The 56,272-nt window shown below is 72.0% G+C and carries 50 protein-coding genes and 1 tRNA gene (1 of these 51 cut by a window edge); 25 read left to right on the forward strand and 26 right to left on the reverse strand.

Annotated features, from left to right (window positions below):
- Positions 1 to 102 precede the first annotated feature (102 nt).
- The 3 genes from FHX78_RS16685 (at position 103) to FHX78_RS16695 (ending at position 2,355) form a co-directional block, all read left to right on the forward strand.
- Positions 103 to 1,401, forward strand: a complete 1,299-nt coding sequence (locus FHX78_RS16685; RefSeq protein ID WP_145868251.1) for a M18 family aminopeptidase — start codon at positions 103 to 105, stop codon at positions 1,399 to 1,401.
- An 81-nt stretch (positions 1,402 to 1,482) separates the two neighbouring features.
- A complete protein-coding gene (locus FHX78_RS16690; RefSeq protein WP_145868252.1) occupies positions 1,483 to 1,731 on the forward strand; it encodes a DUF6458 family protein in 249 nt (82 codons plus the stop codon).
- Between the two features lie 129 nt (positions 1,732 to 1,860).
- On the forward strand, positions 1,861 to 2,355 hold the full coding sequence (locus FHX78_RS16695; RefSeq protein ID WP_145868253.1) for an LURP-one-related/scramblase family protein: 495 nt from the start codon (positions 1,861 to 1,863) through the stop codon (positions 2,353 to 2,355).
- A gap of 87 nt (positions 2,356 to 2,442) precedes the next feature.
- Here FHX78_RS16695 and FHX78_RS16700 read toward each other — a convergent pair whose 3' ends face one another.
- On the reverse strand, positions 2,443 to 3,237 hold the full coding sequence (locus FHX78_RS16700; protein WP_145868254.1) for a carbon-nitrogen family hydrolase: 795 nt from the start codon (positions 3,235 to 3,237) through the stop codon (positions 2,443 to 2,445).
- A gap of 183 nt (positions 3,238 to 3,420) precedes the next feature.
- On the opposite strand from FHX78_RS16700, the gene FHX78_RS16705 reads away from it, so the two are divergent.
- Positions 3,421 to 4,245, forward strand: a complete 825-nt coding sequence (locus tag FHX78_RS16705; RefSeq protein WP_145868255.1) for a maleylpyruvate isomerase family mycothiol-dependent enzyme — start codon at positions 3,421 to 3,423, stop codon at positions 4,243 to 4,245.
- A 181-nt stretch (positions 4,246 to 4,426) separates the two neighbouring features.
- On the opposite strand, the gene FHX78_RS16710 is transcribed toward FHX78_RS16705, so the two are convergent.
- On the reverse strand, positions 4,427 to 5,758 hold the full coding sequence (locus FHX78_RS16710) for an MFS transporter (RefSeq protein WP_145868256.1): 1,332 nt from the start codon (positions 5,756 to 5,758) through the stop codon (positions 4,427 to 4,429).
- A complete protein-coding gene (locus tag FHX78_RS16715; RefSeq protein WP_145868257.1) occupies positions 5,755 to 6,408 on the reverse strand; it encodes a GntR family transcriptional regulator in 654 nt (217 codons plus the stop codon). The genes FHX78_RS16710 and FHX78_RS16715 overlap by 4 nt, the downstream gene beginning before the upstream one ends.
- Before the next feature lie 196 nt (positions 6,409 to 6,604).
- Between FHX78_RS16715 and FHX78_RS16720 the strand changes: the two genes are divergently transcribed.
- Together FHX78_RS16720 and FHX78_RS16725 are read left to right on the forward strand one after the other, a co-directional pair.
- Positions 6,605 to 7,504, forward strand: coding sequence for a D-alanyl-D-alanine carboxypeptidase family protein (locus tag FHX78_RS16720; protein ID WP_145868258.1), 900 nt, complete (start codon positions 6,605 to 6,607; stop codon positions 7,502 to 7,504).
- A 198-nt stretch (positions 7,505 to 7,702) separates the two neighbouring features.
- Complete coding sequence (locus FHX78_RS16725; RefSeq protein WP_145868259.1) at positions 7,703 to 8,743, forward strand: BRO-N domain-containing protein; 1,041 nt, start codon at positions 7,703 to 7,705, stop codon at positions 8,741 to 8,743.
- Positions 8,744 to 8,820: 77 nt separating this feature from the next.
- On the opposite strand, the gene FHX78_RS37950 is transcribed toward FHX78_RS16725, so the two are convergent.
- From FHX78_RS37950 to FHX78_RS16745, 4 genes are all read right to left on the reverse strand, one after another.
- The gene (locus tag FHX78_RS37950) at positions 8,821 to 10,275 is read right to left on the reverse strand and encodes a dihydrolipoamide acetyltransferase family protein (protein ID WP_145868260.1); all 1,455 of its coding nucleotides are present in this window, start codon (positions 10,273 to 10,275) and stop codon (positions 8,821 to 8,823) included.
- A 10-nt stretch (positions 10,276 to 10,285) separates the two neighbouring features.
- The gene (locus FHX78_RS16735; RefSeq protein ID WP_145868261.1) at positions 10,286 to 11,263 is read right to left on the reverse strand and encodes an alpha-ketoacid dehydrogenase subunit beta; all 978 of its coding nucleotides are present in this window, start codon (positions 11,261 to 11,263) and stop codon (positions 10,286 to 10,288) included.
- 1 nt (position 11,264) lies between these two features.
- Positions 11,265 to 12,470, reverse strand: a complete 1,206-nt coding sequence (pdhA, locus tag FHX78_RS16740) for a pyruvate dehydrogenase (acetyl-transferring) E1 component subunit alpha (protein ID WP_145868262.1) — start codon at positions 12,468 to 12,470, stop codon at positions 11,265 to 11,267.
- A gap of 355 nt (positions 12,471 to 12,825) precedes the next feature.
- Positions 12,826 to 14,466, reverse strand: coding sequence for a protein kinase domain-containing protein (locus FHX78_RS16745; RefSeq protein ID WP_145868263.1), 1,641 nt, complete (start codon positions 14,464 to 14,466; stop codon positions 12,826 to 12,828).
- A 357-nt stretch (positions 14,467 to 14,823) separates the two neighbouring features.
- Here FHX78_RS16745 and FHX78_RS16750 point away from each other — a divergent pair, with 357 nt between their 5' ends.
- The gene (locus tag FHX78_RS16750; RefSeq protein ID WP_145868264.1) at positions 14,824 to 16,479 is read left to right on the forward strand and encodes a protein kinase domain-containing protein; all 1,656 of its coding nucleotides are present in this window, start codon (positions 14,824 to 14,826) and stop codon (positions 16,477 to 16,479) included.
- Positions 16,480 to 16,630: 151 nt separating this feature from the next.
- Here FHX78_RS16750 and FHX78_RS16755 read toward each other — a convergent pair whose 3' ends face one another.
- Positions 16,631 to 17,170 carry a bacterial proteasome activator family protein gene (locus FHX78_RS16755; protein WP_145868265.1) on the reverse strand — a complete coding sequence of 180 codons (540 nt, stop codon included), beginning with the start codon at positions 17,168 to 17,170 and terminating at the stop codon, positions 16,631 to 16,633.
- Positions 17,171 to 17,990: 820 nt separating this feature from the next.
- Between FHX78_RS16755 and FHX78_RS36795 the strand changes: the two genes are divergently transcribed.
- The gene (locus tag FHX78_RS36795) at positions 17,991 to 18,158 is read left to right on the forward strand and encodes a hypothetical protein (protein ID WP_167531778.1); all 168 of its coding nucleotides are present in this window, start codon (positions 17,991 to 17,993) and stop codon (positions 18,156 to 18,158) included.
- Positions 18,159 to 18,219: 61 nt separating this feature from the next.
- On the opposite strand, the gene FHX78_RS16765 is transcribed toward FHX78_RS36795, so the two are convergent.
- Positions 18,220 to 19,203, reverse strand: a complete 984-nt coding sequence (locus tag FHX78_RS16765; protein ID WP_145868266.1) for an NAD(P)H-quinone oxidoreductase — start codon at positions 19,201 to 19,203, stop codon at positions 18,220 to 18,222.
- A 131-nt stretch (positions 19,204 to 19,334) separates the two neighbouring features.
- On the opposite strand from FHX78_RS16765, the gene FHX78_RS16770 reads away from it, so the two are divergent.
- Both FHX78_RS16770 and FHX78_RS16775 read left to right on the forward strand, forming a co-directional pair.
- Complete coding sequence (locus FHX78_RS16770) at positions 19,335 to 20,363, forward strand: ATP-binding cassette domain-containing protein (protein ID WP_145868267.1); 1,029 nt, start codon at positions 19,335 to 19,337, stop codon at positions 20,361 to 20,363.
- Positions 20,360 to 21,208, forward strand: a complete 849-nt coding sequence (locus FHX78_RS16775; protein ID WP_145868268.1) for an ABC transporter permease — start codon at positions 20,360 to 20,362, stop codon at positions 21,206 to 21,208. Before FHX78_RS16770 ends, FHX78_RS16775 begins: the two co-directional genes overlap by 4 nt.
- A 48-nt stretch (positions 21,209 to 21,256) precedes the next feature.
- Here the strand turns inward: FHX78_RS16775 and FHX78_RS16780 are convergent, their stop codons facing one another.
- The 6 genes from FHX78_RS16780 to pdhA (FHX78_RS16805) all read right to left on the reverse strand — a co-directional run bounded on the left by FHX78_RS16780 (position 21,257) and on the right by pdhA (FHX78_RS16805) (position 28,713).
- A complete protein-coding gene (locus FHX78_RS16780; RefSeq protein ID WP_145868269.1) occupies positions 21,257 to 22,354 on the reverse strand; it encodes a potassium channel family protein in 1,098 nt (365 codons plus the stop codon).
- Complete coding sequence (locus FHX78_RS16785) at positions 22,351 to 23,745, reverse strand: molybdopterin molybdotransferase MoeA (RefSeq protein ID WP_145868270.1); 1,395 nt, start codon at positions 23,743 to 23,745, stop codon at positions 22,351 to 22,353. Before FHX78_RS16785 ends, FHX78_RS16780 begins: the two co-directional genes overlap by 4 nt.
- Positions 23,742 to 24,680 carry an NTP transferase domain-containing protein gene (locus tag FHX78_RS16790; RefSeq protein ID WP_145868271.1) on the reverse strand — a complete coding sequence of 313 codons (939 nt, stop codon included), beginning with the start codon at positions 24,678 to 24,680 and terminating at the stop codon, positions 23,742 to 23,744. Before FHX78_RS16790 ends, FHX78_RS16785 begins: the two co-directional genes overlap by 4 nt.
- Positions 24,681 to 25,022: 342 nt before the next feature.
- Positions 25,023 to 26,570, reverse strand: coding sequence for a dihydrolipoamide acetyltransferase family protein (locus FHX78_RS16795; RefSeq protein WP_145868272.1), 1,548 nt, complete (start codon positions 26,568 to 26,570; stop codon positions 25,023 to 25,025).
- A complete protein-coding gene (locus FHX78_RS16800) occupies positions 26,570 to 27,574 on the reverse strand; it encodes an alpha-ketoacid dehydrogenase subunit beta (RefSeq protein ID WP_145868273.1) in 1,005 nt (334 codons plus the stop codon). The genes FHX78_RS16795 and FHX78_RS16800 overlap by 1 nt, the downstream gene beginning before the upstream one ends.
- A complete protein-coding gene (pdhA, locus tag FHX78_RS16805) occupies positions 27,574 to 28,713 on the reverse strand; it encodes a pyruvate dehydrogenase (acetyl-transferring) E1 component subunit alpha (protein WP_145868274.1) in 1,140 nt (379 codons plus the stop codon). The genes FHX78_RS16800 and pdhA (FHX78_RS16805) overlap by 1 nt, the downstream gene beginning before the upstream one ends.
- A gap of 189 nt (positions 28,714 to 28,902) precedes the next feature.
- On the opposite strand from pdhA (FHX78_RS16805), the gene FHX78_RS16810 reads away from it, so the two are divergent.
- A complete protein-coding gene (locus tag FHX78_RS16810; RefSeq protein ID WP_145872022.1) occupies positions 28,903 to 29,388 on the forward strand; it encodes an Lrp/AsnC family transcriptional regulator in 486 nt (161 codons plus the stop codon).
- A gap of 26 nt (positions 29,389 to 29,414) precedes the next feature.
- On the opposite strand, the gene FHX78_RS16815 is transcribed toward FHX78_RS16810, so the two are convergent.
- Together FHX78_RS16815 and FHX78_RS16820 are read right to left on the reverse strand one after the other, a co-directional pair.
- The gene (locus FHX78_RS16815) at positions 29,415 to 30,005 is read right to left on the reverse strand and encodes a TetR/AcrR family transcriptional regulator (protein ID WP_145868275.1); all 591 of its coding nucleotides are present in this window, start codon (positions 30,003 to 30,005) and stop codon (positions 29,415 to 29,417) included.
- Positions 30,002 to 31,516, reverse strand: coding sequence for a 3-hydroxyacyl-CoA dehydrogenase (locus tag FHX78_RS16820; protein ID WP_145868276.1), 1,515 nt, complete (start codon positions 31,514 to 31,516; stop codon positions 30,002 to 30,004). The genes FHX78_RS16815 and FHX78_RS16820 overlap by 4 nt, the downstream gene beginning before the upstream one ends.
- A gap of 160 nt (positions 31,517 to 31,676) precedes the next feature.
- Here FHX78_RS16820 and paaN point away from each other — a divergent pair, with 160 nt between their 5' ends.
- Entirely contained in the window at positions 31,677 to 33,368 is a 1,692-nt protein-coding gene (paaN, locus tag FHX78_RS16825; protein ID WP_145868277.1) for a phenylacetic acid degradation protein PaaN, read from the forward strand.
- Between the two features lie 47 nt (positions 33,369 to 33,415).
- Here the strand turns inward: paaN and FHX78_RS16830 are convergent, their stop codons facing one another.
- Genes FHX78_RS16830 through FHX78_RS16840 form a run of 3 tightly spaced genes read right to left on the reverse strand, consistent with a single transcriptional unit; the run spans position 33,416 to position 36,421 of the window.
- Positions 33,416 to 34,306 (reverse strand): TrmH family RNA methyltransferase, encoded by an 891-nt coding sequence (locus FHX78_RS16830; protein WP_145868278.1) that lies wholly within the window; start codon positions 34,304 to 34,306, stop codon positions 33,416 to 33,418.
- 10 nt (positions 34,307 to 34,316) lie between these two features.
- Entirely contained in the window at positions 34,317 to 35,561 is a 1,245-nt protein-coding gene (locus FHX78_RS16835) for an HTTM domain-containing protein (protein ID WP_145868279.1), read from the reverse strand.
- On the reverse strand, positions 35,558 to 36,421 hold the full coding sequence (locus tag FHX78_RS16840; protein ID WP_145868280.1) for a DUF5819 family protein: 864 nt from the start codon (positions 36,419 to 36,421) through the stop codon (positions 35,558 to 35,560). The genes FHX78_RS16835 and FHX78_RS16840 overlap by 4 nt, the downstream gene beginning before the upstream one ends.
- Positions 36,422 to 36,732: 311 nt before the next feature.
- On the opposite strand from FHX78_RS16840, the gene paaA reads away from it, so the two are divergent.
- The 5 genes from paaA to FHX78_RS16865 are packed head-to-tail and all read left to right on the forward strand — an operon-like array spanning position 36,733 to position 40,370.
- Positions 36,733 to 37,764 carry a 1,2-phenylacetyl-CoA epoxidase subunit PaaA gene (paaA, locus tag FHX78_RS16845; protein ID WP_145868281.1) on the forward strand — a complete coding sequence of 344 codons (1,032 nt, stop codon included), beginning with the start codon at positions 36,733 to 36,735 and terminating at the stop codon, positions 37,762 to 37,764.
- Positions 37,761 to 38,048 (forward strand): 1,2-phenylacetyl-CoA epoxidase subunit PaaB, encoded by a 288-nt coding sequence (paaB, locus tag FHX78_RS16850; protein ID WP_024886305.1) that lies wholly within the window; start codon positions 37,761 to 37,763, stop codon positions 38,046 to 38,048. Before paaA ends, paaB begins: the two co-directional genes overlap by 4 nt.
- Positions 38,045 to 38,779: a 1,2-phenylacetyl-CoA epoxidase subunit PaaC gene (paaC, locus tag FHX78_RS16855; protein WP_145868282.1), complete on the forward strand. Its 735-nt coding sequence runs from the start codon at positions 38,045 to 38,047 to the stop codon at positions 38,777 to 38,779. Before paaB ends, paaC begins: the two co-directional genes overlap by 4 nt.
- Positions 38,773 to 39,312, forward strand: a complete 540-nt coding sequence (gene paaD, locus FHX78_RS16860) for a 1,2-phenylacetyl-CoA epoxidase subunit PaaD (RefSeq protein ID WP_145868283.1) — start codon at positions 38,773 to 38,775, stop codon at positions 39,310 to 39,312. The genes paaC and paaD overlap by 7 nt, the downstream gene beginning before the upstream one ends.
- Positions 39,312 to 40,370: a 2Fe-2S iron-sulfur cluster-binding protein gene (locus tag FHX78_RS16865; RefSeq protein WP_145868284.1), complete on the forward strand. Its 1,059-nt coding sequence runs from the start codon at positions 39,312 to 39,314 to the stop codon at positions 40,368 to 40,370. Before paaD ends, FHX78_RS16865 begins: the two co-directional genes overlap by 1 nt.
- A gap of 162 nt (positions 40,371 to 40,532) precedes the next feature.
- Here the strand turns inward: FHX78_RS16865 and FHX78_RS16870 are convergent, their stop codons facing one another.
- The 4 genes from FHX78_RS16870 to FHX78_RS16885 all read right to left on the reverse strand — a co-directional run bounded on the left by FHX78_RS16870 (position 40,533) and on the right by FHX78_RS16885 (position 44,105).
- A complete protein-coding gene (locus FHX78_RS16870; RefSeq protein ID WP_145872023.1) occupies positions 40,533 to 40,862 on the reverse strand; it encodes a rhodanese-like domain-containing protein in 330 nt (109 codons plus the stop codon).
- Positions 40,863 to 40,914: 52 nt separating this feature from the next.
- Entirely contained in the window at positions 40,915 to 41,757 is an 843-nt protein-coding gene (locus FHX78_RS16875; protein ID WP_189908565.1) for a J domain-containing protein, read from the reverse strand.
- 88 nt (positions 41,758 to 41,845) lie between these two features.
- Positions 41,846 to 43,300, reverse strand: coding sequence for a DUF2252 domain-containing protein (locus tag FHX78_RS16880; RefSeq protein WP_373313016.1), 1,455 nt, complete (start codon positions 43,298 to 43,300; stop codon positions 41,846 to 41,848).
- A gap of 151 nt (positions 43,301 to 43,451) precedes the next feature.
- On the reverse strand, positions 43,452 to 44,105 hold the full coding sequence (locus FHX78_RS16885; RefSeq protein WP_145868285.1) for a ScbR family autoregulator-binding transcription factor: 654 nt from the start codon (positions 44,103 to 44,105) through the stop codon (positions 43,452 to 43,454).
- Positions 44,106 to 44,340: 235 nt separating this feature from the next.
- Between FHX78_RS16885 and FHX78_RS16890 the strand changes: the two genes are divergently transcribed.
- Positions 44,341 to 45,402, forward strand: a complete 1,062-nt coding sequence (locus FHX78_RS16890) for an AfsA-related hotdog domain-containing protein (RefSeq protein WP_145868286.1) — start codon at positions 44,341 to 44,343, stop codon at positions 45,400 to 45,402.
- 19 nt (positions 45,403 to 45,421) lie between these two features.
- Positions 45,422 to 46,378, forward strand: coding sequence for an NAD-dependent epimerase/dehydratase family protein (locus tag FHX78_RS16895; RefSeq protein WP_229923911.1), 957 nt, complete (start codon positions 45,422 to 45,424; stop codon positions 46,376 to 46,378).
- Positions 46,379 to 46,738: 360 nt separating this feature from the next.
- Here FHX78_RS16895 and FHX78_RS16900 read toward each other — a convergent pair.
- Positions 46,739 to 46,822, reverse strand: a tRNA-Leu gene (locus FHX78_RS16900).
- A gap of 504 nt (positions 46,823 to 47,326) precedes the next feature.
- Here FHX78_RS16900 and FHX78_RS16905 point away from each other — a divergent pair.
- From FHX78_RS16905 to pknB, 6 genes are all read left to right on the forward strand, one after another.
- Positions 47,327 to 48,184, forward strand: coding sequence for an FhaA domain-containing protein (locus tag FHX78_RS16905; protein ID WP_145868287.1), 858 nt, complete (start codon positions 47,327 to 47,329; stop codon positions 48,182 to 48,184).
- Between the two features lie 10 nt (positions 48,185 to 48,194).
- A complete protein-coding gene (locus tag FHX78_RS16910) occupies positions 48,195 to 48,704 on the forward strand; it encodes an FHA domain-containing protein FhaB/FipA (RefSeq protein WP_145868288.1) in 510 nt (169 codons plus the stop codon).
- 132 nt (positions 48,705 to 48,836) lie between these two features.
- Positions 48,837 to 50,375 carry a Stp1/IreP family PP2C-type Ser/Thr phosphatase gene (locus FHX78_RS16915; protein WP_145872027.1) on the forward strand — a complete coding sequence of 513 codons (1,539 nt, stop codon included), beginning with the start codon at positions 48,837 to 48,839 and terminating at the stop codon, positions 50,373 to 50,375.
- 27 nt (positions 50,376 to 50,402) lie between these two features.
- Complete coding sequence (locus FHX78_RS16920) at positions 50,403 to 51,851, forward strand: FtsW/RodA/SpoVE family cell cycle protein (RefSeq protein ID WP_145868289.1); 1,449 nt, start codon at positions 50,403 to 50,405, stop codon at positions 51,849 to 51,851.
- Positions 51,848 to 53,323, forward strand: coding sequence for a peptidoglycan D,D-transpeptidase FtsI family protein (locus tag FHX78_RS16925; protein WP_145868290.1), 1,476 nt, complete (start codon positions 51,848 to 51,850; stop codon positions 53,321 to 53,323). The genes FHX78_RS16920 and FHX78_RS16925 overlap by 4 nt, the downstream gene beginning before the upstream one ends.
- Before the next feature lie 169 nt (positions 53,324 to 53,492).
- A complete protein-coding gene (pknB, locus tag FHX78_RS16935; RefSeq protein WP_145868291.1) occupies positions 53,493 to 55,502 on the forward strand; it encodes a Stk1 family PASTA domain-containing Ser/Thr kinase in 2,010 nt (669 codons plus the stop codon).
- A gap of 87 nt (positions 55,503 to 55,589) precedes the next feature.
- Here pknB and FHX78_RS16940 read toward each other — a convergent pair whose 3' ends face one another.
- Positions 55,590 to 56,272, reverse strand: partial view of a class E sortase gene (locus tag FHX78_RS16940; protein WP_229923912.1) — the 3' portion only. Its footprint extends 61 nt past the window's final position; 683 of the gene's 744 nt are visible here — the last part of the coding sequence; the start codon falls outside the window, past its right edge — the gene reads right to left on this strand; the stop codon is at positions 55,590 to 55,592.

Genomic DNA, 56,272 nt, shown 5'->3' on the forward strand with positions numbered 1-56,272 from the left:
CCGGACAGACCCCGCGAGACGTCCTCGTGCGTCCGCCGAGCCCCCGCGAGGGCCCGCTCCCGCCCAGGGAGTCGGGCCCTCGCGCTCGTTAAGGTGAACCCCATGAGCGAACCCCCCCGCTTCGATCGCGGCCACACCGACGACCTCATGTCCTTCCTGGCGGCGAGCCCCACGCCGTACCACGCCGTGGCGAACGCCGCCGAGCGGCTGGAGAAGGCGGGCTTCCGGCAGGTCGCGGAGACGGACGTCTGGGACGGGACGGCCGGCGGCAAGTACGTGCTGCGCGGCGGCGCGATCATCGCCTGGTACGTCCCCGAGGGAGCCACCGCGCACACCCCCTTCCGGATCGTCGGCGCCCACACCGACTCCCCCAACCTGCGCGTGAAGCCCCGCCCCGACAGCGGGGCGCACGGCTGGCGCCAAGTGGCCGTGGAGATCTACGGCGGTCCGCTGCTCAACTCCTGGCTCGACCGCGACCTGGGCCTGGCCGGCCGGCTCTCCCTGCGCGACGGCTCCACCCGCCTGGTCAACGTCGACCGCCCGCTGCTGCGAGTCCCCCAGCTCGCCATCCACCTGGACCGCTCGGTCGGCTCCGAGGGCCTCAAGCTCGACAAGCAGCGGCACATGCAGCCGGTCTGGGGCATGGGTGACGACGTGCGCGACGGCGACCTCATCGCCTTCCTGGAGGAGACCGCCGGCCTGCCGTCCGGCGAGGTCACCGGCTGGGACCTGATGGTGCACTCCGTGGAGCCGCCCGCCTACCTGGGCCGCGACCGCGAGCTGGTGGCCGGCCCGCGCATGGACAACCTGCTGTCCGTGCACGCCGGCACCGCCGCCCTCGCCGCGGTGGCGAACCGGGGCGCCGACCTGACCCGCATCCCGGTGCTCGCCGCCTTCGACCACGAGGAGAACGGCTCCCAGTCCGACACCGGCGCGGACGGCCCGCTGCTCGGCAGTGTCCTGGAGCGCTCGGTGTTCGCGCGCGGAGGCTCGTACGAGGACCGGGCCCGCGCCTTCGCCGGCACCGTCTGCCTCTCCTCCGACACCGGCCACGCCGTCCACCCCAACTACGCGGAGCGGCACGACCCGACGCACCACCCGCGCGTCGACGGCGGCCCCATCCTCAAGGTCAACGTCAACAACCGGTACGCCACGGACGGTTCGGGCCGGGCGGTGTTCGCGGCCGCCTGCGACAAGGCGAACGTGCCCTTCCAGTCCTTCGTGTCCAACAATGCGATGCCGTGCGGCACCACCATCGGCCCGATCACCGCGGCCCGGCACGGCATCCGGACCGTCGACATCGGCGTGGCCATCCTGTCGATGCACAGCGCCCGCGAACTGTGCGGCGCCAACGACCCCCACCTGCTGGCGAACGCGCTGGTGGCGTTCCTCGACGGGTAGTCAACTCCCCCACGGCGCATGAGGAGCGCCCGCCCGGGTACCCGGTGTCGACCGGAACCACCGGACAGGGAGGCGACACTCATGGGCCTCGGCGGATGCATCATCCTCATCGCCGTGGGAGCAATCCTCACGTTCGCGACCGACTGGGACATGCAGGGTGTCAACCTTGACCTGGTCGGCATCATCTTCATGATCGTCGGTCTGATCGGCGTCGCGACCTTCAGCAGCATCGCCCGCCGCCGGCGGGTCGTCGTACCGCCCGCCACGCCGGTCGTCGACGACACCCGCCCGCACACCCGTGACGGCTACAGCGACGGGTACGGCGTCTGACCGGGCACGCGATGCGCACCACCACGGGCGCGGGAGACAGGTTCTCCCGCGCCTTCGCCGTCCCCGGAGGCGTCAGCCCCTCGGGCTAGTGGCGGCGTTCCGCGGCGGGTCGCGGGGAACCCGTGGTGCATGAGATTTCTCGTGCGGGACCGGATCCTCGGGATCGGGGACGACTACTGGATCGAGGACGACCGGGGGAACAAGGTCTTCCTCGTCGACGGGAAGGCCCTGCGGCTGCGGGACACCTTCGAGCTGAAGGACACCGAGGGCCGCGTCCTCGTCGACATCCGCCGGAAGATGTTCGCCCTGCGGGACACCATGGTGATCGAGCGGGGCGGTGAGCCGCTGGCGACGGTCCGCCGCAAGCGGCTGTCCCTGCTGCGCAACCACTACCGGGTGTCCCTGGCGGACGGCACCACCGAGCTGGACGTCAGCGGCCGGATCCTCGACCGGGAGTTCGCCGTGGAGTACGACGGCGAACTGCTCGCCGTGATCTCCCGGCGGTGGCTGCACGTCCGGGAGACGTACGGCGTCGACGTCGTACGGGAGGACACGGACCCGGCGCTGCTGATCGCGGTGGCGGTGTGCGTGATCAACCTGGCGGAGAAGGAGCGGGAGGGGTAGCGGGGGCGACGCGGGGAGGCACCGGCGCCGCGGGCGCGCCCCAGCCCAGGGGAGGCCGCGCGGGCGCGCCGCCCCGGGGCGCCCGGGTCAGCGGCGCGGGCGGTCCAGGCCCAGGACGCGGTCCTTGAGGGCCGGGAAGCGCTCGCGGGTGCCCGCCACCGTCGTCGGGTCGAAGTCGACCGTGAGGACCTGCTCGCCGGGGCCCGCCTCCGCGAGGACCTCGCCCCAAGGGTCGACCACGATCGAGTGACCCGCCTGGGGAACTCCGGCGTGCGTCCCGGCCGTTCCACACGCGAGGACGAACGCCTGGTTCTCCACCGCCCGCGCCCGCGCCAGCAGCGTCCAGTGGGACCGGCGGCGTTCCGGCCAGCCCGCGGGGACGACGAGGGTCTCGGCGCCCGCGTCGACGAGCCCGCGGAAGAGTTCGGGGAAACGGAGGTCGTAACAGGTGGCCACACCAATGACGGTGTCCGGCAGACGGACCGTCACCAGCGCGTCGCCCGCACCCATCAGCACGGCCTCGCCCTTGTCGAAGCCGAACCGGTGGATCTTGCGGTAGGAAGCGGCCAGCTCACCGGAGGGGGAGAAGACGAGGGAGGTGTTGTAGAGCGTCCCGTCCGGGTCGCGCTCCGGGACGGAGCCCGCGTGCAGCCACACGCCCGCGTCGCGGGCGGCCTCGGCCATCGCCTCGTGGGTCGGCCCCTGGAGTGGTTCCGCCTCGCTGCCGAACGCCTCGTAGGCGAACGCGCCCGTGGTCCACAGCTCCGGCAGCACGACGAGATCGGCTCCGGCCTGATCCCGTACCGCCCCGGCGACCCGACGGCGCCGCGCCGCGACCGATTCGCCCTCGTTCACGGCTACTTGGAGCAAAGAGGCGCGCACACTACCACCGTCCTGGCGTTCGACCCGCCCACACGGGCCTACGATCGTCACACGAAAGCACTGCCGGGGTGCCACACAGCAGCGTAACTTAGCGTCCCAAGACACCCGCCGAGTGCAGCCATCGCCCACTGGCACCGCCGCCACCACCTGCCCGTGTACCGACCGCCGAGGGGTCCCGTTTCCGTGAGTCTGCATCCCACCCTCCAGCCCTACGCCGACGCCTGGACCCACTCCATCGAGGCGATATCCGAGCTGGTGCAGCGGTTGCCGGAGGCCGACTGGAACCTGCGCACACCGTGCCCGGGCTGGTCGGTCCGTGACGTGGTCTCGCACGTGATCGGCCTGGACTCCGAGATGTACGGCGACCCGCGCCCCATCCACACGCTGCCCCGGGACCTGTTCCACGTCACCAACGACCACCAGCGGTACATGGAGATGCAGGTCGACGTGCGCCGCCACCACACGGCGCCGGAGATGACCGCCGAGCTGGAACTCATGATCATCCGCCGCAACCGCCAGCTGCGGAACGAGAACCGCGCCCCGGACGCCACCGTGCGCGGCCCGCTGGGCACGGAGCTGACCCTGGAGGAGTCCATGCGCCGGCACGCGTTCGACGTGTGGGCGCACGAGCAGGATCTGCGCACGGCGCTGGGCCGCCCGGGCAACCTCGACTCCCCCGGCGCGCACATCGCCCGTGACGTGCTGCTCGCGGAACTGCCGCGCGTGGTGGCCGAGGACGCGCAGGCGCCGCGCAGTTCGGCCGTGGTCATCGACGTCCACGGTCCGGTGGAGTTCCTGCGCACGATCCGCGTCGACATCCAGGGCCGCGGCACCCTGGAGACGGCACCGGCGCTCGGCCCCGCCGCCACCCTCGCCATGGACTGGGAGACCTACGTCCGCCTGGCCTGCGGCCGGGTGACGCCGGAGGCGGTGGCGGACCGGGTGAAGACGGAGGGCGACCCGGACCTGACGGCGGCGATCCTGCGGCACTTCGCGGTGACGAAGTAGCCGGCCGGTCCCGGCCCGCCCGCCGGGCAGGTGGCGGGCCGGGACACCGGCACCGGCGGGTGCCCCGGCACGAGCCCGGTTCCCGCACCGGCACGTTGGACCGGTGCTGCGCCGGTACGTTGGACCGGTTCCCGCAGCGGCACGTGGACCGCTTCCCGCGGCGGCGGGCGGACGGCGGTTCCTACACCGGTACGTGGACCGATGACACCCGGCTCGCGACCAGCCGCTCCCGCTCCCTGCGCGCCGCCCGCCTGCGCAGCCGCAGGATCTGGGTGACGCCCAGCGCCTGGAGCACGAACACCGCCGAGAAGGCGAGGCGGTAGTCCTCCCCGGTGGCGTCCAGCAGCACACCGATCGCGAACAGCGTGGTCATGGAGGCGACGAAGCCCCCCATGTTGGTGATCCCGGACGCCGTGCCCTGCCGCTCGGGCGGATTGGCGGGCCGCGCGAAGTCGAAGCCGATCATCGACGCCGGCCCGCAGGCACCGAGCACCACGCAGAGCACCACCAGCAGCCACATCGGGGCCGTGTCCGCCGGGTAGGCCAGCGTCACCGCCCACACCAGCGCCGTCGCGCCCACCGTGCCGAGCGCCAGCGGCAGCCGTGCCCCGTGGTGCCGGGCGACGACCTGACCGTAGACGAGCCCGACGGCCATGTTGGACAGCACGACGAGGGTGAGCAGCTCACCGGCGGCCGCCCGGGACAGCCCCTGCGCCTCGACCAGGAACGGCAGGCCCCACAGCAGCAGGAACACCATCGCCGGGAACTGGGTGGTGAAGTGCACCCACAGCCCGAGCCGCGTCCCGGGCTCCCGCCAGGAAGCGGCGATCTGCCGGCGCACGTACGCGGCCCCCTGGTGCGGGACGGGTTCCGGTTCGTGCCCCTCTGGGTGGTCCCTGAGGAACAGCACCAGCAGCACGAACACCACGACACCGGCGAACGCGCTGCCCGCGAAGGCCGCCGTCCAGCCGATGCCGTGCAGCAGCCGGGCGATGACCAGCGTGGAGACGAGGTTGCCCGCCATGCCGACCAGGCCCGCCATCTGCGCGACCAGCGGCCCGCGCCGGGCAGGGAACCAGCGGGTGCCCAGCCGCAGCACGCTGATGAACGTCATCGCGTCCCCGCAGCCGAGCAGCGCCCGCGCGGCGAGCGCCATGCCGTACGACGGGGAGAACGCGAAGCCGAGCTGTCCGGCCGTGAACAGCACGACGCCGATGCCCAGCACCTTCTTGGTGCCGAGCCGGTCGACCAGCAGCCCGACGGGTATCTGCATGCCCGCGTAGACCAGCAGTTGCAGGATGGAGAACGTGGACAGGGCGGAGGCGCCCACGTCGAAGCGGTCGGCGGCGTCGAGGCCGGCCACGCCCAGCGACGTGCGGAAGATGACGGCGACGAAGTAGACCGAGACGCCGATGCCCCACACGGCGAGGGCGCGCCGTCCGCCTGGGGGTGCCCCCTCTGGGGGAGGGTCCCCGGGCAGGCTGCCGGAGTCCGTGCGTGCCGCGCCGCTCATCGCACCTCGCCCCGGGCCAGGTGGGAGAACCAGCCGACGTGCCGGTGGACGACCGCGACGGCCGCCTCCGGATCGCCGGAGCGCAGCGCCTGAAGGATCTCGCCGTGCTCGGCGAGGGTCTTGGCGATGCGGTCGGGATGGGAGTGCATCACGGCGACCCCCATGCGCAGCTGGCGGTCGCGGAGTTGGTCGTAGAGGCGGGAGAGGATCTCGTTGCCGCCGCTGCGCACGATCTCGGCGTGGAAGCACCGGTCGGTGACGGCGGCCGCGGCGAAGTCCCCGGCGGCCGCCTGCTCCCGCTGCCGGTCGAGCAGCAGCTCCAGGCGCTCGATGAGTCCGGGCGGGGCGGGCACGGCCTTCCTCGCGGCATGCTCCTCGACGAGCAGCCGCGTCTCCACCACGTCGGCGATCTCCTGGGCGGAGACCGGCAGGACGAGAGCGCCCTTCTTGGGGTAGAGCCTGATCAGGCCCTCGACCTCCAGGCGCAGCAGCGCCTCGCGCACGGGGGTCCGCGAGACGCCCACGGCCTCCGCCAGCTCCCCCTCGGTGAGCAGCGTCCCGCCCTCGTAACGGCGGTCCAGGACGCCCTGCTTGACGTGGGTGTAGACGCGGTCGGCGGCGGGCGGTTGCTTCACGGCGGCCAGGCTCATGCCGACAGGATAGATACAACACGTACGCATGGAAGTATCCGTCCACGATGCGGACCGACTCACCCCCGGGAAAGTGACCCGCTTCACGTACAACCCTCCGCCGTCGGCGTGCGTCAGACAGGTGCGGCTCCCTTGCGGGCCGTGCTGCACCTCCGTCGCACCACTGGGGAATTTCAACTCAATCGGGGTACCTCACTTGAATACCGGCATTCAGGGCATCCGCCTCCGCAGAGCCGTCGGCGTCGCCGTGACCACCGGCGCCGTGCTCGCGTCCGGGGCCCTCCACGCGGCGCCCGCGCAGGCCGCCGCCGCACCCACGATCGTCGCCAAGGGCGGCTACGTGATGAACAACGGGAACGGAAAGTCGCTTTACACCAAGGCGGCGGACACGCGTCGCTCGACCGGTTCGACGACGAAGATCATGACCGCGAAGGTCGTGCTGGCGCAGAAGAACCTGAACCTGGACGCCAAGGTCACCATCCAGATGGCCTACAGCGACTACATCGTGAAGCACAACGCCTCGTCGGCCCGCCTGATCGTCGGCGACAAGGTCACCGTGCGCCAGCTGCTGTACGGGCTGATGCTGCCGTCCGGCTGCGACGCGGCGTACGCGCTCGCGGACAAGTTCGGCTCGGGCTCGACGCGGTCCGCCCGGGTGAAGTCGTTCATCGGCAAGATGAACGCGGAGGCGAAGAAGCTGGGCCTGAAGAACACCAGCTTCGACTCGTTCGACGGCATCGGCAACGGCAAGAACTACTCGACGCCGCGCGATCTGACGAAGATCGCGAGCAGCGCGATGAAGAGTTCCACGTTCCGCTCGATCGTGAAGACGAAGAAGTACACGGCGAAGACCATCACCAAGACGGGCAGCACCCGCACGATGGCGCCGTGGACCAACACGAACACGCTGCTCAGCAACTACAGCGGCACGATCGGCGTGAAGACCGGCTCCGGCCCGGAGGCCAAGTACTGCCTGGTCTTCGCCGCGACGAGGAACGGCAAGACCGTCATCGGCACGGTCCTCGCCTCCTCCTCCGCCGCCCAGCGCGAGAAGGACGCCAAGCAGCTCCTGAGCTACGGCTTCGGCAAGGCCTGAGTCCGCACCCGCACCACCGCACGCCCCGAAGGGGCCCGTCACCGCCGACGGGCCCCTTCCGCGCGTGGGTGGCCATACCCCCTCCCGTCGGCCGGGACGGGAGTTTTCGCTCACCTTCGCTCGCAGTCGTGAACATCCCTGAACCGGCTGGCATATGCCCTCCGCACAGCTCTACGTTCCGCGACGGAGGTGGTTCACATGAACGAACCGAGCAACCGGCCCCAGCGGGCCGAGCAGCACGACGCGATCGACGTCAGTGACTTCGTGTACGCGGCTACCGGCGCGCGGGTGCGCAGGCTGACCATGCCGGACGGAACGCACTGGTTCCCGGCGGTGGACGTGTGCAGGGAACTGGGGCACACCAACGCCCGGCAGGCACTCTCGGACCATGTCCCGGACGAACACCGAGAGAATCTCGAGACCGTCACCGGAACTTACGGTCTCGGCGTTCCCGCAGGCAGGGAGTGGCGTCGAGACCTGAACGTCATCTCTCTCCAGGGCCTGATCCTGCTCGTCAACGCCTGCACCAAGCCGGCCTGCGCGCCCTTCAAGCAATGGGCCGCCGAAGTCATCGAGACCGTGCAGCGCGAGGGTTCGTACTCCCTCGACGAGGCCGAGGTGCAACCCCCCGAACCCGGCGCCCCCGTCGCCTACGCCATGCCGGAACAGGTCGCCGAGGCCATCGTCCGGCTCGAGGCGCACAACCTCCAGCTGGACGAGGAGCTGGCCAACGGTCAGCGTGCATCGATCGCGTTGCAAACGCAGATGGTGGCCATGCAAAGGGAGGCGTTGGCCGTGCAGCAGGAGATGCTGGACACGCAGCGGGAGACGCTGGCCATGCAGCGGGAGATGCTGGGCACGCAACAGGCCACCGTCGCCGTGCAGCAGGCCATGGTCCGGGCGGTGGAGCGCATCGCGGACCGGTTCGACGCCCTCGCCCTGCGGGGCCGGGAGCCCCGGAGCCCCGTCACCGCGCTGCCCACCACGGAGTCCCTGCTGGCCGACTGGCGGCAGCGGCTGTCCGTGACGGAGGACGTGTGGACGGTGGCCGTGTTCATCGCCCCCGTGCTCGTCGAACAGGGGGAGCTGCGCGAGCCGCTGGAGTCGATCGCCGCCCGTACCGGGCTGTCCGTGCGCCGCGTCAACGAGTGCCTGCGGCTGCTGCGCAAGCACGCCTGCATCCACTCGCGGGGCGGGGCCGAGGACGGGGCCCCGGTGTACGTGCTGCACCAGGTCTGAGCCCGGCACGGCAGAAGGGGCGTCGCAACTCCAACTTGCGGCGCCCCTCCCGTCATGAACCTACCCGGTCCGTGCCCTCACGCCCAGCTGATCAACCGCTTCGGGTGTTCCAGGATCGCGGCCACGTCGGCCAGGACCTTGGAGCCCAACTCGCCGTCGACCAGGCGGTGGTCGAAGGAGAGGGCCAGCGTGGTCACCTGGCGGGGCTTCACCTTGCCCTTGTGGACCCACGGCTGGAGCTTGATCGCGCCGACCGCGAGGATCGCGGACTCGCCGGGGTTGAGGATCGGCGTGCCGGTGTCGACGCCGAAGACGCCGACGTTGGTGATCGTCACCGTGCCGCCCTGCATCGCCGCCGGGGACGTCTTGCCCTCGCGGGCCGTGGACACCAGTTCGCCCAGGGACTCGGCCAGTTGCGGCAGCGTCTTGGCGTGGGCGTCCTTGATGTTCGGGACGATCAGGCCGCGCGGGGTGGCCGCCGCGATGCCCAGGTTGACGTAGTGCTTGACCACGATCTCCTGGGCGGCCTCGTCCCACGACGCGTTGATGTCGGGGTTGCGCCTGATCGCGACCAGCAGCGCCTTGGCGATCAGCAGCAGGGGGTTCACGCGCAGGCCCGTGAACTCCTTGTCCTGCTTGAGCTCCTCGACCAGCTTCATCGTGCGCGTCACGTCGACCGTCACGAACTCGGTGACGTGCGGGGCGGTGAACGCCGAGCCGACCATCGCCGCCGCCGTCGCCTTGCGCACCCCCTTGACCGGGACGCGGGTCTCGCGCGCGGTGTCGTACGACGCCGGCGCGACGGACGCGGCGGGCGCGGGGGCAGGGGCCGGGACGGCGGCGGGGGCCTCCGGGGCGGCCGGCTGCGCCGCCGCCACCGCCGCGTGGACGTCCTCGCGGGTGATGATGCCGTCCGGGCCGGTCGGGGTGACCGTGGCCAGGTCGACGCCCAGGTCCTTCGCGAGCTTGCGCACCGGGGGCTTGGCCAGCGGGCGCGACGCCCCCGCGACCGGAGCCGGAGCCGCAGCCGGAGCCGGAGCCTGAGCCGCGGCCGCCGCGTGGCCGTTCAGCTCCTGCTGGACGGCGGCCGCCGCCTGCTGGGCCGCGGCGTCCGGGGCCGCCGCCTTGCGGGGGCGGCGGCGGGTGGAGGACGTCGCCACGCCGTAACCCACCAGGACGGGCTGGCGGGCCGCCGGCTCGGCCTTCGGCTCCTCGGCCACCGGTTCCGGCGCGGCGGCCGGTGCGGGCGCCGCCGCCTCCGGGGCGGCGCCGCCGGAGACGTCCACCGCGATGATCGACGTGCCCACGTCGACCGTGGTGCCCTCGGGGAAGTGCAGCGCGCGCACCACCCCGTCGTAGGGGATGGGCAGTTCGACGGCCGCCTTCGCCGTCTCGACCTCGCAGACCACCTGGCCGTCGGTGACCGTGTCGCCGGGCTGGACGTACCACTTGAGGATCTCGGCCTCGGTCAGGCCCTCGCCCACGTCCGGCATCTTGAACTCGCGTACGGACGCGTCCGTCATCGTCGTCACGACCCTCTCCTCAGTACGCCAGCGAGCGGTCGACGGCATCGAGCACCCGGTCCAGGTCCGGGAGGTAGGACTCCTCCAGGCGGGCCGGCGGGTACGGGGCGTGGTAGCCGCCCACCCGCAGCACCGGGGCCTCCAGGTGGTAGAAGCAGCGCTCCGTGATCCGCGCGGCGATCTCCGCGCCGGAACCGAAGAAGACCGGTGCCTCGTGGACGACGACCAGCCGGCGCGTCTTCTCCACCGACCTCTGGATCGCGTCGAAGTCGATCGGGGAAACCGACCGCAGGTCGAGGACCTCCAGGGAGCGGCCCTCCTCGGCCGCCGCACCGGCGACCTCCTGGCAGAGCTTCACCATGGGGCCGTACGCGGCGAGCGTCAGGTCCGTGCCCTCGCGCACCACGCGGGCGGCGTGCAGCGGGCCGGGGATCGCCTCGGTGTCGACCTCGCCCTTGTCCCAGTAGCGCCGCTTGGGCTCGAAGAAGATCACCGGGTCGTCGCTCTGGACGGCCTGCTGCATCATCCAGTACGCGTCCGACGCGTTGGACGGGCTGACGATCTTCAGGCCCGCGACATGCGCGAACAGCGACTCCGGGGACTCGGAGTGGTGCTCCACCGCGCCGATGCCGCCGCCGTAGGGGATGCGCACGACGACGGGGAGCTTGACCTTGCCCAGCGAGCGGGCGTGCATCTTCGCGAGCTGCGTGACGATCTGGTCGTACGCCGGGAAGACGAAGCCGTCGAACTGGATCTCCACCACCGGGCGGTAGCCGCGCAGGGCCAGGCCGATCGCCGTGCCGACGATGCCCGACTCGGCGAGCGGGGTGTCGATGACACGGCTCTCGCCGAAGTCCTTCTGCAGTCCGTCCGTCACCCGGAACACGCCGCCGAGCTTGCCGACGTCCTCACCCATGACGAGGACCTTGGGGTCCGCGTCCAGGGCACGCCGCAGCGACTCGTTGATCGCCTTGGCCAGGGCCATCTTCTCAGCCATCTCACTTACCCCCGTCTTCGTCCGCGAACGACGCCTGGTAGGCGGCGAACTGCGCCCGCTCCTCGTCCACGAGCGCGTGACCGTCCGCGTACACGTTCTCGAAGATGGCGAAGTGGTCCGGGTCCGGCATGGCACGGACCGCTTCGCGCACTCGTTTGCCCAACGCCTCGCTCTCGGCCTCCAGTTCCGCGAAGAATCCCTCGTCCGCGTGGTGTGCGGACTCCAGGTGGCGGCGAAGGCGCAGGATCGGGTCCTTGGCCTCCCAGGCGGCCCGCTCGTCGTCGTGGCGGTAGCGGGTGGGGTCGTCGGAGGTGGTGTGCGCGCCCATGCGGTACGTGAACGCCTCGACCAACGTCGGGCCCTCACCGGCGCGGGCCCGCTCCAGGGCCCACTTGGTGACGGCGAGGTTCGCCAGCACGTCGTTGCCGTCCACGCGGACGCCCGGGAAGCCGTAGCCCTGAGCGCGCTGGTACAGCGGCACGCGGGACTGCTTCTCGGTCGGCTCGGAGATCGCCCACTGGTTGTTCTGGCAGAAGAACACCACCGGGGCGTTGTAGACCGCGGAGAAGGTGAAGGCCTCGGCCACGTCGCCCTGGCTGGAGGCGCCGTCGCCGAAGTAGGCGATCACCGCGCTGTCCGCGCCGTCCTTGGCGACGCCCATCGCGTACCCCGTGGCGTGCAGGGTCTGGGAGCCGATGACGATCGTGTACAGGTGGAAGTTGTTGCCGTTGGGGTCCCAGCCGCCGTTGTTCACACCGCGGAACATGCCGAGCAGGTTGGCCGGGTCCACTCCGCGGCACCAGGCGACGCCGTGTTCGCGGTAGGTGGGGAAGACGTAGTCGTCGTCGCGCAGGGCCCGGCCGGAGCCGATCTGCGCCGCCTCCTGTCCGAGCAGCGAGGCCCACAGGCCCAGCTCGCCCTGGCGCTGAAGGGAGGTGGCCTCGGCGTCGAAGCGTCGGGTGAGCACCATGTCGCGGTACAGGCCGCGCAGCTCCTCGGCGGTGATGCCGTCGACGTAACCGTCGAACTGTGCGTTCTTGACGCGCTTGCCCTCGGGCGTCAGCAGCTGGACGAGGGCGGGCTCGGTGCTCTTCTTGGCGCCGACGGCCTTTTTGGTCGTGCTGGTGGTGCGCTTGGTGCCGGTGGTGCCGGCCTTCGTTCCGGCGCTGCGTCGCGGTGTGCGCGCGGCAGTGCTCTCCACGGTCACGTGTGCTCCTCCGTCGGTCCGGCCCCCGGGGTTGCCGGTAGGCCAGTGCGGCTCACCTGTTACTCGACCACCGGGCACGGGGTGGGTGCCACTCGGCCGGGAACAGGCGTGACAGGTGCCCCGGCGAGCGCCCTGCAAGAGGCACGGTACCCAGTGCTCCACATTTCTGTGAAACCCCATCTGACCTGCGATTTTGCTTGGATATCCAAGTAAATCGGGGACGGTCCTGAAGGTGCGCTGGTCACAGCCTTGCAGGCTGCCGGAGCAACGGCACGTTATCCCGGGCACCCCGGACACGGGAAGGGTCGAGTTTCGCGACACCACCCGCGCGGGGGCCGCCCGGCGGAGGAGAGGGTCAGCCGCCCACGTTGCCGACGGAGGTTCCGGCGTCGGTGCCGCCCGCGTCCGCGCCGCCGGCGTCGGTGCCGCCCGCGTCGGTGCCACCGGCGTCCGTACCGCCCGCGTCGGTGCCGCCCGCGTCCGTACCGCCGACGTCCGTGCCACCGGTGTCCGTGCCGCCGGTGGGCGTGTCGGGCGCGGTCGGCTGCGAGCTCGTCGGCGGGTTGCTCGGCTCCTCCGACTGCGTCTGCGACGGGGCCTCGGACGGCGTGTACGTCTGGTCCCAGTTGCCGCCGGAACCGGTGCCCGGGTCCGTGCCGGTGTCGGTGCCCGGGTCGGTGGTCTCCTCGGTCGCCTCGTCGCTCGGGCTCTCGCTGGACTTCTCGTCCTCGGTGGTCTGCGTCACGGACGGGGACGTGTCGGGCTTCCCTCCGCCGCCGTCGCCACTGCCGTTCATCGCCAGCGCGACGCCCGCCGCGATGGCGATCACCGCGAGCACCGCGAGGACCAGCAGCTTGCCGCGTCCGCTGCCCCTGTTGCCGTGGCCCTCGAAACCGCCGTCGTCCCCGCCGCCGTACCCGGTGGGCAGGATCGGCTGCGGGATGGCCGCCGTGCTGGAGGCGTCCGGGTGCGGCATCGCGGTCGTGCCCGCGAAGCCCGCCGCGGGGGTGTGCCGGCCCTCGTGCAGGTGGACCGGGCCGGTGTTCCAGGTGCCGGTGTGGCCGCCCTGGTCGTACAGCATCTGGAGCGCGTACTGGATCAGTCCGCGCATCTCCTCGGCCGTCTGGAAACGGTCGTCGGGCTCCTTGGCGAGGGAGCGCATGACCAGCCCGTCCAGCTCCGGCGGGCAGCCGTCCGAGGCCTCCGAGGGGGGCGTGGGGATGTCCTGGACGTGCTGGTAGACCACCGACAGCGGCGTCTCACCCGTGAAGGGGGGCCGCAGCGCCAGCAGCTCGTACATCAGGCAGCCGGTGGCGTACAGGTCGGAGCGGTGGTCGACGGCCTTGCCGAGCGCCTGCTCCGGGGAGAGGTACTGCGGGGTGCCCATGACCATGCCGGTCTGGGTCATCGTCGTGGACGCGCCGTGCAGCGCGCGGGCGATGCCGAAGTCCATCACCTTCACGGCGCCGTTGTGGGTGATGATGACGTTGGCCGGCTTGATGTCGCGGTGCACGATGCCGTGCTGGTGGGAGTAGGCGAGCGCCTCCAGGACACCGGAGACGATGATCAGCGCCTGCTCGGGGCCCGGGGCCTCGGCGTTCATCAGCAGGTCGCGGATGGTGCGGCCCTCGACCAGCTCCATCACGATGTACGGCACCGACTGGCCGCCGACGACGTCCTCGCCGGAGTCGTACACGGCGACGATCGCGTGGTGGTTGAGACCGGCCACCGACTGCGCCTCGCGCGTGAAGCGCGCCTTGGACACGGGGTCCTCGGCGAGGTCGGAGCGGAGCAGCTTGACGGCGACCGTGCGCCCGAGCCGTACGTCCTCTGCGGCGAACACCTCGGCCATGCCGCCCCGGCCGAGCCGGTGCGTCAGCCGGTACCGGCCGTCGCCGACAAGCCCGCCGTTGCCCCAGTTGTCCGGCGCGTCCGAGATGCCGCCGCCAGTCGCCTCGGGGTCGGACGGGCCCTGAGCGCGCTGCTGCTGTGCCATCAGTCCTCGCCGTCGTTTCTGCCCGCGGTGCGCGCGGTGTTGTTACGGTCTCCGTCGGCCACGCTACAGCCTTCGCGGGGGCCTCCGGTCCGAGACGGACTGCCAGGACCGGCACGGGACGGACCGGCCATGAAACCCTCACTCCGTACTGTCGTGCAAATTCGGTGTACCGGTCGTACGACCCCTGTAACGCTTCCGCGACGCTTCTTTCGCGTACGGTCACGGAACGGGCACCACGCTTGACGTGTCAGTGCCCTCGGGCAGACTTGGCCGGGAATAGCACATTGGATCTACGACGAAGCGGTCGACGAAGAGTCACGGACGGCGGCGCCGGAGAGGCTACGGGGGACGCGGAACATGAGCCAGGACGGCGCGACGGGCCGGTACGCGGGGCGGGCGCTCGCCGGCGGACGGTACCAACTCCGGGACCTGCTCGGCCAGGGTGGCATGGCGTCGGTGCACCTCGCCTACGACAGCGTGCTCGACCGCCAGGTCGCGATCAAGACGTTGCACACGGAACTCGGCCGGGAACAGGCCTTCCGTGAGCGCTTCCGCCGCGAGGCCCAGTCCGTGGCGAAGCTCACGCACACCAACATCGTCTCGGTCTTCGACACCGGCGAGGACGACGTGGACGGCATGACGACGCCGTACATCGTCATGGAGTACGTCGAGGGCCGCCCGCTGGGCTCCGTGCTGGACGAGGACGTGCGGCAGCAGGGCGCGATGCCCGCCGACAAGGCGCTGAAGATCACCGCGGACGTGCTGGCGGCGCTGGAGATCAGCCACGAGATGGGGCTGGTCCACCGCGACATCAAGCCGGGCAACGTGATGATGACCAAGCGCGGCGTGGTCAAGGTGATGGACTTCGGCATCGCCCGCGCCATGCAGTCCGGTGTGACGTCGATGACGCAGACCGGCATGGTCGTCGGCACCCCGCAGTACCTCTCGCCGGAGCAGGCCCTCGGCCGCGGTGTCGACGCCCGCTCCGACCTGTACTCGGTCGGCATCATGCTGTTCCAACTGGTCACCGGGCGGCTGCCGTTCGAGGCGGACTCGCCGCTGGCCATCGCGTACGCGCACGTGCAGGAGGAGCCGCCGACCGCGTCCTCCATCAACCGGGCGCTGCCGCCGGCCGTGGACGCGCTGATCGCCCGCGCGCTGAAGAAGAACCCCAACGAGCGTTTCCCCAGCGCGGAGTCGATGCGCGGGGAGTGCCTGCGGGTGGCGCAGTCCTTCCAGGCGGCGCCGCCGAGCATCGTCCCCGGCGCGCAGGCGCAGAGCGGCGCGGGCGTCGGCTCCGCGGTGTTCCCGCCGGTCGGCCAGGGCACCCCGGCCCCCACGGGCAACGTGCAGACGCCGTACCAGCCGACGCCGGCGCCGCACCAGAACCCGTACGGCACCCCGGCACCCTCCGCGCCCTCCCCGGCGTACGGCTACCCGCAGCAGGGCGGCTACCAGACGCCCGCCTCGGCGGCGTACTCCCCGCAGCAGGGTCCCTCGACGCCGCCGCCCTACAACATCACGCCCCAGACTCCGGCGTCGGGCGGTGCGCGCGGCGGCCGGAACAAGTCGGTGATCATCGGTTCGGTCGTCGTCTCCCTGGTCGCCGTCGGCGGCCTGATCACCGCCCTGATGATGAACGGCGGCGAAAAGGAGCCGCAGGGCGGCGGGGGCGGCACCCCCTCGGCGACGGCGTCGACGGGCAAGGCGGAGGGCTACCGCGGGCCCGACACGTCGAAGGAGATCGACAAGGAGGAGTGCGAGGAGCCGCAGGAGTCGTACAACGACCCCGAGAAGATCCGGCTCCCCAACTTCAAGTTCAAGTACATCGGCTCGGTGAAGGAGTGCCTCCAGGCCGCCGGCTGGGGCGACTTCAAGATCGTCAAGGTCGACGAGAACACCTACGGCGAGGGCTCCGTGCGGGACCAGTTCCCGCCCGCCGGCACGGACGTCGACCCCGAGAACATGCCGGAGATCACCTTCAAGGTCTCGACGGGGAACCCCCCGTCCTGACCCTGGCCGCGGGTGACGGGAAGGTCCGCCCCGGCCGCGGGTGACGGGAAGGTCCGCCCCGGCCGCGGGTGACGGTACGACGAAGGGGCCCGGCAGCTTGTGCCGGGCCCCTTCGTGCTGCTCGGTGGGACAGCGGGCGGTGGGACGGGGTCTACAGGTAGGGGCCGCCCGAGCGGCCGCCGATGTGGGGGTCCTCCTGGCCGTCGCCGACGCCCGGGGGGAGGGCGCGGCGCATCTGCTCCAGCTGGGCCCGCGCGGCCATCTGCTGGGCGAAGAGCGTGGTCTGGATGCCGTGGAAGAGGCCCTCCAGCCAGCCCACCAGCTGGGCCTGGGCGATCCGCAGCTCGGCGTCGCTCGGGGTCACCTCGTCCGTGAAGGGCAGGGAGAGCCGCTCCAGCTCCTCGACCAGCTCGGGGGCCAGACCGTCCTCCAGCTCCTTCACCGAACTGGCGTGGATCTCCTTGAGCCGGGCCCGGCTCGCCTCGTCCAGGGGAGCCGCCCGCACCTCCTCCAGCAGCTGCTTGATCATGCTGCCGATCCGCATGACCTTCGCCGGCTGCTCGACCTGCTCCGTCACCGGGGTCTCGCGGGAGTCCTCGTCTCCGGTGCCGCCGCTGAGCGCCATGCCGTCCTGGCCGACGACCAGGATCTGCGGATTCTCCGGCGACCGTTCGTTCCTCGGCATCTCCATGGCGCCATTGTCCCCCACGCCCGCACCCCGTTCGGGCCCTGCCCCCGGAACCGCTCGCGCGAGGGGAGCCGGAGGGGGGGTCAGCCCGACGGCCGTATCCGACATGCACGGGTTGGGGCGGAATGCGAGGCTGTTGGGCGTCCATCCGGCCCATCTTGCCGACGGTGTGAGCGAGCACCGGCCGGCGCGGGAGGTCACGGTCGTGACTCCATGGCTGCGTGTAGTGGGGGCGGCGGTTGTTCTGGGGGCGGGGGCGGTGGTGACGCCGTACGGCGCCGTGGCGGCGCCGTACGGCACTGCTGCCCACGGGGTGCCGGGCGTGCCCGGCGCGGACGGTGTGCGCGGCGCCGGTGGTGTGCCGGGCGAGGGCGGCTCGTGGAGCGGCGGTGGCACGCGGAGTGCCTCCGGTGCGGCGCGGCCGTCGCCCGGTGACACGGCCGGCCCGCCCTCCCCGGCCCGTGCCGGGGCCCGGCACGGGCCCGGGGCCGCGCCCCGCCCCGCCCCCTCGGTAGCCCGCTCCGCGTGGCCCACGTCGTCGTCCACGCCGTCGCCGACGTCGTCCCCCACTTCGTCACCCTCCGAGCGGCCGTCCCGCGCCGGGAGCCGGCCGGGGGAGGGCCGGGAGCGGCCCGGCCGGCGGGAGAAGCCGGAGGAGGACGCGCGCGACTCCGGGGAACGCGGGCGGGAGGGGCGGGGCGACGCGCATGACGACGGCGGTGCGACCGAGGGGCCGCGCCCCGGGGACGACGAGGCCGTGTCCCGGGCGCCCGGCCGGGCCGACACCGTCGCGGAGACACCGGCGTCGCAAGGGGCGGCGCCGGTGTCCGCCACACCGTCGCGGTCGGCCGCGCCGGTCGCGGGCGCCGGGCCCGCCGTGGAACCCGTCCTGCGGATCCTGCCGCTGGGCAGCGGCCTGATGCTCATCGGGCTGGGCCTGGGGCTCGCCTTCGTCGCCCTGCGGATGCGCCAGGGCGGCGGAGTGTCCTGAACCCGGCCGGGCTCCGGAGGACCGGGGCCCGCGGGAGCGGACGCGGTGGTGCGGTGGCCCCTCAGTTCGGGGTCACCAGCAGCACCTTGCCGATGTGGCCGCTGTCCTCCACGACCCGGTGGGCGGTGGCCGCGTCCGGCATCGGGATCTCGCGGTCGATGACGGGGCGGATGTGGCCGCCGGAGACGAGCGGCCAGACGTGTTCCCGTACCGCCGCCACGATCGCGGCCTTCTCCGCCGCCGGCCGGGCGCGCAGCGTCGTCGCGCTGATCGCGGCGCGCTTGCCGAGCAGGGCGCCGATGTTCAGCTCCCCCTTGACGCCCCCCTGCATGCCGATGATCGCCAGCCGGCCGTTGACGGCGAGGGCCTGGACGTTGCGGTCCAGGTACTTGGCGCCCATGTTGTCGAGGATGACGTCGGCGCCGGCCCCGTCGGTGGCCTGCTTCAGCTCGGCGACGAAGTCCTGCTCCCGGTAGTTGATCAAAATGTCCGCGCCGAGTTCGGCGCAGCGCTCCAGCTTCTCCTCGGTGCCCGCGGTGACCGCGACCCTCGCGCCGACGGCCTTGGCCAGCTGGATCGCCATGGTGCCGATGCCGCTGGAACCGCCGTGCACGAGGAGGGTCTCGCCCGGGCGGAGGTGGGCGATCATGAAGACGTTCGACCAGACCGTGCAGACGACCTCCGGAAGCGCCGCGGCCTGGTCGACGGTGAGCCCTTGGGGGACGGGCAGCAGCTGCCCCGCCGGGACGGCGACCTTCTCGGCGTAACCGCCGCCGGTGAGCAGCGCGCAGACCTCGTCGCCGACGGCCCATCCGCCCACGCCGGGACCGAGCGCGGCGATCCGCCCGGAGCATTCGAGACCGGGGTAGGGCGACGCGCCGGGCGGGGGGTTGTAGAAGCCCTGCCGCTGGAGGAGGTCGGCACGGTTGACGGCACCGGCCACCACGTCGACCAGGACCTCGCCCTCGCCGGCCACCGGGTCGGGGACCTCGTCCCACACCAGCGCCTCGGGCCCACCGGGTTCGGGAATCGTGATCGCATACATGAGGGGACCGTACCCCCGAGGAGGCCGGGGGCCGCCCGGGGCCGACGGACATCCATGTGCGGGAGCGATGAGTTTGCGCGACGGTGGGAGTCTCCCCATGCGTAGCCCCAGCACGCGGAAGGACCCGAAGCATGAGCACGCAGCCGTCCGGCCTGGCGATCGAGACCGCGGGCCTGGTCAAGACCTTCGGTGAGACGCGGGCCGTCGACGGGGTCGATCTCGCGGTGCCGGCCGGCACCGTGTACGGGGTCCTCGGGCCGAACGGCGCGGGCAAGACCACCACCGTGAAGATGCTCGCCACCCTCCTGCGCCCCGACGGGGGCGAGGCACATGTCTTCGGTCACGACATCGTGCGCGAGGCCGACGAGGTGCGCGGCAGGGTGAGCCTCACCGGCCAGTACGCGTCCGTGGACGAGGACCTCACCGGCTCTGAGAACCTGGTCCTGCTGGCCCGGCTCCTCGGTCACCGCAAGCCCGCCGCGCGCGGCCGCGCCGCCCAGCTCCTGGAGGCCTTCGGCCTCACGGACGCGGCCGGGAAGCAGGTCAAGCACTACTCGGGCGGCATGCGGCGCCGCATCGACATCGCCGCGTCCATCCTCAACACCCCCGACCTGCTGTTCCTCGACGAGCCGACCACCGGTCTCGACCCGCGCAGCCGCAACCAGGTGTGGGACATCGTGCGCGCCGTCGTCGCCCAGGGCACGACGGTGCTGCTGACCACGCAGTACCTGGACGAGGCCGATCAGCTGGCGTCGCGGATCGCCGTCATCGACCGGGGCAGGGTGATCGCCGAGGGCACCAAGGGCGAGCTGAAGGCGTCCGTCGGCGCCGGATCCGTCCATCTGCGGCTGCGCGATCCGCGGCAGCGGCCGCTCGCCGCCGACCTGCTGCGCCGCGCCCTCGACGCACAGGTGCAGCAGGAGGCCGACCCGGTGGCGCTGACCGCGCGCCTCACCGCGGCCGCGAGCGACGGCACCGCCGCCGAACAGGCCGCCCGCGCGCTGACCGAACTCGCCCGCGGCGGAGTCACCGTCGACAACTTCTCCCTCGGCCAGCCCAGCCTGGACGAGGTGTTCCTGGCGCTGACCGGTCACGACACCCGCCGGCCCCGGTCCGGCCCGGACACGGACCACGACCCGAAGGACGAGGTGGCCGCATGAGTGCCACGACCACCACCGAGAGCGGCGACCTCGCCCCGGTGCGCACCGAATCCCTCGCCGAACTGCTGGTCGCCAAGGAGCGCCCGCCCCGGCCCAGCGCCTGGTCGGCCTCGCTGACCTTCGGCTGGCGGGCGGTGCTGAAGATCAAGCACGTGCCGGAGCAGCTCTTCGACGTCACGGCGTTCCCGATCATGATGGTGCTGATGTACACCTACCTGTTCGGCGGAGCGCTGGCCGGGTCGCCGAAGGAGTACGTCCAGTTCCTGCTGCCGGGCATCCTGGTGATGTCGGTCGTGATGATCACCATGTACACCGGTGTCTCGGTCAACACGGACATCGAGAAGGGCGTCTTCGACCGGTTCCGCAGCCTGCCGATCTGGCGGCCGTCCACGATGGTCGGCTATCTGCTCGGCGACGCGCTGCGCTACACCATCGCCTCGGTCGTGATCCTGACCGTCGGCATGATCCTCGGCTACCGCGCCGACGGCGGGGTCGCCGGGGTGCTCGTCGGCATCGCGCTGCTGGTGCTGTTCTCGTTCGCCTTCTCGTGGATCTGGACGATGTTCGGCCTGATGCTGCGCACCGAGAAGTCGGTGATGGGCGTCAGCATGATGGTGATCTTCCCGCTCACCTTCCTGTCCAACGTCTTCGTCGACCCGCGCACCATGCCGGGCTGGCTCCAGGCGTTCGTCAACAACAGCCCCGTCACCCACCTCGCGTCCGCGGTGCGCGGACTGATGGCGGGCGACTGGCCGGCCGACGAGATCGCCTGGACGCTGGGCTGGTCCGCACTGTTCGTGGTGGTCTTCGGACCGGTCACGATGCGGCTCTACAACCGCAAGTAGCCCCCTGCCGGGCACCGGCTCCGAGGAGAGCCGGTGCCCCGCAGGACGTCAGCTACGGGGAAGCGGACGGACGTCGGGGGCGACCTGCGTGCCCGGTGTCGCCCTCACGATCGTGATCAGCCGGTCCGTCAGCTCCAGCTTCCCGACGTCCGGATCGTCGTAGCCGAGCACCCGGTGCCCGCGGACGACGCTCACCACCAGGTCGCTCGTCTCGCGGGGCGTCTTGCCCACCTCGGCCTTTATGACCGGCCGCTCCACGATGTCGAGCCCGGAGCCCTGCTGGATCAGGTCCTCCATCACCATGCCGGCCGACGGGCTGAGCACCGACAAACCGAGCAGCCGTCCGGCCGCGCTGGCGCTGGTGATGACCGCGTCGGCGCCCGACTGCCTCAGCAGCGGGGCGTTCTCCTCCTCGCGCACCGCGGCCACGATCTTCGCGCCCCGGTTGAGCTGGCGCGCCGTCAGCGTCACGAGGACCGCCGTGTCGTCGCGCTGGGTGGCGATGATGATCTGCCGGGCCCGGTGCACCTCGGCCCGCTTCAGCACCTCGCTGCGCGTCGCGTCCCCTATGACCCCCGCGAAACCGTCCGCGGTGGCCGCGTCGATCGCCTTGGAGCTGGGGTCGACCACCACGACCCGCTCCTTCGACAGCCCCGTCGCGCAGACCGTCTTGATGGCGGACCTGCCCTTGGTGCCGAACCCCACGACAACGGTGTGATCACGCAAAGCGGTCCTCCAGCGGTTCAGTCGCCACTCCTCCCGGGTGCGTTCGGTGAGGGCCTCGAGGGTGGTGCCGACCAGGATGATCAGGAACAGCACGCGCAGCGGCGTGATGACGAAGATGTTGGTGAGCCGGGCGCCGTCGCTGACCGGCGTGATGTCGCCGTACCCGGTGGTGGAGAGGGTCACGGTCGCGTAGTAGAACGCGTCGAGGAGATCGAGGGACCCGTCGGAGTTGTCGTTGTACCCGTCGTGGTCGGCGTACACGACGAACGCCGTCACCACGAGCACCACCAGGGCCATCGACAGTCGTTTGGCGACCTGGCGGATCGGATGCTCCACCATCTTCCTCGGGAGTTTCACCCGATGGGTCACCAGATGTTCGTCAGCCTGGCGAGCGATGGCGTCCTGGCCCGGAAGTTTCACGTGAAACACACCCCGATACCCCCGGACGCCCAGGGAAGGTCCAGCAGTTCCGCCTCTTCGCCGGGTCGTGCGCCCCCCGGAGGGACGACCGCGAGCGCGTCGGCCGCGGCGATGCCGCGCAGCATGGCCGGCCCGTTGTAGAGCAGCGGCAGCGCCCGCTCGCCCCGCACGGCGACGGGAATCAGCCGGGTGTCGTACGGGTGCCCCTGCACCGCGTCCCGCAGCGGCAGCGTGTACGGCTCCGGGGCGGGGCGGGCCGCGAGGGTACGCAGCAGGGGCTCGGCGAGTGTCAGCAGGCCGGAGACGGCGGCGAGCGGGTTGCCGGGCAGGCCGACGAGGTGCTGGTTCTTCTTGGTGCGGGCCAGGAGCATGGGGTGGCCGGGGCGCACCTGGACACCGTCCACGAGCAGTTCGGCGCCGATGCGGCGCAGCGTGGGGTGCACATGGTCGACGGGGCCGGCGGCCGTGCCGCCGGTCGTGACGATCACATCCGCGTCGGAGGACGTGATCGCCTCGTACAGCGCCTGCTCGTCGTCGCCGACCCGGCGGACCGCGGTGACCTCGGCGCCGAGTGCGCGCAGCCAGGGCGGCAGCAGCGGTCCGAGGGCGTCCCGGATGAGCCCGTCGTGCGGCAGTCCCTCGCCGAGCAGCTCGTCACCGAGGACGAACACCTCGGCGCGGGGCCGGGGGACGACGCGGAGTGTGTCGTATCCGGCGGCGGCGGCCATGCCCAGGACGGGCGGGCTGACCGGGGTGCCCACCGGCAGCAACTGGTCGCCGCTGCGGCACTCCTGGCCGCGGGGCCGGATGTCCTGGCCGTGGGTGACCGTGTGCGGCGGCCGGGTGGCGCCGGTGGCGTGCAGACGGCCCACGTCGTCCACGCGGCCGTGCTCGGTGCGGAGCACGGCGGTGGTGTCCGGGGGGATACGGGCCCCGGTGGCGATCCTGACGGCCTCGCCGTCGGCGAGCGGCGCGTGCCCCGCGTGCCCGGCGAGAACTCCCTTGTCCCGTACGTCCCACGGACCGGGTCCGGAGACCGCCCAGCCGTCCATCGCCGAGGTGTCGAAGGAGGGCAGGTCGGTGAGGGCGGTGAGGGGGGCGGCCAGGGTGAGGCCCAGGGCGGAGGCGAGGGGCATGTCGACCGGGGTCAGATAGCCGGTGCGGCTGCCGGTGGCGTGGCGCGGGGCGCGTTCGGCGATGGCGCGGGCCTCGGTCCAGGCGGTGGCGTCGTGGCGGTGGTCGCCGGACCGCCCGCCCTCCGGGGACCGGTCGTGGGACGAGGAGGTCCGGGGGGCGGGGGTGCGGTCGGGGAGTTCCTTCACGAGGGCGAGCGCCTCCTCGACGTCGAGGTCGTCGGCGTTCTCGTCGGCCCGGGTGCCATGCGCGGTCATCCGGCGTCCGGGCGGGTATCGGGTGTCGCGTCGGGCGCGGCATCACCGGACGGGGCGTCGGCCGACGCGGCGAACGGGGTGGCGGGCGGCGCGGCGGGCGGGGTGGCGGGCGGGGTGGCCTCCTCCGCCCAGCGCCGGGCCAGTGCCGCGGCCTTGCGGGTCGCCTCGGCGACGGCGTCCGGGTCGCCGGCCGCCCGGGCGGCCGCGTAGCCGACGAGGAACGTGGTCAGCGGCGCGGCGGGCCTGGCCACACCGTGGGCGGCGTCGCGGGCCAGGTCGAGCAGCAGGCCGGTGTCGACGTCGAGGTCGATGCCCAGCTCGTCCTTGACTGCGGAGATCCATTCATCCAACACGTGTCCATGCTCCCTGATACGGGCCCTGGCGGTGGCGATGTCGTCCCAGGTGTCGCAGTCGAAGGACGCCACCGGGTCGGAGAGGCGGGTGAGGTCGAGCGCGGCGGTCAGCCGGCGCAGGGGCAGGCCGGTCAGGTCGCCGTGCCGTGCGGTGAGGGCGGTCAGTTCGCGGCGCAGCGACGCGGTGCGGTACGCGGCCACGAGCGGCTGGTCCCGGCCGTCGGAATCGGTCAGCAGCACACCGTCGGCCGTGCCGCGGCCGAGGGACGTCAACAGCGCCCCTGCGGTGCGGCGGTCCAGGAACGGCAGATCGGCGGAGAGCAGGAGGACCCGGTCGGCCGTGGTGTGCCGGAGACCGGCGCCGAGCGCGGCCAGGGGGCCGCCGCCCGGGGGGTCCTCGCGGGCCCAGACGACGGGGCGTGCGGTGGGGCGTGGGGCGGCGACGACCACCGTGGTCCGGGCGTCGGCGCAGGCCGTGAGCACCCGGTCGAGCAGCGCCCGTCCGCCCACGCGTACGCCGGGCTTGTCCGCGCCCCCGAGCCGCCGGGCGGCGCCCCCCGCGAGCACGACGGCGTCGTACACGGCGTCGGGGCCGCCGGAGGGATCGCCGGAAGCACCGGAGGGACCAGTGGCGGGATCACCGGAAGCGCCGGAGGAGCCACCGGCGGGATCCCCTGAAGCGCCAGAGGGACCACCGGCGGGATCACCGGAAGCACCGGAGAGACCACCGGGCGGCTGATACTCGGTCACCCCCCGAGTATGCGTGCCCCCGCGATCACAGGGAACGCGGGGGCACGGACACGGTCGGGGAGGCCGGGGGCTCGCGGGGCCCCGCCCGGTTCCACGGTCGGCGGCCACCGGTGGACCCCCGGCCGGGGCCACCTCGTAACCCCGGCCCCTAACCGCCGGGAACCCTGCGGCGGCTCACAGGGTCCGCAGCAGCACCGCAGGCTGCTCCACGCAGTCCGCCACGTATCGCAGGAAGCCCCCGGCCGTACCGCCGTCGCAGACCCGGTGGTCGAAGGTGAGCGAGAGCTGCACCACCTGCCGCACCGCCAGCTCGCCCTCGTGCACCCACGGCTTGGGGACGATGCGGCCGACGCCGAGCATCGCGGCCTCGGGGTGGTTGATGATCGGCGTGGAACCGTCGACGCCGAAGACGCCGTAGTTGTTCAACGTGAAGGTGCCGCCGGTCAGCTCCGCGGGCGTCAGTGTCCCGGTCCGGGCCGCCTCGGTCAGCCGGGCGAACTCCGCCGTGAGCGACTCCGCGTCCCGCGTGTGCGCGTCCCGGACGACGGGGACGACGAGTCCCCGCTCGGTCTGCGCGGCGAAGCCGAGGTGCACGTCGGCGTACTGGACGACCTCCCGGGCCGCGGTGTCCACCGAGGAGTTGAGCTCGGGGAAGCGGGCCAGCGCGGCGGTGCAGATCCGGGCCAGCAGGGCGAGGACGGAGATCTTCGGCCCGCCGGCCGCGTTCATCGCCGCCCGGGTCCGCATCAGTTCGGTCGCGTCGGCGTCCACCCAGCAGGTCGCGTCCGGTATCTCGGTGCGGCTGCGGGAGAGCTTGTCGGCGACGGCACCACGGATGCCCTTGAGGGGGACCCGGGTGACGGACGGGCCGCCCGCGGTCACGGCAGTCGTCGCCGGCGCCTCCGTCCGGGCCGCGTGCGTCAGCGGTTCCCCGGCCGTGACGCCACCCGCCACACCGCCCGCCACGCCGCCCGTTCGGCCTTGAGCGGCGGCGGCGCGCAGCGCGTACTCCACGTCCGCCCGGAGGATCAGCCCGTCGGGCCCGGACCCGGTCATCTCCCGCAGGTCCAGCCCGTTCTGCTGGGCCAGCCTGCGCACCAGCGGGGAGATCACGGGGACGGGGCCGTCCACGGGCCCGGGGGTGCGGGACGATGCGCCCGTGCTCCCGGGCGCCTTCGCGGTGTCCGCCGCGCCGTTCGCCTGCGGCGTCCCGGCCGCCTCAGCGGAACCACGTGTGTCAGCGGTCCCGGTTGGCTCAACCGTCTCCCGCGTGTCCGCGGTCGTCCTGAGCTGCCCGTTCGCCGACGGTGCGGCGGGAGCGGGCTGGGCCGGACGGATCCGGCGGCGGCGGGCCGGTGCCTGCGAGGTGCCGTAGCCCACCAGGACGTTGCCGGAGCCCTCGGCCGCCGGGTCCTGACCGCGCGTGCCCTCGGCGTCCGTGGCGCCCGCGCCCCCGGCCGGGCCGTCCCCGGTCGGCTCCCCCACCGCCACGGTCAGCAGCGGCGCGCCCACGGGCAGCTCGGTGCCCTCCGCGCCGAAGCGGGCCGTGACGACACCGCCGTAGGGGCAGGGCACCTCCACCATCGCCTTGGCCGTCTCCACCTCGACGACCGGCTGGTCCACGGCGACAACGTCGCCGACCTCGACCAGCCAGCGCACGATCTCCGCCTCGGTGAGCCCCTCACCGAGGTCGGGCAGCTTGAACTCCAGCACCTGTGCCATCAGCTCTCGGCCTCCCATTGCAGACGCCCCACGGCGTCCAGGATCCGGTCCACACCGGGCAGGTGGTGGCGCTCCAGCATCGGCGGCGGATACGGCAGGTCGAACCCGGCCACACGCAGCACCGGCGCCTCCAGGTGGTGGAAGCAGCGCTCCGTGACCCGGGCCGCGATCTCCCCGCCCGGGCCGCCGAAGCCACCCGACTCGTGGACCACGACCGCGCGCCCCGTCCGCCGTACCGAGGCGCACACCGTCTCGTCGTCGAACGGCACCAGCGAGCGCAGATCGACCACTTCGAGGTCCCAGCCCTCGGCCCGGGCCGCCTCGGCCGCCTCCATGCAGACGGGTACGGACGGCCCGTACGTGATGAGCGTGGCGCTCCTCCCTGAACGCCTCACCACCGCACGGCCTATCGGTTCAACGGACGTGGGCTCCTCCGGGTTCCAGGAGTCCTTCGACCAGTACAGCCGCTTGGGCTCCAGGAAGACGACCGGGTCGTCCGAGGCGATGGCGGCGCGCAGCAGCCCGTAGGCGTCCGCGACGGTGGCGGGCGTGACGACGTGGAGGCCCGGGGTCGCCATGTAGTACGCCTCGGAGGAGTCGCTGTGGTGCTCGACTCCGCCGATGCCGCCGCCGTAGGGGATGCGGACGGTGAGCGGCAGGGGCATCCTGCCGCGCGTGCGGTTGCGCATCTTGGCGACGTGCGAGACGAGCTGCTCGAACGCCGGGTAGGCGAACGCGTCGAACTGCATCTCCACGACGGGACGCAGCCCGTACATGGCCATGCCGACCGCCGTGCCAAGGATGCCGGCCTCGGCCAGCGGCGTGTCCGTGCAGCGGTCCTCGCCGAACTCCTTGGCGAGTCCGTCGGTGACCCGGAAGACGCCGCCGAGGGTGCCGACGTCCTCGCCCATCACGTGCACCGACGGGTCGGCGGCCATGGCGTCGCGCAGGGCACGCGTGAGGGCCTGCGCCATGGTGGCCGGCTTGACGGCGACGGTGGTCATCACTGCGCCCCTTCCGGCTCGGCCTCGGCCGCCAGCTCGGCCCGCAGCTGCTCGCGCTGCTCCAGCAGCTGGGGGGTGGGCTCGGCGTAGACGTGGGCGAAGAGGTCCATGGGGTCGAGCTCGGGGTCCCGGTTCATGTGGGCGCGCAAGGCGGCGGCCATGGTCTCGGCGTCCTGGCGGACGCTGTCCGCCGCGGCTTCGTCGAGCAGGCCGCGCGCGGTCAGCTCCTGCTCCAGCAGCGCGATCGGGTCGTGCCGCTTCCAGGTCTCCACCTCGGCGTCGCCGCGGTAGCGGGTCGCGTCGTCGGCGTTGGTGTGGGCCTCCACGCGGTACGTGATCGCCTCGACCAGGGTCGGGCCGCCGCCCGCCCGCGCGCGGCGCACGGCGTCGGCCAGGACCTCGTGCACGGCGGCGGCGTCGTTGCCGTCGACGAGGCGGCCGGGCATGCCGTAGCCGACGGCCTTGTGGGCCAGCGACGGTGCCGCGGTCTGCTTGGCGAGCGGTACGGAGATCGCGAAGCCGTTGTTCTGGACGAAGAAGACCACCGGGGCCTGCCAGACGGCGGCGAAGTTCAGCGCCTCGTGGAAGTCGCCCTCGCTGGTGCCGCCGTCGCCGACCATGGCGAGGGCGACCACGTCGTCGCCCTTGAGGCGGGCGGCGTGGGCGAGTCCGACGGCGTGCGGCAGCTGGGTGGCGAGCGGGGTGCTCAGGGGAGCCACCCGGTGCTGCTGGGGGTCGTAGCCGGTGTGCCAGTCGCCGCGCAGCAGGGTGAGGGCCTCGACGGGGTCCACACCGCGTGCGACGACCGCGAGCGTGTCGCGGTAGCTCGGGAAGAGCCAGTCGCGCTCCTCGAGCACGAGGGCGGCGGCGACCTCACAGGCCTCCTGGCCGGTGCTGGAGGGGTAGACCGCGAGACGGCCCTGCTTGGTGAGGGCGGTGGCCTGCGCGTTGTAGCGGCGGCCCTTCACCAGCTCGGCGTACAGCCGGCGCAGCAGCTCCGGGTCGGCACCGGCGGCCGCCTCGGTGCCGAGCACGCGGTACGGCTCCGCGTCGGGCAGCAGCGGCGCGGGGTCGGTACGGGGCTGCCAGGCGGGCGGCGGGGTCGGCCGGTAGGCCCCCCGCTGCTCCATGACCGTCATGACGGCACCTCCTCGTGGGACGTGTGACGGAGGCGCGGCGTCTGTGACGCGCCTCACCAACCGATTGTTCGGTCGTCGGCACATTTTGGCTACGGGTGGCGCCAGGCTGTGGACAAACGGTTCTCCACAGCCTGAGATGGATGCAGGACGTCCATGGCGGAGAGGCGGGGGCGGGTGGCATTTGAACAAATGGCCGAGGGCCCGGAGGGGATCGGACCGCTTCCGCCCGCGCGGCCCCTCGACGCCATCGACCAGGACATCCTGCGGATGCTCCAGGCGGACGGCCGCGCGTCCATACGCTCCGTCGCCGAACGGGTGCACGTCTCCCGCGCGAACGCCTACGCACGGATCAACCGGCTGGTCGAGGACGGCGTCATCCGCGGTTTCGGTGCCCGCGTCAACCATGAACGGGCGGGTCACGGGACGTCCGCGTACATCACCCTGCAGATCGTCCAGAACTCCTGGCGCACGGTCCGCGAGCAGCTCAGACAGCTCCCCGGCGCCTCGCACATCGCCCTGGTCGGCGGCGATTTCGACGTCCTGCTGCTGGTGCACACGCCCGACAACCGGGCGCTGCGCGAGCTGGTGCTCACCCGGCTCCAGGCGATCCCCGAGGTGCTCGGCACGCGCACCCTGCTGGTGTTCGAGGAGGAGGACCTGGAGCCGCAGAGCTGAGCCACCCGGGGGCCGCGCCGGGGGCCTCAGACCGCCTTGCGCAGCCCTCCGAAGGCCAGCTGGGCCACCGCGTCGGCCACCTCGCGCTCGTTCATGCCGCGCCCGTCCGGCCGGTACCACTCGACGATCGAATTGATCATCCCGAAGACCAGCCGGGTCACCAGGCGCACCTCTATGTCCTCGCGCACGTCCCCGTCGGCCGCCGCGGCCTTCAGCAGCGCGGCGACCCGGTGGTCGAACTCGCGCCGCCGCTCCAGCGCCCACCGCTCGGTGTCCGTGTTGCCGCGCACCCGCAGCAGCAGCGTCACGTACGGCAGCTCGGCGATCAGCACCTCGACCATCCGCCGGACGACGTACTCCAGCCGCTCGGCGGCGCGCCCCACGCACGCGTGCTCCTCGTCGAGGATGGCGAAGAGCCCGTCCAGGGCCCGGCTCACCGCGCGGCGCAGCAGTTCCTCCTTGCCGGCCACGTGGTGGTAGATCGACGACTTGGAGATGACCGCCGCCTTGGAGAGGTGCTCCATGGAGGTGCCGTCGTAGCCGCGCTCGTTGAACACCTGCACGGCGACGGACAGCAGCGTCTCCGGGGTGTACGTGTCGCGCCTGGCGGTGGTCATGGGGTGTCCTCCCGCTTGTCGGAGGCGTAGGCGTGGCGGTACAGCGCGAGGGACGGCGCATAGCGGCCGGACGGTTCGCACTCGTGCAGGTTGTCCAGCAGGGAGCAGGCCCAGGTGCCGCCGAGCCGCCGGCTCCACTCCAGGGGTCCGAGCGGGTAGTTGACGCCCAGGCGCATCGCGGTGTCGACGTCCTCCTCGGTGGCCACGCCCTTGGCCACGGCGTCGTGCGCCAGGTCGATGATCCGGGCCACCGTCCGCGCGACGATCATCCCGGGGACGTCCCCGATGACGCTGACCTTCTTGCCGAGCGCCTGGAACAGGCCGATGGCCTCGGCGACGGTCCGCGCGGAGGTGTCCTGGGCGTGGGACAGGGCGACGCGCGTGGCCCTGCGGTAGTCGAGGGCGAGGTCGAAGTAGACGACGTCGCGGAACTCCACGGAGGTCTGGCCGTCGGCGAGGACCAGCTGACCGCCGCCGGGCAGTACCAGGCGGGTGCCGTTGTCCTCGTCCTCCTCGCGCACCTGGATGCCGGCCTCGCGGATCAGGGCGAGCAGCTCCGAGGCGGGCCCCAGGGTGCCCTCGGCGACCACGTACGCGGGCGGCTCGGCGGGTTCCGCGGTGTGCGGCTCGGGGCGCTCGGCGCCGTCCCGGTGGTCGTACCAGCCCCGGCCGCTCTTGCGGCCCAGGCGGCCGGACTCCACCAGCCGGCGCTGGACCAGGGAGGGGGTGAAGCGCACGTCCTGGAAGAAGGACTGCCACACAGAGTGGGTGACGGACTCGTTGACGTCCTGCCCGATGAGGTCGGTCAGCTCGAAGGCGCCCATCCGGAAACCGCCGGACTCGCGCAGGATCGCGTCGATGGTGGCGGGATCGGCGCCCTGGGACTCGTACACCGCGAAGGCCTCGGCGTAGAAGGGCCGGGCGATGCGGTTGACGATGAAACCGGGGGTGTCGGCGCAGGCGACGGGCGTCTTGCCCCAGGCGCGGGCCGTCTCGTACGCGCGCGTGGCGTACGTGACGTCGGTGGCGAAGCCGGAGACGACCTCGACGAGCGGCAGCAGCGGCGCGGGGTTGAAGAAATGCAGGCCCACGAAGCGGCCGGGGACGCGCAGGGCGCCGCCGATCGCGGTGACGGAGAGGGAGGAGGTGTTGGTGGCGAGCAGGCAGTCGTCGGAAACGACATCCTCCAGCGCCCGGAACAGCTCCTGCTTGACGTCCAGGCGCTCCAGGACGGCCTCGGCCACCAGGGCGCAGCCGGCGAGGCCCGCGAGCTCGTCGACGGGCTCCAGGCGGGCGCGCGCGGCGTCCCGCTCGCCGGCGGTGAGCCGCTCCTTCTCCACCAGCCGGTCGAGCCGCGCGCCGATCGCGTCGGCCGCCTCACGGGCCCGGCCGGGCGCGGTGTCGTACAGCCGGACGGGATGGCCCGCGACCAGCGCGACCTGGGCGATTCCCTGGCCCATGGTGCCGGTGCCGACCACGGCCACGGGACTGCTGAGGTCGAGTGCTGTCATGTGCGCGATCCTCCCGCACGGGGTTTTCCACGGATGCGGCGGACCCCCTTGTCCCGACCGATCGTTCGGTTACTCTAACTCTGACCGCCCGTTCCTGACTACGTTTCCGCACTGTCCATGAGCTCGACGAAGAGTTCCTGAGACGAGGAGTTGGTCCCGCATGGCCGCCGAACTCACCGCGCACGAGCTGATCGCCCGGCACCGCCCCACCCTGGACCAGGCGCTGGAAGCGATCCGCACGCGCGCGTACTGGTCCCCGCACCCCGAACACCCCAAGGCCTACGGGGAGAACGGCAGCCTGGACATGGCGGCGGGCAAGGCCGCCTTCGACGCCCTGTCCGGCACCCGCCTCGACTACGGCCAGCCCGGTACGGACGGCTGGGTCGACGGCGAGACCTCCCCCTACGGCATCGACCTGGGCGTGAGCTACCCGCACGCGGACCTCGACGAACTGCTGCCCGCCATGAAGGCCGGGATGCGGGCCTGGCGGGACGCGGGAGCGGAGACCCGCGCGGTGGTCTGCCTGGAGATCCTCAAGCGGATCAGCGACCGGACGATGGAGTTCGCCCAGGCGGTCATGCACACCTCAGGACAGGCCTTCATGATGGCCTTCCAGGCGGGCGGACCGCACGCCCAGGACCGCGGCATGGAAGCGGTGGCCTACGCGTACGTGGAGCAGGTCCGCACGCCCGACACCGCGGAGTGGACCAAGCCGCAGGGCAAGCGCGACCCGCTCGCCCTCACCAAGCAGTTCACCCCGGTCCCCAGGGGCATCGCCCTGGTGATCGGCTGCAACACCTTCCCGACGTGGAACGGCTACCCGGGCCTGTTCGCCTCCCTGGCCACCGGCAACGCGGTCCTGGTCAAGCCGCACCCCCGCGCGGTGCTGCCGCTCGCGCTGACCGTGCAGGTCGCCCGCCAGGTGCTCACCGAGGCCGGATTCGACGCCAACCTGGTCGCGCTGGCCGCCGAGCGGCCCGGCGAGGGCATCGCCAAGACACTCGCCACCCGCCCGGAGATCCGGATCATCGACTACACCGGCTCCACCGAGTTCGGCGACTGGCTGGAGGCCAACGCCCGCCAGGCGCAGGTCTTCACCGAGAAGGCCGGTGTCAACACGGTGCTCGTGGAGTCGACCGACGACTACCGGGGCATGCTGGCCAACCTGGCGTTCTCCCTGTCGCTCTACAGCGGCCAGATGTGCACCACCCCGCAGAACCTGCTCGTCCCGCGCGACGGCATCACCACCGACGAGGGCCCCAAGTCCTTCGACGAGGTCGCCGCCGACCTGGGCGGTGCGGTCGACAAACTGCTCGGCGACGACGCCCGGGCGAACGCGCTGCTGGGCGCGATCGTCAACCCGGACGTCAAGGCCCGCCTGGAGGCCGCCGCCGGCCTCGGCGAGGTCGCCCTCGCCTCCCGCGAGATCGTCCACCCGGAGTTCCCGGGCGCGGTGGTCCGCACCCCGGTGATCGTGAAGCTCGACGGCGCCAAGCCGGACGCGGAGGCCGCCTACATGAGCGAGTGCTTCGGCCCGGTCTCCTTCGCCGTCGCCGTCGACTCGGCGGACCACGCGGCGGACCTGCTGCGCCGCACCGTGCGCGAGAAGGGCGCGATGACCGTCGGCGCGTACACCACCTCCCCCGAGGTGGAGGAGGCGGTGCGGGAGGTCTGCCTGGAGGAGGCCGCCCAGCTCTCCCTCAACCTGACCGGCGGGGTGTACGTCAACCAGACGGCCGCCTTCTCCGACTTCCACGGCTCCGGCGGCAACCCGGCGGCCAACGCGGCGCTGTGCGACGGCGCCTTCGTCGCCAACCGCTTCCGCGTGGTCGAGGTGCGCCGGGAGGCGTAGGGCGGCTGGGGCGGCTCGAGGAAGGGACAGGGCTCCCGGGGGCGCGCTCAGGCGGGCGGGCCTCCGGGAGCGCCGCCGGTGGCGCTCCAGTGGTACAGCGTCATGGCCACGCTGGTCGCGAGGTTGTAGCTGGAGACCTGGGGACGCATCGGCAGCGCCACCAGGTGGTCGGCCCGCGCCCGCAGTCCGGCCGACAGCCCGCTCCGCTCGGAGCCGAAGGCGAGCAGTGCGTCGTCCGGAAGCGTCATCGCGCGGATGTCCTCGCCCTCCGGGTCGAGCGCGAAGAGCGGGCCGGGCGGCAGTTCCTCGACGGCCGTCCGCTCCACGGCGGTGGCGAAGTGCAGCCCGGCCCCGCCGCGCACCACCGTGGGATGCCAGGGGTCGAGGGTGCCGGTGGTGACGACGCCGGTCGCGCCGAAACCGGCGGCCAGCCGGATCACCGCGCCCGCGTTGCCGAGGTTGCGCGGGTTGTCCAGGACCACCAGGGGGGCGGTGCGCGGGGTGTGCGCCAGCGCGCGGAGGTTGTCCGCGCGGGAGGGTCGTACGGCCAGGGCGGCCACCGCGGTCGGATGCGGGCGCGGCACGAGGGCGGCGTACGTCTCGTGGGGCACCTCGGTCAGCAGGGCCGCCAGCGTGTCCCGTACGTCCTCGGCCAGTTCGTCGGCGAGCGCGAGCGCGGCGGCCCGGTCCGCGGCGAGCGCGACCCGCACCTCGGCCCCGAAGCGCACGGCGTGCTTGAGGGCGTGGAAGCCGTCGAGCAGGACGGCGGTGCCGGTGAGGCGGTGCCAGGCGGACACGGCGTCGGCGGGAGTCAGGGACGCGACGGATCCTGACCGCGCCCCGAATCCGGTCGGCGCCTCGGATCCTTCCTCGGGTCCGGTCAGCCTCTCGGGCCCTGCGGTGCGGTCGGGCCCGGCGGTGCGGTCGGGGTCGCTCATGGCGTGCAGCCTACGTGCGCGGACTCGGCGCTCCTCCGGGTGCCGGGGCCGCCTCCACCGGCTCCTCGCCGACGGGACGGCCGGGCGGAGGCTGCCGCTCCAGGATTGAGGCGCCGCCGCGCGGGCGCAGCCGTCCCCCCGCGCGGGCCACCAGACCGCCCAGCCGGCGCAGGAAGGACGTCGGCAGGAAGACCGCGTCGGCCGCGATCATCGCCAGGGAGAAGAAGGGCAGCCCGAGCACCACGGCGATCACCGCGTGCTCCATGATCATGAACGCCAGCAGCAGGTTCTTGACCCGCCGGTTGAACAGCGTGAACGGGAAGGCGACCTGCACGGCCACCGTCGCGTAGGTCACCAGCATCACCATGGTGCCGCTGGCCGACAGCAGGTCCGCGAGGGCCGGCCAGGGCGAGAAGTACTCCAGGTGCAACGGGTAGTAGACGGCGGTGCCGTCCTGCCAGCGCGACCCCTGGATCTTGTACCAGCCGGCCGTGGCGTAGATCAGGCACGCCTCGGCCATGATCACGAAGAGCGCCCCGTTGTGCACGATGTTGGCGACCACGTCCAGCAGGATCCGCGCCTGCCCGGTCCCCGCGCGGCGCCCGGCCAGCCACCACAGCGCCTGCGCCGCCCACACGGTCCACAGCAGCGCCGGTATGAACCAGTCGCCGTCCATCCGGCCGGCCAGCGTCGCCAGGAGCAGCGACAGACCCAGGACGCCCCACAGCGCCGGCCCGACCCGGTCGCGCGGCCGCTCCCCGCGCGCGCGGGCCGCGGCCGCGCGCCGCGCACGCCGGGCGTCCAGGGACCAGACCTGCCCGCAGCGCGTGAACACCAGGTACACCGACATCAGGTGCAGGACGTTGTCGCCGCCGTCGCCCATGAAGACGCTGCGGTTCTGCAGCGCCAGCACGCCCACCATGAACAGCACCGACATGGTGCGGGTGCGCCACCCGAGCAGCAGCAGGAGGCTCCACAGCACGGCGAGCGCGTACACGGCCTCGAACCAGCCCCGGCTGTCCGACCAGAGCAGCACGGTGAAGGCGTCGTTCGTCGCGATCAACTGCTCGGCGAGATCCCAGGACCAGGGCCCGTCGGGGCCGTACAGCTCGTGGCGGTGGGGGAACTCGCGCAGCAGGAACAGCAGCCAGGTCAGGCTGAAGCCGATGCGGATCACGGCCGTCTGGTGGGGGCCGAGCGCGGCGTCGGTGACGCGGGTGATCAGGCGCGAGAGCGCCGGGGAGAAGCCGTTCATCCGACGCCTCCCCGGGCCTCGTCCTCGGACAGGTGCCACCAGGACAGCGTGCGGTAGACGGGCGTGGTGGAGATCCGCTCCCGGCTCCACTCCGGCGGCTGCACGCCGGTGGTCCGCGAACGGACCTGGACGCGCTCGACGACACCGCCCGGACCGGCCGCGTCCGCGCGGTCGAGGCGCAGCGCCACGATCCGGCGTACGTACGCCTCGGCCAGCGCGCCGCGCAGGCCCACCGGGCGGTTGTCGTTGTCATGGGTCGAGACGAAGAAGTCCCAGGCGCGGCGCAGTTCGTTCTGCTGGGTGTGGCTGGGCAGCAGGTTGCCGTCGATGGCCCGGCCGTCCTGCGCGGACAGGTCGTACCAGCCGGTGGTCCGGGTCGCCCCCTCCGCCGTGCGGACCTCGGCACGCACCTGGACGGCGATGTTCTGCTGCAGCGGGTTCGGCGCGAACAGCTTCCAGTTCTGCTCGAACTCCGGGTAGATCCAGCTCTCGATGGTCTCGCGGTGCTCCTTGCTGACCGTGTTCGGCGGTGCGACGTGCAGGAACGTCATGCCGAGGTGCACGCAGACCCCGACCGCCACGGCCGCGAGCGCCAGCGCGACGCCGATCCGATGGCCCAGCGAGAGCGCGGCCACCCCGGTACGGGGCTCGGCCCGCGGGCCGGTGCCGTCGTCGGCAGGGGGATGCGGACCGGACGACAGGTCTTCCGGGCCCTCGGGCCACTCGGGCCACGGGGGAGCGGCCGGAGGAGCAGCGGCTGGGGGAGCGGCCGGGGGAGCGGGCAGGGCGGGGCGCGGGTCCGGTACGCCCTGCCCGGCAGGCCCGTGCCGGGCGTTCGAGCCCTCGTCGTACGCGTCCATTCCGCCCCGATCCCCGCATCCCGGTGTCGCTGCCCACGCCCGGCCTCGGAAGCGGCCCGTCCGCGCCGCGCGACCGCTCCGCCGTGTCGCACGGAACGGTACTCAGCACGGGCCCCCGGGCACAGCCCGGCCGAACTCCGGTTCCGTGGCCGTCACCTCATCGCGGCGCGGGCGCCGTTGTCCACAGGTGACCCTCGCAGGTTATCCACAGCGGTTGACACCTCGCGGCGCCCGTCACACCATGGAATCGCACGAACCGAACGATCGGTCGGGAGCGTGCTCCGGGAAGCATCCAGGTCGAGGGGGACCCCATGGCGACAGCAGCCGCCCGCGATACGGCCGGCAGCCAGGCGTACGACGCACGGGTGGACACCGGTGACACCGGTGACACCGGTGACACCACCGGCCACCAGCGCGCCTTCGACGCGGCCGTCGCCGCGGACGAGCGGATCGAGCCGCGCGACTGGATGCCGGACGCCTACCGGGCCACCCTCGTGCGGCAGATCGCCCAGCACGCGCACTCCGAGATCATCGGTATGCAGCCCGAGGCGAACTGGATCACCCGCGCGCCCTCGCTGCGCCGCAAGGCCATCCTGATGGCCAAGGTGCAGGACGAGGCCGGGCACGGCCTGTACCTCTACAGCGCCGCGGAGACCCTGGGTGTCGGCCGTGACGAGCTGCTCGACAAGCTGCACTCGGGCCGCCAGAAGTACTCCTCGATCTTCAACTACCCCACGCTGACCTGGGCCGACGTCGGCGCGATCGGCTGGCTGGTGGACGGCGCCGCGATCACCAACCAGGTCCCCCTGTGCCGCTGCTCCTACGGCCCGTACGCGCGCGCCATGGTCCGCATCTGCAAGGAGGAGTCCTTCCACCAGCGCCAGGGCTACGAACTGCTGCTGGCCCTCAGCCGCGGCACCCCGGAGCAGCACGCGATGGCGCAGGACGCGGTGGACCGCTGGTGGTGGCCGTCGCTGATGATGTTCGGCCCGCCCGACGACGAGTCGCAGCACTCCGCCCAGTCGATGGCCTGGAAGATCAAGCGGCACTCCAACGACGAGCTGCGCCAGCGCTTCGTCGACATCTGCGTCCCCCAGGCCGCCTCCCTCGGCCTCACCCTCCCCGACCCCGACCTGAAGTGGAACGAGGAGCGCGGGCACCACGACTTCGGTGCGATCGACTGGACGGAGTTCTGGGACGTCCTCAAGGGCAACGGCCCGTGCAACGAACAGCGGCTCACCCGGCGCAGGCAGGCCCACGAGGAGGGCGCCTGGGTGCGGGAGGCGGCAGCGGCCCACGCGGCCAAACACAGCAACGGCGAGACAGGAGCGGCGCGAGCATGACCCACACCGACTGGCCCCTGTGGGAGGTCTTCGTGCGCTCGCGCCGGGGACTGTCCCACACCCACGCCGGCAGCCTGCACGCCCCGGACGCGGAGCTCGCCCTGCGCAACGCCCGCGATCTGTACACCCGGCGCGGCGAGGGCGTCTCCATCTGGGTCGTGCCGTCCTCCGCCGTCACCGCCTCCTCGCCCGACGAGAAGGACCCGTTCTTCGAACCGGCCGCGGACAAGCCCTACCGGCACCCCACGTTCTACGAGATCCCCGAGGGGGTGCAGCACCTGTGACGACGACACCCGCCAAGGACGCCGCCCACACGACGGCCGCCCTCGCCCTCGGTGACGACGCCTTGGTGCTCTCCCACCGCCTGGGCGAGTGGGCCGGCCACGCTCCGGTGCTGGAGGAGGAGGTCGCCCTCGCCAACATCGCGCTGGACCTGCTGGGCCAGGCCCGGGTGCTGCTGTCGATGGCCGGCGACGAGGACGAGCTGGCGTATCTGCGCGAGGAGCGCGCCTTCCGCAACCTCCAGTTGGTGGAACAGCCCAACGGCGACTTCGCCCACACCATCGTCCGCCAGCTGTACTTCTCCGCCCACCAGTACCTCCTCTACACCGAACTCGCCTCCGGGGACGGCCCGTTCGCCCCGCTGGCCGGCAAGGCCGTCAAGGAGATCGCCTACCACCTCGACCACGCCGAGCAGTGGACGCTGCGGCTCGGTGACGGCACCGACGAGAGCCACCGCCGGACGCAGCGGGCCGTGGACGCGCTGTGGCGCTACACCGGCGAGATGTTCCAGCCGGTCGAGGGCCTCGACGCCGACTGGGCGGCCGCGGACGCGGCCTGGCTGGAGCGGGTCACCGAGACCCTGCGCCGGGCCACGCTGACCGTGCCCGACACGTCCCGCACGGGAGCGTGGGCGGCCGGCGCGGGCCGCCAGGGCCTGCACACCGAGCCCTTCGGCCGCATGCTCGCCGAGATGCAGCACCTGCACCGCAGCCACCCGGGGGCGACATGGTGACCACCACCCCGCTGGAGGAGGAACTCCTCGAGCTCGCCGGTTCGGTGCCCGACCCCGAACTGCCCGTGCTGACGCTGCGCGAGCTCGGTGTCGTGCGCGCGGTGCACGCGCGCGGGGCCGACTCCGTCGAGGTCGAGCTGACGCCGACGTACACCGGCTGCCCGGCCGTCGAGGCGATGAGCGTGGACATCGAGCGGGTGCTGCGCGAGCACGGGGTGCGCGAGGTCACCGTACGCACGGTGCTCGCGCCCGCCTGGTCGACCGACGACATCACGGACGAAGGGCGGCGCAAACTGCGGGAGTTCGGCATCGCCCCGCCGCGCGTCGGGGCGGCCTCCGGGCCGGTCCGGCTGGAGCTGGGGCCGACGCGCACGCTCGGCTCCCCGCCGCAGGACGGCCCCGACCCCGTGCGCTGCCCGCACTGCGGGTCCGCCGAGACCGAACTGCTCAGCCGTTTCTCCTCCACCGCCTGCAAGGCGCTGCGCCGCTGCCTGACCTGCCGTGAACCGTTCGACCACTTCAAGGAGTTGTGATGGCCCGCTTCCACCGGCTCCGGGTGGCCGCGGTCGACCGGCTCACCGACGACTCCGTCGCCCTCACCCTCGCCGTCCCCCCGCACCTGCGCGAGGAGTACCGCTACGCCCCCGGCCAGCACCTGGCCCTGCGGCGCACCGCCGACGGCGAGGAGATACGGCGCACCTACTCCATCTGCTCCCCCGCCCCCGAGGACGGGGCCCCGAGCAGCCTCCGGGTCGGGGTGCGGCTGGTGGAGGGCGGGGCCTTCTCCACCTACGCCCTCAAGGAGATCGACCTCGGCGACGAGCTGGAGGTAATGACCCCGGCCGGCCGTTTCACGCTCCCGCCCGCGCCGGGCCTGTACGCGGCGATCGTCGGCGGCAGCGGCATCACCCCGGTGCTGTCGATCGTCTCGACCCTCCTCGCCCGCGAGCCCCGGGCCCGGTTCTGCCTGATCCGCAGCGACCGGACGGCCGCCTCGACGATGTTCCTCGAGGATGTCGCCGACCTGAAGGACCGCTACCCCGAGCGGCTCCAGCTGGTCACGGCGCTCTCCCGGGAGGAGCAGCAGGCGGGGCTGCCGTCCGGGCGGCTGGACCGGGAGCGGCTGACCGGACTGCTGCCGGCCCTGCTGCCCGTGGAGCAGGTGGACGGCTGGTTCCTGTGCGGTCCGTACGGCCTGGTCGAGGGCGCCGAGCGGGCGCTGCGCGGTCTGGGGGTCGCCCGCTCCCGCATCCACGAGGAGATCTTCCACGTGGACGCCGGCCCGGCGCCCGTCCCCACGGCATCCGCCCCCACGCACAGCACGGTCACCGCCCGGCTGGACGGACGCGGCGGCAGCTGGCCCGTCCGGGACGGCGAGTCCCTCCTGGAGACGGTGCTGCGCAACCGGCCCGACGCGCCCTACGCCTGCAAGGGCGGGGTGTGCGGGACCTGCCGCGCCTTCCTCGTCTCCGGTGAGGTGCGCATGGACCGCAACTTCGCGCTGGAGTCGGAGGAGACAGAGGCGGGCTATGTCCTGGCCTGCCAGTCGCATCCGGTGACGGAGACGGTGGAGCTGGACTTCGACCGGTAGGCCCAGCTCAAGCCCCCGCACGTCCGGGGGGGAGGACACGGACGTCAGCCGAAGCAGCCCGCCGACGATCGTCCAAGGACGATCACCAGAAGCGATCATCCACAGACGGCCGTCCGGGGACGGACCGTCCCGGGACGGTCGCCGGCGGGCGAGTGACCGCCGCTACAGGACGTATCCCGACGCCCCGTCGTCGGTGACGACGGGGCGTCCCGCGGACTCCCACACCTGCATGCCGCCGTCGACGTTGACGGCATCGATGCCCTGCTGGGCCAGATACATCGTGACCTGCGCCGACCGCCCACCGGACCGGCAGATCACATGCACCCGGCCGTCCTGCGGCGCGGCCTCGGTCAGCTCGCCGTAGCGGGACACGAACTCGCTGAGGGGAATGTGCAGCGCCCCTTCGGCGTGACCGGCCTTCCACTCGTCGTCCTCGCGGACGTCCAGCAGGAAGTCGCCGTCCTTGAGGTCCGTGATCCGGACCGTGGGCACACCAGCTCCAAAACTCATGTCTCCGACGCTACCCGACCGGGCGGGCCCCGGTTCAGGCCGTGAGGGCCGCGAGCTCCGCCTCACGTTCGGACACCTGGTCCCGCAGCTGACCGGCGATCTCCTCGAGCAGCGCGTCCGGGTCGTCCGGAGCGAGACGGAGCATCGATCCGATGGCGCTCTCCTCCAGATCCCTGGCGACCAGCGTCAGCAGTTCCTTGCGCCGGGAGAGCCATTCGAGACGCGCGTAGAGCTCCTCGCCCGCGCTCGGGACGCGCTTCAGCTCCGGCCCGGCGGCCCACTCCTCGGCGAGCTCCCGCAGCTCGGCCTCGTTGCCGCGGGCGTAGGCGGCGTTGACGCGGGTGATGAACTCCTCGCGGCGCGCGCGTTCCTGGTCCTCCTGCGCCAGGTCCGGGTGGGCCTTGCGGGCGAGGTCGCGGTAGAGCTTGCGGACCTCCTCGCTGGGCCGCACCCGCTGCGGAGGCCGGACCGGCTGGTCCGTGAGCATGGCCGTGGCCTCCGGGAAGAGGCCCTCGCTGTCCATCCAGCCGTTCATCAGCTCTTCGACGCCCGGGATCGGCATCAGCCGGGCGCGCGCCTCGTCAGCCCGGCGCCGGTCCTCGGGATCATCGCTGCGGGCGGCCTTGGCCTCCAGGATCCGGGCGTCCAGTTCCTCGATGCGGGCGTACATCGGGCCGAGCTTCTGCTCGTGCAGCCGGGAGAAGTTCTCGACCTCGACGCGGAAGGTCTCCACGGCGATCTCGAACTCGATGAGGGCCTGCTCGGCCGCCCGTACGGCCTGCTCGAGCCGCTCCTCGGGCCGCGCCGCACCACCACCGCCGGGCGTCCGCTCCACACCGGCGCCGCCGCCACCCTGCTCACCTTCCGAGGTCGTCACCCGGACAGCGTAGGCCACCCGCCCGGGCCCCACGGTCCGCCCCGGCGGAACACCCCGGAGCAGGCCCGTGAGGCTCCCCCGGATGCGCTCACGCCCCCGTCTCCGCCGCGATCCGCCCCGACCGCACCGCTGTCAGCAGGTCCGCGTGATCGGCCTCGGTGCGGTCGGCGTAGGCGACGGCGAACGCGGCCACCGCCTCGTCCAGTTCCTCGTTCTTCCCGCAGTAGCCGGCGATGCCGCGGGGGTCGGCGCTGTGGGAGTGGGCGCGGGCCAGGAGGGCTCCGGTCATCCGGGCGTAGTCGTCGACCTGGTCGGCGGCCAGTGCCGCCGGGTCGACGCTGCCCTTGCGGTTGCGGAACTGGCGCACCTGGAAGGGGCGGCCGTCGACCGTCGTCCAGCCCAGCAGGCTGTCGCTTATGACCTGCATCCGCTTCTGGCCCTGGACCACCCGCCTGCCCTCGTGTCCGGCCTCCGGGACCTCGAAGCCGGCCGTCGGCAGGTGCGGCACCAGCGCCGAGGGGCGGGCCTCCTTCACCTGGAGGACCAGGGGCTCGCCACGGTGATCGAGGAGCAGTACGACGTACGAGCGGGTGCCGACGCTGCCCGTGCCGACGACGCGGAACGCCACGTCGTGCACCGCGTGCCGGGCCAGCAGCGGAAGGCGGTCGGGCGGGAGCGTGCCGAGGTAGTCCTCCAGTGAGGAGGCCACGGCGGCGGCCTCCTCGTCCGGTATCCGGCGCAGGACCGGCGGCGCGTCGACGAAACGGCGCCCGCCGTCCTCGGTCGCCTCGGTCGACTTGGCCGCGAAACGGCCGCTGGTGTTGGAGCGGGCCTTCTCGGAGACCCGCTCCAGCGTGCCCAGCAGGTCGTGGGCGTCGGTGTGGGAGACCAGTTCCTCGTCCGCGATGGCGTTCCACGCGTCCAGCGCGGGCAGCCGGGACAGCAGCCGCATCGTGCGTCGGTAGGCCCCCACCGTGTCGCGGGCCGCGGCACGGCAAGTGTCCTCGTCCGCGCCCGCCTCCCGGCCGGCGAGCACCAGCGAGGTGGCGAGCCGCTTGAGGTCCCATTCCCAGGGACCGCGCACCGTCTCGTCGAAGTCGTTCAGGTCGATGACCAGGCCGCCCCGCGCGTCACCGTAGAGGCCGAAGTTGGCCGCGTGGGCGTCACCGCAGATCTGGGCGCCGATCCGGGTCACGGGGGTGCGGGCCAGGTCGTACGCCATGAGGCCCGCCGATCCGCGCAGGAAGGCGAACGGGGTCGCCGCCATCCGGCCCACCCGGAGGGGGGTCAGCTCGGGCAGCCGGCCGCGGCTGGACTCCTCGACGGCACCCACCGCGTCGGGCCGGGAGGCGTCCAGGTCGAGGGTGGCGTGCGCACCGCGCGGAACGCGCTTGCGCAGGGCCTTGCCCTCCTCCCGGGCGCTGCCCGCATCCGGCCACTCGGCGAACCCGGGCACCCGCGGCAGCCGCCGCCCCCGCCCGGACCCACCAGCCCCGCTGACACCGCTGCCCTCGCCAGACCCACCGGCCACGACCTCGGCCACGGCAACCGCCTCCCCCGTACCCCTGCGTGTCGTACACACGCGCCCACCATCGACCGTGCCGACCGTACATCCGGTGGCCGAGACGCGTCAGACCCTGTGGACAACTCGCGCCCTGGGGACAACCAGGCCCCCGGCACGGCACCTCCCCCGCCTACCCCGCCTCCGCCACCGACAGCAGCCGTCCCTCGGCGAGCAGCCCTTCGGCGCGGTCCGGGGAAAGGTCCAGCCGGGCCAGTACCGCGGGAACGGCGATGCCCGGCAGCATGTGGTGGAACAGCACGACGACCCGGTGCTGCAGGTCCCGCCGCTGGCAGCGCACCTGTGACAGGAGCTGCACCCCCGAGAAGCTCGCCACCAGCAGCTCCGCGGTCTCGTTGACGTCGACGTGCGGAAGCAGCTCGCCCCCCACCTTCGCCGCGGCCAGCGTCCGGGTGATCTGGTCGATCCACATGCCGAACGCCGGAGTGCGGTCCAGCCCCAGGGCCCCCTGGTCCAGGGCGAGACCGACGCTCGCCCGCACCAGCGGCTCGGTCCGCAGCCTCAGGGCCAGCACCAGGCCCACGTCGACGAGTTCCTGCAGCTTGCTCGACTGGGGCGGCAGGGTGATCGCCAGCTGCTCCTCGAACACGCCCATCGCCAGCTCCTCCTTGGAGCCGAAATGGAAGTACAGCGCGCCCTTGGTGACCTGCGCCCGCTCCAGGATCTCCCCGATGGTCGCCGAGGTGTAGCCGCGTTCGTCGAAGACGGCCGCGGCTGCCTCCAGGATCGTTCGCCGGGTGCGGATCGCGCGCTCCTGTCGCGCCATCGGGGTGCCTCCTGATCTGCGGGGATCTCGTGGATCTCATGGGTCGCACCCTGTGGCTGCCGAGAAGCCGCAGTGCGATCTGTCGTACTGTGCGGGGGCGCGGGGGGCTCATCTCCGGCAAATGCGTCACCTTGGAAAAAAACCGTCTCGTCCGTATCTTAGTGCGAGCCGGCCGGAGCCAGATTGCCGATCCCGGGGGTTCCTCATGCCTCAGCCGCTTCCCGCGAGCGCACCCTTGAAGGATCAAAGCGGACGGCGGGACTCCTCCGCCGAGGCCGACAGCGCCGGACCGAACGGCGCCCGCACCCGCGTCACGCCGCGACTGGCCCACCGCCCCCGCGCGGAGGACGTCTTCCCGCTCGCATGGGTCAGAATCTCCGACGTCCGCTTCCAGGTCACCGCCCACTGGCCCGCCGACCACGCCTTCTTCGGCGCCGTCGACGACCGCCACCTGGACCCGATGATCATTGGAGAAACGTTGCGTCAGACCTCCATGGCCCTCGCGCACGCCGAGTTCGGTGCCCCCTTCGACACCCACTTCGTCATGCGTGACCTGGAGATCTCCACCGCCCCGGACCGGCTCCTGCTCGCGGACGCGGCCGAGCCGGTCACCGTCGACGTGGTCTGCTCCGAGGTCCGCCGCCGGGGCCCGGGCCTGAACGGCATGCGGACGACGATGGAGTTCCACCGCGCGGGCCGGCTCGTCGCCCGGGGCACCGGCAGCATGGACTGCACCTCCCCGGCCGCCTACCGCCGCCTGCGGGAGCGGCAGTCCGCCTCCCCGCCTGCCCACATACCGCGGCCCGCCCCGCAGCCCTCCGACCCGTCGGCCCCGCAGCCCACCGACCCGTCGGCCTCACGACCCTCCGGCCCGTCGGCCCGGGCACACCCCGACCCGTCGCCCCCGGCACCCCCCGAACTGGCGGGCCGGCACCGCGCGGAGGACGTCGTCCTCGCCCCCGCCGGCCGGCCGGGCACCTGGCTGCTGCGCGTGGACACCGGGCACCCGGTGCTCTTCCCCCGGCCCAACGACCACGTCCCCGGCATGGTCCTGTTCGAGGCGGCACGCCAGGCCGCGACCGCCTCGTCCGGCCGACGGCCGTTCCTGCCCTCCGAGCTGTCCGTCTCCTTCAGCCGCTACGCCGAACTCGACAGCCCTTGTTTCCTCGACACCGAAGTGCTCGACAAGGGGGACGACGGGGTGACGGTACGGGTCGCCGGGCACCAGAACGGCGAGGCCGTCTTCGCCGCCACCCTCATCTGCGCGCCCACGGCCCCGGTCCGGTCGCTGCCGTGACGCCCTCAGGTACACGGCTATGGGCTGGTCGGGAATGGTGGAGTACGCGCGGATGACCGTCGACCTCCTGGTCACCGGCGCGACGGGCTTCATCGGCAGCCGGGTCGCGGCAGCGGCCCGCGGGCGCCCCGGTGTCCGCGTCCGCACGCTGTCCCGCCGTACGCCGCCCAAAGGGCCAGTCGCCGGGACGGTGCCCGGCGACCTGGCCGACCCCCGCACCCTCTACGGCGGCTGTGCCGGCGTCGACGTCCTCGTCCACTGCGCCTCCCGCGTGGGCGGTGACCCGGAGTCCGCCGCGGCGGTCAACGACCTCGGCACGAAGGCCCTGGTGGAGGAGGCCCTGCGGAGCGGGGTGCGCCGGATCGTGTACGTGAGTACCGCCGCCGTCCACGGCCGGGGCCCCTTCCGCGGCACCCGGCCCGGCGAGGCCCCGATCGCTCCCGCGTCGGACACCAGCCGCACCCGCGCGGCGGCCGAGCGCCATGTGCTCGACGCGGGCGGTCTGGTGCTGCGTCCGCACCTGGTCCACGGGGAGGGCGACCGCTGGGTGGTGCCCGGGCTGGTGGGACTGTTGCGGGAGCTGTCCGCGACCGTCACCGGCTGCACGGCGTTCCACTCGATGATCGACGTCGAGACCCTGGGCCGGGCGGTCGTCGCGGCCGCGCTGTCCCCGCACCACGGTCCGGGCGCCCACTACGTCGGCCACCCGGACCCCGTGCCGGCCGCGGAGCTGCTGGCGGCGGTGTGTGACCGGGTGGAGCGGCCCGGACGGGGTGCGACGGTGGACGTGGCCACCGCCCGCGCCCGGGCCGCCGGGTCCCCGCGCGCGCTGCACCACCTCGGCCTGCTCACCGTGGACCACTGGTTCACGGACGACGGGTTCTGGAAGGACCTGGACTGCTCACCGGGTGAGGGCTTCGCCCGGACCTTCGCACGCGCGGCGCCCTGGTACCGGTCGTACGTCACGGCCGGATGAGGCCTGTACCGAATGAGACCTGTACCGACTGAGACCCGTACCGACTGAGACCTGTACGGACTGAGACCTGTACCGCCCGACTGAAGCGCTGGAAAAACCGACTGGCGGGTCGGCGAATGACCGGTAAGTGGGCAAACGCGGCTCCGCCTGCCGCGCCGCGGTGATCCTCGGCGCACCGCCCCTCCACGGACCCACCCGGCCGCGGCCGCGGCCGAAAAGCGCCCCACCCGCATCGAAAAGGATCATGAGATGTTCCTCACACGCCACCCCGCCCCCGCACCCACCCCACCACGGCGAACCGACAGGTGAACGAGCACGCGAAACGGGCGGCATCCGATGGATGCCGCCCGTTCGACGGTGTGCGCGAGGGGGGAGTTGAACCCCCACGCCCTTGCGGGCACTGGAACCTGAATCCAGCGCGTCTGCCTATTCCGCCACCCGCGCATTGGGTGTGTCTTCCGGCCCTGCCCCTTGGGGTCTTGCGCCTTCCGACACCCAGAACATTAGCACGCTGGTCGGGGTGGATTCACATCCCTTTCCCCACCACCGGCCGGGCCGGTCCCGACCGGTCACGACCGGCCCGATCACCCCCGGCGGGCTCTTCCGGCCCCCTGTGTAGCGACGGTGGCCGGTTCACGTATCAACCTCGTACCGGTAGCCCCCGTCTCCCCGGGAGCCGGGCGGAGTCCACAGCCGGGTGCGGGACACTGGTCTGCGGCCCCCTCTACGATCCATGGCAGAACGACGCGCACGAGCACGGCCGAAGGAGTTCGAAGGGGAGCCCCGGTGGGAACTTCGTCAGGCGTCGACACCCGTCGACCGGGCGGACAGGGGGAACCAGCCGATCGACCGGCGCGTGGATACGATCAGTAAGCAGTACCAGGTAAGCGGTGCACGAAACGGTGCACGGGGCAGTACACAGGACGGCAGCGACGGAGGAGGTGCCCCATGGGAGTCCTGAAGAAGTTCGAGCAGCGTCTCGAAGGTCTGGTCAACGGCACCTTCGCCAAGGTGTTCAAGTCCGAGGTGCAGCCCGTGGAGATCGCGGGAGCGCTCCAGCGGGAATGCGACAACAACGCCACCATCTGGAACCGCGACCGCACCGTCGTACCCAATGACTTCATCGTCGAACTGAGCACCCCGGACTTCGAGCGCCTCAGCCCCTACTCCGGCCAGCTCGGCGACGAGCTCGCCGGCATGGTGCGCGACTACGCCAAGCAGCAGCGCTACACCTTCATGGGTCCCATCAAGGTGAACCTGGAGAAGGCCGACGACCTCGACACCGGCCTGTACCGGGTGCGCAGCCGCACCCTCGCCTCGTCCGCCAGCCAGGCCCCCGGAGCCGCGGGCCCCGGCGCCGCCCCGCCGGCCGGCCGCCCCGGTGGCTACGGCTACCCGCCGGCCGCCCCCGCGGGCGCCCCGCCCATGCCGGCCGCGCCGCCGCCCGGCGGCCGCCCCGGCGGGTACGGCTACCCGCAGCCCGCGACCGGCCAGCGGCCCCCCGCCGCACCCGCGCCCGGCGGACGCACCCGCCACTGGATCGAGATCAACGGCACCCGCCACCAGATCTCCCGCGCCACCCTGGTGATGGGCCGCAGCACCGAAGCAGACGTGCGGATCGACGATCCCGGCGTCTCCCGCCGGCACTGCGAGATCCGGACCGGAACGCCCTCGACGATCCAGGATCTCGGATCCACCAACGGCATCGTGGTGGACGGGCAGCACACCACCCGCGCTACGCTCCGCGACGGCTCGCGGATCGTCGTGGGCAGTACCACCGTTATCTATAGGCAAGCCGAAGGGTGAAGCGGGGGCAATGTCAGAGCTGACCCTCACGGTCATGCGGCTGGGTTTCCTGGCCGTTCTGTGGCTGTTCGTGATCGTGGCCGTGCAGGTCATCCGGAGTGACCTGTTCGGAACGCGCGTCACCCAGCGCGGTTCCCGACGGGAGGCCGGCCGGCAGCAGCAGGCCGCCCGCCAGGCGCCGCCGCCGCAGCGCCAGCAGTCCGGCGGCGGCCGCCGCGGCCGCAACACCCCCACCAAGCTGGTCGTGACCGAGGGCACCCTCACCGGCACCACCGTCGCCCTCCAGGGCCAGACCATCACGCTGGGCCGGGCACACGACAGCACGATCGTGCTGGACGACGACTACGCCTCCAGCCGCCATGCCAGGATCTACCCGGACCGCGACGGCCAGTGGATCGTCGAGGACCTGGGCTCCACCAACGGCACCTACCTGGACCGGACCCGGCTGACGACCCCCACACCGATTTCGCTGGGCGCACCGATCCGCATCGGCAAGACCGTCATCGAGCTGCGGAAGTAGTACGACAATGAGCGAGCGGAGCGAGCACGCAGTGGGGGTCCCGACCCAGGATCCCGGCGCGCTCCCGACCGGAGGGTGGGCAGTGTGGCTCGACACGACCGGCTGTACCCGGAGCCGACGGGCGAGGTGCGCATGAGTCTGTCCCTGCGCTTCGCCGCCGGATCGCACAAGGGGATGATCCGGGAGGGCAACGAGGACTCCGGTTACGCCGGTCCACGCCTGCTCGCCATCGCCGACGGCATGGGCGGCGCCGCCGCCGGCGAGGTCGCCTCCTCCGAGGCGATCTCCACCATCGTCGCGCTCGACGACGACGTCCCCGGCTCCGACCTGCTCACCTCGCTCGGCACCGCCGTCCAGCGGGCCAACGACCAGCTGCGCATGATGGTCGAGGAGGACCCCCAGCTCGAAGGCATGGGCACCACCCTGACCGCGCTGCTGTGGACCGGCCAGCGGCTCGGCATGGTGCACGTCGGCGACTCCCGCGCCTACCTCCTGCGCGACGGCGTCCTCACCCAGATCACCCAGGACCACACCTGGGTGCAGCGCCTGGTCGACGAGGGCCGGATCACCGAGGAGGAGGCGACCACCCATCCGCAGCGGTCCCTGCTCATGCGGGCCCTCGGCAGCGGCGAACACGTCGAGCCCGACCTGTCCATCCGCGAGGTGCGGGCCGGCGACCGGTACCTGATCTGCTCCGACGGCCTGTCCGGCGTGGTCTCCCACCAGACCCTCGAGGACGCCCTGGCCAGCTACCAGGGCCCCGAGGAGACGGTGCAGAACCTGATCGAGCTGGCCCTGCGCGGGGGCGGCCCCGACAACATCACCGTGATCGTCGCCGACGTCCTGGACCTCGACACCGGTGACACCCTCGCCGGGCAGCTGTCCGACACCCCGGTCGTGGTCGGCGCCGTCGCCGAGAACCAGAACCAGCTCCACGACAACGGCATCATGCAGACCCCGGCCGGCCGCGCCTCCGGCCTCGGCCGCCGGCGTCAGCAGGGCGGCGGCGAGTTCGGCCCGCCCGGCAGCGGCGACGTCACCGGCTTCATCCCCACCGACGGCTTCGGCTACGCCGACGACGACTTCGTCAAGCCCGGCAAGGACCGCAGGTGGCTCAAGAGGTCCGTCTACAGCCTGCTGGCGCTCGCCGTCATCGGCGGCGGCATGTACGGCGGCTGGCGCTGGACCCAGACGCAGTACTACGTCGGCACCAAGGACGGGCACGTCGCGCTGTACCGGGGCATCAACCAGGACCTGGCCTGGGTCTCGCTGTCGAAGGTCGAGAAGGACCACCCCGAGATCGAACTCAAGTACCTCCCGCCGTACCAGCGCAAGCTGGTCGAGGCGACCATCGTCGAAGGCGATCTGTACGGCGCCCGGGAGAAGATCGAGGAACTGTCGGTGCAGGCCTCCGCGTGCCAGAAGCAGGCCGAGCGGCGCGCCGCCGAGAGCGAGAAGAACGCGAAGACCGGTGAGGGCGAGGCCGGAGGCACCACGGGAACCACGCCCGCCTCCTTCACGTCCAAGGCCTCGCCGTCGCCGAACCCGTCGGGCTCGCCGAAGGCCCCGGAGCAGTCCACGCCCCCGTCCACGACCGCACCCACTCCCAGCCCCGGCCCCAGCCTCTCGGAGGAGGAGCAGAAGGTCGTCTCGCTGTGCGGTAAGCAGTAGGCAAGCCGTGAGAGGCCCTGTCACACGATGAGCAGTACTACCAACCCGTCGACGCAGCACACGTCCACGATCGGCGCCATCGGCGCGCCCAGCCGCCGCAACACCGAGCTCGCGCTCCTGGTGTTCGCCGTCGTCATCCCGGTCTTCGCCTACGCCAACGTGGGCCTGGCCCTCAACGACCAGGTGCCCGCCGGGCTGCTCAGCTACGGTGTCGGTCTCGGCCTGATGGCGGGCGTGGGCCACCTGGCCGTACGGAGGTTCGCCCCGTACGCGGATCCCCTGATGCTGCCCATCGCGACGCTGCTGAACGGCATCGGACTGGTCGCCATCTGGCGCCTGGACCAGTCGGAGCGCCTCCAGGCGAGCCGGACGTTCGTCGAGGCGGCACCACGCCAGCTGATGTACTCGGCACTCGGCGTCGCCCTGTTCGTGGCCGTGCTGTTCTTCCTCAAGGACCACCGCGTCCTGCAGCGCTACACCTACATCTCCATGGCCGGCGCGCTGGTGCTGCTGCTCCTGCCGCTGGTCCCGGGCCTCGGCCACAACGTCTTCGGCGCCAGGATCTGGATCAAGATCCCCGGTCTCGGAACTCTTCAGCCGGGTGAGTTCGCCAAGATCGTCCTCGCGGTCTTCTTCGCGGGCTACCTGATGGTCAAACGCGACGCCCTGGCCCTCGCCAGCCGCCGCTTCATGGGGCTCTACCTGCCCCGCGGCCGTGACCTCGGTCCGATCATCGTCGTCTGGATCATCTCCATCCTGATCCTGGTCTTCGAGACCGACCTCGGTACCTCGCTGCTGTTCTTCGGCATGTTCGTGATCATGCTGTACGTCGCCACCGAGCGGACCAGCTGGATCGTGTTCGGCCTGCTGATGTCCGGGGCCGGCGCCGTCGGCGTGGCAAGCTTCGAGCCGCACATCCAGACGCGTGTGCAGGCCTGGCTCGACCCGATGCGCGAGTTCGAGCTCAGCCGCGCCGGGGTCCAGGACGGCATCGTCCACTCCGAGCAGGCCATGCAGGCCCTGTGGGCCTTCGGCTCCGGCGGAACCCTCGGCACCGGCTGGGGCCAGGGCAACTCGGACCTCATCGGCTTCGCCTCCAACTCCGACTTCATCCTCGCCACCTTCGGCGAGGAGATCGGCCTGGCCGGCGTCATGGCGCTGATCCTGCTCTACGCGCTGATCGTGGAGCGTGGCGTGCGCACCGCTCTCGCCGCCCGTGACCCGTTCGGCAAGCTGCTCGCCATCGGCCTGTCCGGCGCCTTCGCGCTCCAGGTCTTCGTCGTCGCCGGCGGCGTCATGGGCCTGATCCCGCTGACCGGTATGACGATGCCCTTCCTGGCGTACGGAGGTTCCTCCGTCATCGCCAACTGGGCGCTGATCGGCATCCTGCTCAGAATCAGCGACACCGCACGCCGCCCGGCGCCCGCACCCGCCGCCAACCCCGACGCCGAGATGACCCAGGTGGTCCGCCCGTGAACAAGCCCCTGCGCCGGGTCGCGATCTTCTGCGGCCTGCTCATGCTCGCTCTGCTAGTCCGCAACAACTGGATCCAGTACGTTCAGGCCGACAAGCTGCGGACCGACGAGAAGAACCGCCGTGTCGCCATCGAGCGGTACTCCTCACCGCGCGGCGACATCATCGTCGACGGCGAGCCCATCACCGGGCACAAGGCCACCAAGGGCGACTTCGCGTACAAGCGCACCTACAAGGACGGCGCCATGTGGGCGCCCGTCACCGGCTACGTCTCCCAGGCCTTCGGCGCCAACCAGCTGGAGTCCATCGAGGACGGCATCCTCACCGGCAACGACGACCGCCTGTTCTTCCGCAACACGCTCGACATGCTGACGGGCAAGAACAAGGAGGGCGGCAACGTCGTCACCACCCTCAACGGCGCCGCCCAGAAGGCCGCCTACGAGGGCCTGAAGAAGCAGGGCGGCAAGGGCTCGGTCGTCGCCCTGGAACCGTCCACCGGCAAGATCCTCGCGCTGGCCTCCTTCCCGTCGTACGACCCGTCCACGATCGCCGGCAACAGCCTCGACACGGACACCAAGGCCTGGCAGGCGCTTCAGAAGAAGAACAACCCGGACGACCCGATGCTCAACCGGGCGCTGCGCGAGGTCTACCCGCCCGGCTCGACCTTCAAGGTCGTCACCGCGGCCGCCGCGCTGGAGCACGGGCTGGTCGAGGACGCGGACCAGAAGACCGACACCCCGCTGCCGTGGGTCATGACGGGCACCAGGACCGAACTGAAGAACGACGGCAACCTGCCCTGCAAGGACGCCACCCTGCGCGAGGCGCTGCGGGTGTCCTGCAACACCGTCTTCGGCAAGGCCGGCGCCGACCTCGGCAACGAGAAGATGCTGGAGACGGCCAAGAAGTTCGGCTTCACCGAGGAGCAGTTCACCCCGGTCCGCGCCAGCGCCTCCGTGTTCTCCGAGAACATGGAGCCTTCGCAGGTCGCCCTCTCCTCCATCGGCCAGTTCAACACCGCCGCCACCCCCCTGCAGATGGCCATGGTCTCCGCCGCCGTCGCCAACAACGGCACGCTGATGAAGCCGTACATGGTCGACGAACTCCAGTCCCCCGGCCTCGACACCATCGAGAAGACGGACCCGGAGGAGCTGAGCGAGCCGATGTCGGCGAAGAACGCGCAGATCCTCCAGTCGATGATGGAGACCGTCGTCAACGACGGCACCGGCTCCAACGCGCAGATCCCCGGTGTCACGGTCGGCGGCAAGACGGGCACGGCCCAGCACGGTGAGAACAACAGCAAGAACCCTTACGCGTGGTTCATCTCCTACGCCAAGAGCGACGACGGCAGCTCGCCCGTGGCGGTCGCGGTCGTGATCGAGGACGAGGACGCCGTGCGGGGTGACATCTCCGGCGGCGGCCTCGCCGCACCGATCGCCAAGAACGTGATGGAGGCGGTCATCAAGAGCAAGCAGTGACCCCGCTCACGTCTGCTTCACAACGGTGCACGTTGCGGTACCGGTCCGGTATCGGCTGACGTACTTGGCCAGGTCACACAAAGCGAGCCGGGTACGGTAGGCCCGGACGGCAGCCTCCGGCGGCACACGTGTGCCGCCCGGGACCGACGGAGAGGGCTGGTAGGTAGCTATGGAAGAGCCGCGTCGCCTCGGCGGCCGGTACGAACTGGGCCAGGTGCTCGGTCGCGGTGGCATGGCGGAGGTCTACCTCGCGCATGACAGCCGGCTCGGCCGCACCGTGGCGGTGAAGACGCTGCGCGCGGATCTGGCGCGCGACCCGTCCTTCCAGGCCCGTTTCCGCCGGGAGGCCCAGTCGGCCGCCTCGCTCAACCATCCCGCGATCGTGGCGGTCTACGACACGGGCGAGGACTACATCGACGGGGTCTCCATCCCGTACATCGTCATGGAGTACGTCGACGGTTCCACGCTCCGTGAGCTCCTGCACAGCGGCCGCAAGCTGCTGCCGGAGCGGACGCTGGAGATGACCATCGGCATCCTCCAGGCCCTGGAGTACTCGCACCGGGCCGGCATCGTCCACCGCGACATCAAGCCCGCCAACGTCATGCTGACGCGCAACGGCCAGGTCAAGGTCATGGACTTCGGCATCGCCCGCGCGATGGGCGACTCCGGCATGACGATGACCCAGACCGCGGCCGTCATCGGCACCGCGCAGTACCTCTCGCCGGAGCAGGCCAAGGGCGAGCAGGTCGACGCGCGGTCCGACCTGTACTCCACCGGCTGCCTGCTGTACGAGCTGCTGACCGTCCGTCCGCCCTTCGTGGGCGACTCCCCGGTCGCGGTCGCCTACCAGCACGTACGGGAGGAGCCGCAGCCGCCGAGCGTCTTCGACCCCGAGATCACGCCCGATATGGACGCGATCGTGCTGAAGGCGCTGGTCAAGGACCCCGACTACCGGTACCAGTCGGCCGACGAGATGCGCGCCGACATCGAGGCCTGCCTCGACGGCCAGCCGGTCGCGGCGACCGCCGCCCTGGGCGCGGTCGGCTACGGCGGCTACCCCGACGACCAGCCGACGACCGCACTGCGCTCGGACGCCGGCGCGGGGGCGGCGACCTCGATGCTGCCGCCCATGAACCCGGACGACGGCGGCTACGGCTACGACGACCGCCAGGGCCGGCGGCGCCAGCCGAAGAAGAACAACGCCTCGACGATATTGCTGGTCGTGGCAGGTGTCCTCGTCCTGATCGGCGCGATCCTGATCGGCCGCTGGGTCATGAGCGACAGCGGTGGCGTGGGCAATGACACCGTCCCGGCCCCGAACTTCATCGGCGAGACCAGAGCGGACGCCGAAAAACTCGCCGTCAACGGCAATGTGAAGCTCAGCTTCGAGGAGAAGCCCTGCGAGAACCAGAGCAAGGGCAAGATCTGCGACCAGGACCCCGCCGCGGGCACCACGGTCCAGAAGGACGACACCATCAACCTGGTGGTCTCCACCGGTGCGCCCAAGGTGGCGGTGCCCAGTGTCGTCGGCGACAGCCTCGAGGAGGCCAAGGCCGAGCTGGAGGGCGACAAGTACGAGTTCGTCGTCGAGGTCGAGGAGAAGGTGGACGCCCAGGAACCGGGCACCGTCCTCGAGCAGGACCCGGGGCTCGGCGAAGAGGTGGAGAAGGGCACCACCATCACCCTCACCGTCGCCAAGGAAGAGGCCAAGTCCACGGTCCCGGACGTCATCGGCAAGACCTGTGACGAGGCCACGGCCCAGATGACGGCCAATGACCTCACCGGCAGCTGCACCGAGGAGGAGACGGACGACCCGAACCAGGTCGGCAAGGTCATCCGCACCACCCCGGCGGCCAACACCCAGGTCGACAAGAACTCGCAGGTGCAGATCGTCGTCGGCAAGGCCAAGGCGAACGAGCAGGTCGCTGTCCCGAACATCAACGGCCAGACCCTCAAGGACGCCCAGCGGATGCTCCAGGAGGCCGGGCTCGCGGTGGGCAACATCACCGGCTCGCAGGACCCCAACTCCCGCGTCCTCGCCTCCAACCCCGGCCAGGGCACCCAGGTCGACAAGGGAACGGCGGTCACCCTGATCACCGCGGACCAGGGCGGCGGCAACGGCAACGGCGGAGGTGACGGCGGCATCTTCGGCGGCCTCACCGGCGGTGACGACGACTGACCCGCGGCACCCCGCACGACAGGAGCCCCGGCACCCTCTGGGAGAGGATGCCGGGGCTCCTTGCTTCGCGGGCCGCCCCGCCCGGGGTCAGCGCAGTTCCGCCGGCGGGGTCCGCTCGCTGTCGACCTTCTCCGTGCGGACCAGCTCGCCCCAGACGATGTAGCGGTACTTGCTCGTGTAGACGGGCGTACAGGTGGTCAGCGTGATGTAGTGGCCGGCCTTCTTCTTGCCGGACTCCTTCGGGATCTTCCCGAGGACGTCGACGTTGTACTTCGAGGTCTCGGGAAGGATCGCGTACGTCTTGTAGACGTACCACTTGTCCTTCGTCTCGAAGACGATCGGGTCGCCTTCCTTGATCTTGTGGATGCCGTGGAACTTCGCGCCGTGACCGTCCCGGTGGGCCGCGAGGGAGAAGTTGCCCTCCTTGCCGGACGTCGGCAGGGCCGACTTCACGGGGTCGGTGTAGTAGCCGGCGACACCGTCGTTGAGGACCTTCATCGACGTGCCCTTCTCGACGAGGATCTCGTCGCCGCTCATCGCGGGCACGTGCAGGAAGCCGATGCCGTTCTTGCTGTCGAAGGAGACCGGGCCCTTTCCTTCGGTCTCCTGCGCCCAGTTGTCCCGGACCTTGTCGGCCTGCTTGTCCGCCGCGCGGTCCGCGACGACGTTCGTCCACCACAGCGAGTAGGCGACGAACAGGCCGAGCACCACGCCCGCGGTGATGAGGAGTTCCCCGAAGAAGCTGACCACCATCGCGACCGGCCCCAGAC

The sequence above is a fragment of the Streptomyces capillispiralis genome (assembly GCF_007829875.1).
Taxonomy (GTDB): Bacteria; Actinomycetota; Actinomycetes; order Streptomycetales; family Streptomycetaceae; genus Streptomyces; species Streptomyces capillispiralis.

Bases quoted from the DNA above. Each gene is read 5' to 3' on its own strand.
- FHX78_RS16905 (WP_145868287.1), top strand. From the start codon at position 47,327: ATGGGAGTCCTGAAGAAGTTCGAGCAGCGTCTCGAAGGTCTGGTCAAC.
- paaD (WP_145868283.1), top strand. From the start codon at position 38,773: ATGGTGACCACCACCCCGCTGGAGGAGGAACTCCTCGAGCTCGCCGGT.
- pknB (WP_145868291.1), top strand. From the start codon at position 53,493: ATGGAAGAGCCGCGTCGCCTCGGCGGCCGGTACGAACTGGGCCAGGTG.
- FHX78_RS16815 (WP_145868275.1), bottom strand. From the start codon at position 30,005: ATGACCACCGCCAGGCGCGACACGTACACCCCGGAGACGCTGCTGTCC.
- FHX78_RS16840 (WP_145868280.1), bottom strand. From the start codon at position 36,421: ATGGACGCGTACGACGAGGGCTCGAACGCCCGGCACGGGCCTGCCGGG.
- pdhA (WP_145868274.1), bottom strand. From the start codon at position 28,713: ATGACGGTCATGGAGCAGCGGGGGGCCTACCGGCCGACCCCGCCGCCC.
- FHX78_RS16820 (WP_145868276.1), bottom strand. From the start codon at position 31,516: ATGACAGCACTCGACCTCAGCAGTCCCGTGGCCGTGGTCGGCACCGGC.
- paaN (WP_145868277.1), top strand. From the start codon at position 31,677: ATGGCCGCCGAACTCACCGCGCACGAGCTGATCGCCCGGCACCGCCCC.
- FHX78_RS16895 (WP_229923911.1), top strand. From the start codon at position 45,422: ATGGGCTGGTCGGGAATGGTGGAGTACGCGCGGATGACCGTCGACCTC.
- FHX78_RS16865 (WP_145868284.1), top strand. From the start codon at position 39,312: ATGGCCCGCTTCCACCGGCTCCGGGTGGCCGCGGTCGACCGGCTCACC.
- FHX78_RS16885 (WP_145868285.1), bottom strand. From the start codon at position 44,105: ATGGCGCGACAGGAGCGCGCGATCCGCACCCGGCGAACGATCCTGGAG.
- FHX78_RS16695 (WP_145868253.1), top strand. From the start codon at position 1,861: ATGAGATTTCTCGTGCGGGACCGGATCCTCGGGATCGGGGACGACTAC.
- FHX78_RS16710 (WP_145868256.1), bottom strand. From the start codon at position 5,758: ATGAGCGGCGCGGCACGCACGGACTCCGGCAGCCTGCCCGGGGACCCT.
- paaB (WP_024886305.1), top strand. From the start codon at position 37,761: ATGACCCACACCGACTGGCCCCTGTGGGAGGTCTTCGTGCGCTCGCGC.
- FHX78_RS16920 (WP_145868289.1), top strand. From the start codon at position 50,403: ATGAGCAGTACTACCAACCCGTCGACGCAGCACACGTCCACGATCGGC.
- FHX78_RS16770 (WP_145868267.1), top strand. From the start codon at position 19,335: ATGAGCACGCAGCCGTCCGGCCTGGCGATCGAGACCGCGGGCCTGGTC.
- FHX78_RS16765 (WP_145868266.1), bottom strand. From the start codon at position 19,203: ATGTATGCGATCACGATTCCCGAACCCGGTGGGCCCGAGGCGCTGGTG.
- FHX78_RS16745 (WP_145868263.1), bottom strand. From the start codon at position 14,466: ATGGCACAGCAGCAGCGCGCTCAGGGCCCGTCCGACCCCGAGGCGACT.
- FHX78_RS16910 (WP_145868288.1), top strand. From the start codon at position 48,195: ATGTCAGAGCTGACCCTCACGGTCATGCGGCTGGGTTTCCTGGCCGTT.
- FHX78_RS16755 (WP_145868265.1), bottom strand. From the start codon at position 17,170: ATGGAGATGCCGAGGAACGAACGGTCGCCGGAGAATCCGCAGATCCTG.
- FHX78_RS16685 (WP_145868251.1), top strand. From the start codon at position 103: ATGAGCGAACCCCCCCGCTTCGATCGCGGCCACACCGACGACCTCATG.
- FHX78_RS16795 (WP_145868272.1), bottom strand. From the start codon at position 26,570: ATGGCACAGGTGCTGGAGTTCAAGCTGCCCGACCTCGGTGAGGGGCTC.
- FHX78_RS16725 (WP_145868259.1), top strand. From the start codon at position 7,703: ATGAACGAACCGAGCAACCGGCCCCAGCGGGCCGAGCAGCACGACGCG.
- FHX78_RS16915 (WP_145872027.1), top strand. From the start codon at position 48,837: ATGAGTCTGTCCCTGCGCTTCGCCGCCGGATCGCACAAGGGGATGATC.
- FHX78_RS16735 (WP_145868261.1), bottom strand. From the start codon at position 11,263: ATGGCTGAGAAGATGGCCCTGGCCAAGGCGATCAACGAGTCGCTGCGG.
- FHX78_RS16835 (WP_145868279.1), bottom strand. From the start codon at position 35,561: ATGAACGGCTTCTCCCCGGCGCTCTCGCGCCTGATCACCCGCGTCACC.
- FHX78_RS16690 (WP_145868252.1), top strand. From the start codon at position 1,483: ATGGGCCTCGGCGGATGCATCATCCTCATCGCCGTGGGAGCAATCCTC.
- FHX78_RS16715 (WP_145868257.1), bottom strand. From the start codon at position 6,408: ATGAGCCTGGCCGCCGTGAAGCAACCGCCCGCCGCCGACCGCGTCTAC.
- FHX78_RS16785 (WP_145868270.1), bottom strand. From the start codon at position 23,745: ATGACCGCGCATGGCACCCGGGCCGACGAGAACGCCGACGACCTCGAC.
- FHX78_RS16775 (WP_145868268.1), top strand. From the start codon at position 20,360: ATGAGTGCCACGACCACCACCGAGAGCGGCGACCTCGCCCCGGTGCGC.
- FHX78_RS16750 (WP_145868264.1), top strand. From the start codon at position 14,824: ATGAGCCAGGACGGCGCGACGGGCCGGTACGCGGGGCGGGCGCTCGCC.
- paaA (WP_145868281.1), top strand. From the start codon at position 36,733: ATGGCGACAGCAGCCGCCCGCGATACGGCCGGCAGCCAGGCGTACGAC.
- FHX78_RS16830 (WP_145868278.1), bottom strand. From the start codon at position 34,306: ATGAGCGACCCCGACCGCACCGCCGGGCCCGACCGCACCGCAGGGCCC.
- FHX78_RS16800 (WP_145868273.1), bottom strand. From the start codon at position 27,574: ATGACCACCGTCGCCGTCAAGCCGGCCACCATGGCGCAGGCCCTCACG.
- FHX78_RS16810 (WP_145872022.1), top strand. From the start codon at position 28,903: ATGGCCGAGGGCCCGGAGGGGATCGGACCGCTTCCGCCCGCGCGGCCC.